The sequence below is a fragment of the Kordia algicida OT-1 genome (assembly GCF_000154725.1).
GTDB classification, from domain to species: Bacteria; Bacteroidota; Bacteroidia; order Flavobacteriales; family Flavobacteriaceae; genus Kordia; species Kordia algicida.
In genome coordinates this window covers 317,307-374,728 of the sequence record NZ_DS544873.1, presented here as the reverse complement: position 1 = coordinate 374,728, position 57,422 = coordinate 317,307, and the positions used below count along the sequence as shown (strand labels likewise).

The following is a 57,422-nucleotide window of genomic DNA, read 5'->3' as shown; positions in this document are numbered from 1 at the left end:
CTCCTTCTTTCAATTGGACACTTAACTTTCGAAATCAAGTGTATGAAGAAATGCTTCTTGAAGGCGAAAACATGACTGCTTACGATAGAAATAACTTAATGGATGCGCAATACGATGGTTCAGAATTATGTCATCGTGCAGATGAAAAAATCAAGACTTTTCAACTAGACAGTGCTAAAGAAGCAGGAATTTTTCATCACCTCATCACGCTGCCAACCTATCACACGACTGCATTACATATGAACAATCTAACAGAAGGATATTTTGGAAAAAACGCAATGTTAACTTATGTAAAAGACGTACAAAGACAAGAAATTCGCAAAGGTGTTTCTTGTGTCAAACATCAAAGAATGGCTGGTTCTGATCTTGGTGACGATCACAAAACATTTTTTGCTGGGGAAAAAGCCCTAAAAGCTGGCGGCGAAAAAAATACATCAAAACAATTTGAAGAAAAAAACAATACGACAAAAGTTGAAGAAAAGATAAGTGTACTTACTTAACCCAAACACATATAAAGTCTTACTTATCAACTTATATTCAATATAAAGAAAGTAGTTGTCAATTACGAGCGCAGTCGAGAAAGCATAGAAAATATATTGTTTTTATTGAATCTCGACTGCGCTCTCAAATTTTACATTAAATTCCTAAAAATCAAATAAATATAACTAAATAAATATATAACTCACTCATTCTGCACTACGAACTCATCTTGACTTTTATTTTTAATCGAAAACGAGTTAAAATTTATTCAAAACAAAACCATTCTTTAAAGTCTTAGTATCGCTATGGATAAAAAATAGCTGAAATATGGGCGAATTCTAGGAAACAGAAAAAATAAAGAAAAATTCTACAAATAAACACAAGTCTATAAATAATTTTCCAACAGCAATTCAAAGACAAGCCACATTTAAGACTTCCTCAAAACACCTTAACACTCTTTTAAGAAATATTAACATGATATTAGCTAATTTAGAAGCTTAAACTAAAAACCTAATGTTGAGAGCCAATCTTTCTGTCCTTTTCGGACTATTCTTTGCCTGCATCGCGTTTGCGCAAGACAAAAAAAACACTGAAAAATGGGATGTTTCCAATCCTAAAGGAGATTTCAATTACAAAGATCACAAATTTACAACCACCGAAGGTACATGGATGAACTTAGACGTAAGTCCTAATGGAAAAACCATCGTATTTGACATGTTGGGCGATATTTATACGATTCCTGTTTCTGGTGGAACCGCCAAAGCATTACGCACAGGAATTCCGTTTGAAATACAACCTCATTTCAGTCCAGATGGTTCTAAAATTCTCTTTACAAGTGATGCTGGTGGCGGCGATAATATTTGGGTAATGAACGCAAATGGTTCAGACGCCAAACAAATTACCAAAGAAAGTTTTCGTTTATTAAACAATTCCACTTGGATGCCAGATGGCAATGCATTCATCGCAAGAAAACACTTTACCTCAACACGTTCACTCGGTGCAGGAGAAATGTGGCAATATCACATTACTGGCGGATCAGGTTTACAAATCACCAAAAGGAAAAATGCACAACAAGACGTCAACGAACCTTCTGTTTCTCCAGATGGTCGCTACTTATACTACAGCGAAGATGTATATCCTGGCGGATCATTTCAATACAACAAAGATCCAAACAAACAAATCTACGTTATCAAACGTTACGACTTTCAAACAGGAAAAACGACACAAATTACTGGCGGACCTGGTGGCGCTTCACGTCCACAAATCTCACGTGATGGAAAAAAATTAGCGTTCATCAAAAGAGTTCGTACCAAATCTGTATTGTATTTGCACGACTTACAAACGGGCGAAGAATGGCCGTTATATGACGCTTTAGACAAAGACCAGCAAGAAGCTTGGGCTATATTTGGTGTATATCCAAACTTTAGTTGGATGCCAAACAATAACGAAATTGTCTTTTGGGCTGACGGGAAAATTCAGAAAATAAATATCACTTCGTTACAAGTGACTAACATTCCGTTTAAAGTAAATGCCAACATTCAAATTGCAGAAGCGGTTTCGTTTAATACGCCTGTATCACCTAAAAATTTCGATGCGAAAGTAATTCGCCAAGCAGTTACTTCTCCAGATGGAAAAACGCTCATATTTAATGCAGTTGGTTATCTATGGAAGAAAAACTTACCGAATGGCACGCCAAAACGACTAACGCAAGGAACTGACTTTGAATCAGAACCGAGTTTTTCTCCTGATGGAAAAGAAATTGTGTATGTTACTTGGAATGATCTCAACTTAGGAACTATTCGTAAAATTTCGATCAATGGTGGAAATTCGATGCAGCTATCTACCGAAAAAGGAAGTTTTAGAACACCTTCATTTTCTCTAGATGGAACGCACATTGTCTATCGAAAAGAACGCGGAAACAGCGATCAAGGATTTACCTTTGCTAAAAACGCAGGAATTTATACGATGAAAGCCGATGGAAGCAATTCAAAGTTCGTAACAGCACAAGGCGAATATCCTATCTTTTCTGCAGATGGGAAACGTATCTTTATCCAAACTGGCGGAACGTATTTTGGAAGTTTGACAAAAGCATTGCATAGCGTAAATCTTCAAGGAAATGACAAACGCACACACTTTACCTCAAAATATGCAAATAGAATTGTACCAAGTCCAGACAACAAATGGATTGCGTTTTCACAATTACACAAAGCCTATGTTGCACCAATGGTTCTTACGGGACAAACGGTAAATCTTGACAACAAAACAAAAGCTTTTCCCGTAGCACAAATTGCCAAAGATGCTGGCGTTAATTTACATTGGTCGCCAAATAGTAAAAAAGTAATGTGGACTTTGGGTGACGAATATTTCTCGAATGAAATTAAAAATAGATTCACATTCTTAGAAGGATCTCCTGAAAAAACGCCAGAACTTACCACAAAAGGAACAAAAATCAATCTCACTTTAAAAACTGACAAACCTAACGGACGAATTGCTTTTACAAATGCACGAATCATTACGATGGATAATGAAAAAGTGATTGAAAAAGGTACCATTCTTATCAAAGACAATCGAATTGAAGCCATCGGAACAAACATTCGCATTCCAAACGGAACGAAAACGTACAACATGACAGGAAAAACGATCATGCCAGGAATGGTAGATGCACACGCACACATTGGTGCTTTCCGTTATGGATTAACGACTCAAAAACATTGGCAATTCTATGCGAATTTGGCTTTTGGAGTCACAACTGCACATGATCCTTCCGCAAATACGGAAACAGTTTTCGCCTTATCGGAATTGGTAAAAAACGGAACGTTAGTTGGTCCACGACTCTACTCTACCGGATTTATCCTTTATGGAGCTGATGGCGATTTCAAAGCGGTTGTCAACAATCTAGAAGACGCACGATCGTCCATACGAAGAACAAAAGCATTTGGCGCATTATCGGTAAAAAGTTACAATCAGCCACGACGCGAACAACGTCAGCAAATATTACAAGCAGCACGCGAAGAAGGCATTTTTGTAGTTCCTGAAGGCGGATCGACATTCTATCACAACATGACTATGATTATGGACGGACATACTGGTGTAGAACACAATATTCCTGTTTCTCCTGTATACAAAGACGTTTTGGAATTATGGGGAAACAGTAAAACAGGCTACACGCCAACATTAATTGTAAATTATGGTGGTGTAAACGGCGAATATTATTGGTATCAAAAAACCAATGTTTGGGAAAACAAAAAATTACTAAAATACACACCAAGAGGAATCATTGATGCGCGTTCTAGACATCGCACCATGTTGCCTGATGAAGAATATAAAAACGGACATATCTTAGTTTCAGAAACGGTAAAAGCTTTGGCAGACAAAGGTGTAAAAGTAAATATGGGCGCACACGGACAATTACAAGGTTTGGGCGCACATTGGGAATTATGGATGATGGAACAAGGTGGCATGTCTCCAATGGAAGCTTTAAAAACAGCTACCATCAATCCGGCGGAATATATCGGTGCTGGAAACGATATTGGTTCATTAAAAGTTGGAAAACTTGCCGATTTAATCATCATGGATAAAAATCCTTTAGAAAATATTAGAAACACAGAAAGCATCACACACACCATGATTAACGGACGTTTGTACGATACCGAAACGATGAATGAAATTGGAAACGAATCCAAAGAACGCTCAAAATTCTATTGGGAAAACAATAAATACAACGCAGCATTTCCGTGGCATGAAGAATCAAATAGCTTTATGCGTCTAGGTTGCGGTTGTCATTTGGGACATCAATAGTCTTTGAAATTTTAAATGTTGAATGCTAAATTTTAAATGTAAAAATGAATTTGGGATTTTTGATTTACGAATTTTGATTTTTTCAAACGTCACTTCGAGTAAAATTATGCACATTGAGCGGAGTCGAAATGAAATAATTTTGTATCGAGAAGTACTTTGAAATGATAAAGGCATTAGGTCTAGGGAATTAGGAATTAGTTCGCTTCCCAAAAAACAAATATAAATTGAACAACTTAATGAACAACAAATAACAAAAATCTAAAAACAAAGTGATCTAGAAGCGAAGCGCTCCAATAATCAAAGAGCTAAGCAAGTCTAACTAACAAACCAACCTAAAATAAAATGAAAAAACTAATCCTACTTTTACTCACCTTTTCCGCTTTGAGTATGTCTGCACAAGATTTTACTATGGAAACGGTTAAAAATATGAAACCGCGTAATATTGGTCCTGGCGGAATGAGCGGACGTGTGACTTCCATTGCTGTTGTCACCGAAAATCCAGACATAATGTACGTCGGAACGGCTTCTGGCGGACTCTGGAAATCTACTTCGGGCGGCATCAAATGGAAACCAATTTTTGATAAAGAAGTGACAGCTTCTATCGGCGCAGTTGCCATTCAACAATCAAATCCAAGCGTAATTTGGGTTGGAACAGGAGAAGGAAATCCACGAAACAGTCTCAATGGTGGTTACGGAATCTATAAATCCTTAGATGGTGGCAAAAACTGGAAACTCATGGGATTAGAGAAAACACGCCATATTCATCGTGTTATTATTGATCCTACAAATCCTGACATCGTATATGTTGCCGCAATTGGCTCACCTTGGGGAGAACATCCAGAACGTGGCGTATACAAAACAACTGATGGTGGTGAAACTTGGAAGCAAATTCTATTCGCAAATAATAAAACTGGAGCTGCCGATTTAATCATGGATCCAACAAATCCAAATAAATTAATCGCAGCAATGTGGGAACACAAACGCGATCCGTGGTTTTTCAAATCTGGTGGCGAAGGTTCAGGTTTACACATTACGCATGATGGTGGAAAAACTTGGAAAAAACTCAGCGATAAAGAAGGGTTGCCAAAAGGTGATTTGGGAAGAATCGGAGTTGCCATCGCGCCAAGTAGTCCAAATATTGTATATGCTTTGATTGAAGCAAAGAAAAATGCACTCTACAAAAGTACTGATGGCGGATTCAAGTGGAAAAAAGTAAATGACAAAGCTGGAATCGGTAATCGTCCGTTTTATTATTCTGAAATTTATGTCGATCCGCAAAACGAAAATAGATTATATACCATTTTTACCTATGTAAATGTTTCTGATGATGGCGGAAAAAGCTTTCGACAACTCATGCCGGCGTATGGTGTAAGCAACGGAGTGCATCCCGATCATCACGCATGGTGGATTCATCCCAAAAATGGAAAATTTATGATTGATGGAAATGATGGCGGAATGAACATTACCAAAGATCGCGGACAAACATGGCGTTTTATAGGAAACTTGCCTGTAGCGCAGTTTTATCACATCAATGTAGATAATGAATATCCGTATAATGTGTATGGCGGAATGCAAGATAATGGTTCTTGGCGCGGACCTGCGTATGTGTGGCGTGCGCAAGGAATTCGCAACTCATATTGGCAGGAAATTTCGTTTGGAGACGGATTTGATGTTGTGCCAGATAAAGACGACTCACGCTACGGTTGGTCTATGAGTCAGCAAGGTTTTGTCTCACGATACGATTGGATAACAGGAAATAATTATACGGTAAAACCTACGCATCCTGATGCAGATATAAAGTTACGTTTCAATTGGAATGCAGCCATCAATATTGATCCTTTTGACAATAGCACACTCTATTTTGGAAGTCAGTTTGTACACAAAAGTACCGATAAAGGTTTGACATGGGAAGTAATTTCTCCAGATTTATCTACGAACGATCCTGAAAAATTGAAACAAGCTGAAAGTGGCGGATTGACGATGGATGCCACTGGCGCAGAAAATCACTGTACTGTTTTGGTTATTGAACCTTCGCCGCTAGAGCGAAACATGTTATGGGCTGCAACCGATGACGGACGTGTACATGTCACAAGAAACGGCGGACAAGAATGGACAGAAGTTACCAAAAACATTAAAGGCTTGCCCGCAGGAAGTTGGATTGTACAAGTAAAAGCTTCCAACAAAAAACAAGGAGAAGCGCTATTGGTTGCTAATGATTACAGAAGATTCAATTATGAACCTTACGCTTACCGAACGACTAATTATGGTAAAACATGGGAACGCATTGTAGATGCTTCTGATGTAAAAAGCTATACACTTTCTATCGTGGAAGATCCTGAAAATAAGAATTTATTGTTTTTAGGAACTGATGATGGATTATATATTTCGCTTGACGCTGGAAACAACTGGCAAAAATGGACTTCGGGTTATCCAACAGTTTCTACGAAAGATTTAGTGATTCAACCAAGAGAACACGATTTAGTGATTGGAACTTTTGGTAGAGCTGCCTGGGTTTTAGACGATATTCGTCCGTTGCGAGCAATTGCCAAAGATAAAAGTATTTTGTCTAAACATATTGCTTTGTTTGAACCTCCAACAGCGTATCAAGCGGCGTATCAACAGCCAACGGGAAGTCGTTTTGGAGCAGATGCAACCTATCATGGTGAAAACAAAAGAGGTGGCGCCATGATTTCGTATTACATCAAAAAGAAAGACCTACCGAAATCTGATAAAAAAGACAAGAAAGAGAAAGATGAAGCTAAAGAAAATGATGAAAAGAAAGTAAAATGGGATTCGATAAAACTTGAAATTTACAACAACGGAAAACTCATTCGCACCTTAAAAAATAAAGCACCGAAAGAAAATGGAATTCACAGAATATTTTGGAGAATGGATGAAAAAGGTGTAGACAGACCATCGAGAAGAATTTCTAAAAGCAAACGTGAACGCGGCGGAATTTCTGTAAAACCAGGAACCTATCAATTGAAAATGACGTATGGCGATCAGACTTCTGAAACGTCTATTAAAGTTGCGAGTGATCCGCGTTTGCAAGTTTCTCAGAAAAATATTGACGAAACCTACGCTGCTGGAAAGAAAATTGAAAACATGACACAAACTGCAGCAGATGCTGTAAAACAATTGGTAGAAAGCAAAAATACTGCAAAAAACTATCAAACGACACTTTCTAAATTAGACAAGAAAAAACACAAAGAAGCCATTAAGGAATCTAAAAATATCATCAAACGAATTGATGAAGTCATTGCGCTCTATTTAGGAAAAGAAGACAAACGACAAGGAATCACGAGAAATCCTGAAGTGAATGTGATGCAACGTATTGGCGCTGCAAATTGGTATGCTAGTTCACGACAAACAGGATTGACAAGTACCGAAAAACAGTTAATGCAACATGCCGAAGACGCACTAAAAGATGCTTTAAACAAAACAAATACGTTTTTTACTGACGAATGGAGCAACTATCGAAACGCCATGGAACAAATTGACATTAAACCATTTAAAGAAACAAAGACGTTTCAATTAGATTAAGAAATTGCAATTGTTTGTTTTTGTTTGATTATCTACTTACCTTGTTAAACAGAATTAAAAACGCAAACTAAACCAATATATAATGAAAAAAGCTATATGCATTCTTGCAACTGGATTACTGTTAATTTCTGTAAGCTGTAAAGGCGAAAAGAAAGACGATAAAAAGCCAGAAGCAACAGAAAAAACTGAAAAAACAACAGCAGAAACTAAAAAAGTGAAATTCGCTTTAGAACCAAAAAGTGACAGTAAAGTTTCTGGAAATGTTGTCTTTACCGAACGAGATGGAAAAGTATCTATGACAGCGATTATGGAAGGATTAACACCTGGAACACACGCCATTCATATTCATGAAAAGGCAGATTGTTCTTCGGCAGATGGAAAATCGACTGGCGGACATTGGAATCCAACAGCTCAACCACACGGAAAATGGGGAGTTGCAGAAGGATATCATAAAGGTGATATTGGAAATTTTACCGCAGAAGATAACGGACAAGCAACAATTACTTTTGAAACCGATCAATGGTGTATTGGATGTGATGATGCTACTAAAAATATTATCGGAAAAGCAATTATTGTACACCAAGGAACAGACGATTTTGTATCGCAACCTTCTGGAGCAGCTGGCGCGCGTGTGAGCTGTGGCGGAATTATTAAATAAGAAAATAAAAAATAGTATATTTATAAAGCTACTTTCTTTAAAGTAGCTTTATTTTTGTGTATAATTTAACGAAAGCATGAATCCATCAGCAAAAGGCTGGATCAAAAAACTATTAGCCGAATACAACGCACATACAGAAACACTTGCGGTTTTTTCGCTAGACGATTTGTATAACGAATTGAAAGCCTGTGGTTTTGTTTATGGAACAAACTTTCGTGCCATTTTTGATCGAATTGACAATTCCGATCTAACCCATGAAGAATTGTGTAAAGTCAATTTAGTACTATCATTCCGTTTTGTACACGAACACTACAAATCTCAGCATAACTTTATAGATAGCATTACTAATTTTTACAACCTTGTAGATGACTATAAAAGTTCTTTCTTTGAAGAATTATTTCTTGGGAAGAAAAAGTCTTTCGATTTGCTCGAAAGTATGATTAACAAACGTATTGCAATTGATGATAATGTCATCACAAAAAACTTCAATTATTTCATTACCAACACCTTATTGTTTGTTGATGTATTGGCATATGAAAAATATTTGCAAACTGGCGATGTTACTGATGCATATTTACGTGATATAGAAGCTACAATTGAAACGATCATTTTTGCTGCGCTTGACTTAAAGAAAGAAAAAACAGAATACGACGAAAGCTTAATTAGACTGTTTGAAGCTTCTTTCCGCTATCACAACCGCGAACGTTTGCATTATGAAAATGTCATTTCGAAAATAACCAATCCGTTAACCAAATATTACATTATTGATTTGGTATGCATGACCTTTTGGACAGATAAAGTGATTGACAATGAAGAACGCAAATTTTTAGATCGTTTGGGAGAAGATTTACAAATGCCAACTGAAATTTTGCTAAAAGCGACTGATGATATTTATGTGTTTTATACGGAACACAAAGATGATATTGCACTGTTGAAATCGCGCAATATGGTACAAAGTTTCTATGAGAACTCTAGTAATATGGTAAAAAAACTCATCAATAGAAACAAAAAACGTTTGGCTACAGAAATGTATGAAAGCAAAGAATTGATGATTTTACTAACGCAATCTACCACACGATCACTCACAGATGAAGAACAAAAACGCGTCAAAGATCAGTTATTAGATATTTTTAAAAGTATTCCGAGTTTGGCAATCTTTATGTTACCTGGCGGCATGTTGTTGTTACCAATTGTGATTAAATACATTCCTAATATTTTACCTTCCGGATTTGATGATAATCGAGTTAATGAAAAAGAAGATTGATTTTTTTTATTTTTTGTGGATTTATTTTTGTCAATTCGTTTCAATCACTTGTATTTTATGAAAAAAATCTTCAAGCTATTTTTATTTTTTTTATTTATTTTTTTTATTTCCTGTACCTATGAGAAAGGTAACATTACAGATGAAATGACTTCCGATTTGATTTCTTTTAACTATGAAGAAATTGATTATAATCATGAAGAAAATGGAAAAATTATTTCTGCTGGTTCAATAATCAAACATAAAAAAGATAGTATACTTACCATTGATTATTACGCTGAAGAAGTTGGATGCCCAGTATTTGAAGGTGGTTTTATAATGATTGGCGATACACTTACTTTATATTATCAAGATATAAATTTTAGACTTGTCAAATATATTGGATTGTTTAAACTTAGCTACACTATTGACATTAAAAACCTTGATTACAAAAACATTGAGGTAATTCGACTAAAAGCTGTCAAAAAAGGGTTTTCTTTTAAATAGATTCAAATTCATAAAACAATACTCACACATTTATAAATAACGACCAACACTTTTTACAAAATTTAAATATTCTCAGTAGATTCACACTAAATTAAAAATCAAAAACTTATGAAAACACGTTTTATAATTGCTTTGTTTGCTATAGCTTTTACTTTGTCACTTGCACATTCACAAAATCCTGTATATACTGACCTTGATTCTGGATCAAAATTTAGTTTCGTCACGTATGGCGGAATCGGTTATGCTGTTGTGGATAATGACAATCAACCAAAATATAATCTGAATGCCAATACTGCTGATTTTTTAATCAATTATCGCATAGGGAAACGTTACGGAATCGCCACAGGAATCGGATTTGATCGTTTAAGCGGAAACGCCTTTAATGCTGGTGGAAACTTTTATCACGAACGTGGAACGTTGAGAATTCCTGTGTTGTTAAGTGTAAACTATAACATAGCCGAAAAAGTTCGCCTGATGGCTAATATTGGATTGTACGGAAAAACAGTATTGAAAGACGAATACAGCTTTGTTGGTGGAAACGTTGACGATATTTATGAAGGTTGGAACTTCGGATTTCAATCAGGAATTGGATTGGCGTACAACTTTTATAGTAAAATGAGTCTTGGAATTATGTTTAGCAATCAAGCAGATTTTACACGACTTGACAGCGATCAAAATTCGGGAATCAATGACGAACAAAAAATCGCTGGGTTAAACACCGTTGGCTTGTTGTTCGGAATTAATTTTTAAATCAAGAACATATTATAAAACTTAAAAACGAATAGGCATTGTATGGTTTATTCGTTTTTTGTTTTTTGTTTTTTGTGAATTTATCCTATGAATTTCAGAATTCACTTAGAAAACTAACGTGAGTTCGAAGTAAGAATTTTAGTTTGAAACTTTTCTTTTCCGCAGTATAGCAGGAGTTTTTCGTTAAAAATTTTGAAGCCTTGGAGAAAATTTAGAAAAATTCATGCGGTTTTAGTTTTTCCCAAAAAGAAAAACTAAAAATACCTCTGGAAAAGTTCCCTTTCTTTTGTTTCTTTTCTTTGGGTAAGCAAAGAAAATGAAAATAAAACCCTAAAAATGAAACATATAGCAGAGTTGTTTTTAAAATTACTATAAATATAAATTGAATGATTTTTATCGAACTGACGTAAAACTGCTAATACCTAATTCTCAAAACCAACTACCTGATTTGTAGTTTTTTTGTGGATTTGTTTTAAGAACTTCTTTATTTACTTTGAAATACCTCTTATTTCACTACTAGATTCTCAATACTAGTATCTAATCATCAATTCAACCAATTTTTAAAATCTTTTACACGTTCTCTACTTACAATGATATCTTGTTCGTTGAAATTATGGAGTTTTATTTGTAAGCGGGAATTTGTGTAACTCACAATGTCTTTAATCGCGTTGATATTGATGTAAAACTTACGACTGACACGGTAAAAAATTTCAGGAGATAATTCGTCTTCCAAATGTTCTAAGGAAGTTTCTAAAAGATAGTTTCTTCCTTCTACAGTATGTGCGTATGTTCCTTTATTTTCGCTGTAAAAACATTCTATTTCGTCTACAGGAATCATTTTTAAATGCTGTCCTACTTTTACAGTATAGCGTTTTTTATAGGTACGTTCAATCGGATTGACCAATAGTTTTTTGATGTCGTCAAAATTGAGTTGTACATTTTGTGTTTTTGGGGCGCGCGATTTGTATTTTTCTACAGCAGTGACCAATTCGTCTTCATCAATCGGTTTGAGAAGGTAATCAATACTGTTCAGTTTGAACGCTTGCAATGCATATTCATCATACGCCGTTGTAAAAATAATGGCAGAAGTGATATCAATCGTTTCAAAGATTTCAAAAGACAAACCGTCAGATAATTGAATGTCTAAAAAGATCAAATCTGGATGCTCGTTTGCTTGAAACCACGCAATAGATTCTGCTACAGAGTGTAACATTGTTTCCACTTGAAGTCCTTCTGCTTCTAACATACGATTGAGCCTTCTTGCTGATGGCTTTTCGTCTTCTATGATGAGTACTTTCATTTTTTATTGATTGGTTTGTTGTTTTTTGTTGTTCGTTTTTTGTTTACACTGAGCGGAGCCGAAGTGTAGATTTTACATTTATAATTTCAAAAAAGCCTATTCCCAATTTCGTTTATTATCAGACATGTATTGCTTAATTTTTCGTTCTTCCCAGCTTTTCCCTAGAAATAAGTCAGGACCAAAAACACCTGCGGCATGAAATGCGAGTCCAATTCCCCAGAAAAATGCTGTTGAAAAGTGTCCAAATTTCCAAAAAGATTCGCCTTTGCCCAAATTAAAACCAATAAGTGCTAGGATAAATACATTGATAATGATGTATGAGGCTAAATGTCCGTAAAACCCTTTGAGTTTATCTACTTTTTTTTTAGCGCGCAAGTAACGTTCTTCTTCTTCATAACTTCTATTATATTCTGATGAAGTTGATGTTTTTGTTGTTGTTGAAGGTAATCTTTCCATAATTTTTTCTTTTTTAACGACGTATATCTTCGTTCATATATTGTTGAATTTTGCGTTCTTCCCATTGACTTCCTAAGAATCCGTTTTTAACAAAAACATTGAATGCATGAAATCCTAGTCCTATTCCCCAAGCTAGCCAAACAACGAATGTTCCTGTATCAAAAAAGCTTCTTCAAAAGTTTCGCCATTGCTAAGGTTTTCCATTATTTTTTTGATACTGATGAATAAATTTACACAGATATAAATCAGTAAGTGAATGTAAAATCCTTTAATATTTTCTACCTTTTTCTTGGCGCGAATGTATGCTTGTTCTTCCTGATAATTTTTGTTTTCTATTATTTCCATCGCTTGCGTTCTTCTTGTTCCATGTATTCTCTTATTTTACGTTCTTCCCAGTTTTTACCAAAACGTCCATCTTCGATGTAAACGCTCATGGCGTGAAAAGCCAATCCAATTCCCCATCCAAACATAGGAAACCAAAACCAGTGAAATTGTGGTACCGTTTTTAGGTTGATGAATATTAGAAACGGAATTACCAAACAGTATGATAATAAGTTATAGTAAAACTCTTTTAGTTTTTCTACGTGTTTTCGTGCTCTTATGTATTGATCGTCCAATTCTTTTTCGGAAGATCCAATTGCTTTTTGTCTCATAATTTCTTTTTGTTTTGTGAGCATCGGAATTGCCACTTGGAAGTCCGACGCAGTTTTGTAAATATAAACTTCGCGTTGGGTAAGTAAATCGTATCGTTGCCTGATATTGTTTAAACCTACTCCACTACTCTTTTTTACTATTTGTTTTTCTTGAAGATTGTTTTCTATGATTAAATTATTTTGATCTTCATATATTTTTATGTGTAACGGTTTGGATGGTGTCACCATATTGTGTTTTACCGCGTTTTCCAGCAATAGTTGAAGTGACAAAGGCACAACTTTACTTTCTGGATTTTTCGCAGTTTCAGGAGCTTCAAAAATAATACTGTCTTCAAAGCGCATTTTTAACAAGCTCATGTAGGTTTTTGCAAATTTTAATTCCTCATCAACTGTGACCAATTCTTTATTTTTTTGTTCTAATACGTACCGATAAACCTTTGACAATCCTGAGGTAAATTTTTGCGCTTGACGCGGATTTTCATCAATTAAAGAACTTAATACATTTAAACTATTGAATAAAAAATGCGGATCTAGTTGATTTTTTAATGCATCAAACTGTGCAGAAGCTGTTCCTGCGATGATTTTTTGTTCAGTAACTTTCTTTTTTTGTAATTCCTTGTAAAAGTATATCGCATGAAAAAACACAGAGAATACAATGGTTATCAGTAAAGCACTTACGTAAAATTCAGCATTTTCCGTTTGGATGAATTCCTCATAACTTTCTCCTTCAATAAAGATTTCTTGCACCATTCGCACTAAAAAAACCGTAAAAATGGTAATGACAACCGAACCTACAATTCCAATAAGCAAACGGTATTTTTTCATCGTTTTTGTCCACCTCAACTCTGAGTTTAAGTAACTAAAAAAGTATGAGTTTACGATACTTATAGGAATGCAATACATGCAGTAATACCCGAAACTAACTAAGAATCTTTTGTTGAAATGTATAGCTTTATCGCCCATATAATCGAACATCAAATCTTTTCCTAATAATAAAATAGCGATGATAAATCCGATAAATACAACTTTGCTAAACTCTTTCATTGTGGTTTCTTTTGTAGACTTCTTTCAAAGATACTAAGGTTTTTTGAACGGTACGATTACTTTTTACAATCTTCTACCAATTGTATTGCGCGTTCTTTTCCCCAACTTGGTTCAAATCCTTTTGTAGCAGTTTCATTTTCAAAAAGTGTTTTGGCGCGTTCCAGCTCTTTACAAAATGGTGCTGTATCTTTTCCGAAGTATCGTGCGCTTCCCATATCCCATTCTGCTTTACACAATACAACTCGTGGATTGTCTTTATCCATTGCGTATGCTTTTGCGTAAATTTCACTTACTTTCGGTGCATATTGCATTCCGTAAGTTGCACCATCGTACGCAACCCAAACTGTATATAACATGGCTTGCATAATCATAATTTCTGGATTATTTGGTGAAATACTTGTTGCATGATCTAATTGTTTTTGTGCTTTTTCTAATTGCTGAGAAAGCTTACTTTTATCTTTAATGGCAAAACCTCCTAAAATATTTATTTGTGCCGCGTAATAAGAAGGCAACCATTCTTGTGGCGCTGCTGCGGAAATACGCTCAAATAAATTTGCGGCTTCTGCACTTTTATTTTCTTCTAATAATGAAAACGCTTTTTGCATGCCTTTTTCATATTTAGTTTGTGCATTTGCAACGATTCCGAAGCCTACGAGCGCTAAAATTAATACTACTTTTTTCATTGTTCTTGTTGTTTTTGATTGTTTACTGTACTGTTTTTTTGTTTTTATATGAATTTTCAGATAATTGAAAAAACATATGCTACGATGGTGAATGCGATACTGATCATTTTTTGATTGTTTTAATTGTTTCTGATTGATGGTTCAAATATCTAACAAAAGTGAGCACTGCAAAAAAAGAAACTACTGAATTGTAATTTTTTAAGGATGAATTGTCGTTGGGTTGGTTTTTGTATTTCGACTTCGCAAAATGTATCAGCTTTTTGGATTTTGGGTTTTGGTTTTTGGGTTTTGGGTTAAATATTATTTCTACATTTTGTTTTAAAGTGTAAACTCTTAAACTTATAAACACATAAACTTCAATTTTTGTTTATTCGTTTTTTGTTTTTTGTGGATTTGTCCTGAGAACTTCAAAAGTCACTTTAAAACTTACGAATACCCAATTCCCAAAACCTAGTGCCTTACCCAGCAAAAGTAATTTCCCTATGTGTAGGTATTTCGTAGCGTTGTGGTTTTTCTACATTTATTATACTTAACCGAAACATCATATCAATGCAATTTTCATCAATCTTAGGCACTTTTTTATCTGTTACCATTTATACATTATTAGTTTATAATTTCCTTGCAACAGTCCTTTTTTGTTTTAAAAGAGAACTTTTAACCGAAAAAAAAAGAATCCACAATTTTCAACAAGTTTCGTTAGTCATAACTTTTATAGGAATGCTTATTTATTTTGGCTTCACAAAAGTAGAAGCGACACATATACAATTACTTCCGTGGATTTGGGGTTTTTTAGCCGCACATATTTTCTCAGCTCGAAAAAAACGTTGGATTAACGAACTGCTCGGCTTAGGAATATTACTTGCCATTACCATCATTCTTTTTTTTAAACAAACTGAAATTATTCAATTATTTACTGAAGAAACCATTACAACAATTCCAGCTTTGGTATACATTATTTATGGCAGTGTGGGTTTTGTTTTAGGTGGATTACTTTGGCAGAAAACCTCAAACAGATAACATGATTATTGTATGCAGACTTGTCTTTTTGTCATGCGAATGGTTGGTGCGTTTTTTTAGAAAGTATTTTTCATATTGATAAAGATGTATATTTGAACACTTCAACAAATACTTAACATGACTAAAAAGATTACAAAAGATAGTATTCCGTTACTTTTAATATATGTATTAATGATGGTTACGCTGATAAAACATGTGACATCTGATATTACTTTACATCAGAAGCATTACATAAGTTTTGCTTTAATTTTAGTTTCAACATTTCTGTACTTTTTTAATAGAAAATGGTTTGTACATTTTTTCTTTTTTGTGTTGCTGATCGGAACTTTCGACTTAATTCATATTTTTTATATCAACATGAAAATTACAATCTCATTCATCAATATCAACCTCATCTTTTTAATAGTATTTGGGATACATTTAATTCTCAATAAATTGATAGACGATAATTTATTTCCTGAAAAGAAAAATAAAGCATAAAAAAACGCCACAAATACTATCTCATAAGCATTTGTGGCGTTTGTAACTTTATATCGAGGCTAAAGTCTTCGTTATTTTGTATAAATCGCAGTCTGTCCTACTTGAAAGTGAATTGGTACATGTCCAGGATCTTTTTTAAACATGTACAAATCTTTTTGTGGTTTTTCAAATAACATGATAATGTCTGAACCGCCGAATCTAAATTTTCCAAATTCTTGTCCTTTCACTACTTTCTGACCAACTTTGATGAGTTTTTCCGCAGGAACTCCTTTTGGTGGATTTGCTTTTGTGTACATCATTACACCTGAAACTTGTGCCATTCCGATAGGAAGTATGGCAACTTTTCCAACTTCTTTTCCGCCATCTACAATGACCAATCCGCGCGCTTGCTCAAATTCGTATCCATCTTCCGAACCATCTGGTGCGTCCCATTGTCCGTCTTCGGTCATTTCTACGTTTAAGTATACTTTTCCACGAATGTCTTTAATTTCCAGCACTTTCCCTTTTATTGGTGTGTGAAAACGGTGATAATCGTACGGTCCTAAGAAATAATGTACAAACGTTCCGCCGTAAAAATCTTTCGCAAATTTACTGCCATCAAGCAATTCTTTTACCGTTCCAATAGCGTGTGTATGTTTGAGACGTTCTGTTGTTTTTTCTCCGTTTGCGTCCAACACATTTCCTTTCGAGTCAATTTTGTAGTCTGCTTTGTATGTACAATCTGCTGGAGCAACAATGGTTGTATTGTCATCTGGTGCTGCAATTGGACGTAATGGGGAAATTCCCGTTTTCGCATCCGCATTGTTAAATTCTCTATAAAAGAACTCATTAAACGTTGTCCAACTTTCAGAATTATCACTATATAAAGGATAGTTATACATCGGATTATGACGGAACGAGTAATAACTTTCTTTGGTAAACGACTCTTTTGTATCTAAAAATGCGCCCCAAGCTTTTGCAAATTTCTGTAACCATTTGGCAAACTTTGGAAAACTCTGCATGGAAAGTTCTGATCCTTCTACTTTTTGATCTACCAACCAATAAAACTGACATAGTAAGTCGTACACTTTTTGGTTATAACCATTGGAAGAATCGGTGCTTTTCCAAGCATTCGGATAGTTTGGATCGCTGCTTTCGTCAGGTACCAAACGTACGTACATATCTAAATAATCGTAGTAATGTTCAATCGTTGTTGGCCATGCATTTCCGTTAAATTCGTCATTTAAAGCATTGTATAAATCTGAATTTAATTCTTTCTTTGCTGCAATATTTGCTGCTTTTAAAGAAACTAATAAGGCTTTTTTCATTTCTGAATTTTTACTCAGTAACTTATCCAATTCTCTAACAATGCCGCTGTGTTTAAAGCTTGATTTGTGTTTCATAATACTAATTTTGGCTTGGGTTAATATGTTTCTCAAATGTATGACTTATGCAAGGAGAAAATCAGCGTAGAATTATCCTAATTAAAAAAACAGGTAGATTTGCGTACTTTTGAAACTACAATTTATCAAGATGATTCAAATTCGAAAAGCAACTACAGAAGATATCGAAAGCATTGCCATTATTGGTCGTAACACATTTTTAGACACTTATTTACCAAATACTCCAAAAGAAGCGGTGGAATCTTTTGTAAAAAAAGCTTTTGCTGTTGAAACGCTTGCGGCGGAATTTAACAATGCTAACATTCATTATTATGTAATTTTTGTCAATGAAACACTCGCGGGTTATTCCAAAATTCAACTCAATGTACCAAACGAAACTGTTGAAGCGACGCAAGTTACCAAACTCGACAGGTTGTATGTTTTAAAAGAGTTCCACGGACAAAACATTGGCGCACAACTTTTTCAATTCACGATTGAAGCTTCAAAAAAAGCAACACAACAAGGCATGTGGTTGTATGTTTTAATTACGAATGAACGCGCATTGCGTTTCTATCTGAAACATCACTTCAAAATTACAGGCGAATACGATTTTAAGATTTCTGAAACGCGCTACAATCCAAATTATGTGATGTATTTGTCATACTGATAACGGTCTGTTGTATGTTTGGAACTCAAGGCTTCATAGGTTGTTTTTAAAGATCATTTTTAATGAAAATCAAAATAATAACGTCCATTATAATTGGCAAAAAAACCATTGATCGCTAAAATTATTTGAGCTGAAAATGTACTACCATTTTGCCAATCAGGAGCATTTCCCCAATAATCGCTCCAATTTACTGGCATTTCTTCCAAGTCATTATCTGGAATATTATCTACATCAATGGGTCCAAAATCGCCATCAAAAGTAAATCCCCAAATTCCTATTTCAATTTCATCGTGAAGTATTTGTGTATCAGCATTAATTGCTAAGATGCTGGCATTTACTTCGTCCATTGCATCTTCTGTGGTATAAATTGTTATTTGGTTTTCATAATCGCCATTTACCAACCAATATAGCAAATTCTCGGTCATTAATGAATCATCGTCCCAATGAGCAAAAGCGCCACGATTGGTCGCGCTACACCATAAAGTTACAGGACGACATGGTCCGCCTTGCGCGGAGTAAAACCCTGTGATATTTCCGTCTTCTGCTTGGTCATATAATCCCCAACTGTGTTGCGGTATGTAGTAATAATGCATAAAATATTTGTTTTGAATGAACCTACTCTATTTATGGCTTTTCGGATTCCGCCGTAAGGTTCAAATATATTTTAATCATCAATTTTTACGTTCAGGGTTTTCCCTACTTTTAAAAATTAGGAGTTATCAATTATAGCGTATAAAAAGTAAGCTGAATCAAAAAATCTATTCTTCATATTTTTATTTTTGATGAACCATTCTTGTAAAAGTTTTCACCGAGAAATTGTAAATTGCTAATTATTTTTAAAGAAAGATACTGCATGAAATTTTTCCCAACAACGGAACGTTCATTTCGGTTAATAGACACACAATCAAAAACTATTGATCGTTTGAAACGAAGGACTGATCCATCGGAAAAGCTCACTTTTAAGTATACAGACAGATCATTTCGTGGAATGATTACCGAAAATAAATTCAAACTAATTTCTTCTGCAATTAGGAAAAATGTGTTTTGTGTCATGAAAGGAGAAATTAATGATAAAACAGGTTATGTTTGCGTTGAAATTCACAAAGCCTTTAAAGTTCTTTTGAGTATCATTTTATGTTTTCCTATGGTTGGTATTACCATTGCAATTCTAGTAGATAAAGAAAAATTTCACCCTGTTCTTATTTTAGTTGCCATCCTACAGTTTTTAATGATTCGCTATATCTTTATTGCATTTGCTTTTAAATACGCTTCTGGATATAGTATGAACAGATTGCGCGATGTGTTGGATGTAGAGTTTATAAATAAGTAAACACAACTTAATTTTCAAAATATGCTTCATAAATAAAAATTCAAATTCAATTCTTTTAAAGAACTAAAAAGTGATAAAAAATTCAATCTGACTTCTCAAATCCCGCCAATCTATTTCCCAAAAATAGACTTCAAAAATTGTGTTGGCGTAATCATTTCATGCTTTTTAAACTGTCTATTAAAATAACTCGTATTGTTAAAACCAGATTTGTAAGCAATTTCAGAAATTCTCAGGTTTTTTGACTCTTTAATGAGTTTTTTAGCAAACTTGATACGCTCTGAATTGATATAATCTATCGGAGAAACACCCAACGTATTTTTAAATTGCTTGTGAAAGTGTGAAGTACTCATGTATGCTTGCTTTGCCAAAGAGTCTACATTGATATCTTTATTCGTCAAATGCATTTTAATATATTTTATCACTGAACCTATTCGTGTATCTGTGAACATTTGATCTGCATCATTGATAATCAGCGATTTTGCTTTGGTTTGTAGCAAACGCACAATTAATTCCTGAATCATCAAATCAAGCAACATATCTTTAGAACTTGTATCATTTGTAAACGTATGCGTAAGTCGCTGTACCAAATGATTCACATCAGTATTATTAATTAAATGGGAAGCTTTTTCGTCTAAGTTCCAATTGTTATTTTCATTCTCAATCTGTACTGATTGATTAAATTTCCCCACAACTTCTTCTATCTTACTTGTGTCAATTCCTAATGCCAAGCACTGCGTTGGCGAATTTTTTGTCGCTAACGGAAAATCAATAACCATTTCTTTATTGGTTGGCATTACTACCGATTCTCCCGGAAAAAAATCAAACGCCTCAAAACCATCTAAATGCATCACTTTCTTTCCTGTAAGCATGCTCGCGATAATTGGGAAGTCAAATGTCAGCGAAACTTTCTCAGCAAAAGCATAGGTTTCATAAATATTTAATTCGGCATATTCTGCACTATACGTAGTTCTGTTTTCTACCAAAGTAGTGAGTTTTCTGTGTTTTTTATGTTGATTTAGTAGTGATTGCATGTTCAATAATACAAAAAATTAAGCGTTGAAAATCAATATAATAGATATGTGCAAAAGTTTAATATATATGTTCAATATAATGAGAATATGACAAACTAACTTTATAAAAATTAATAATTCTTTAAAAAATTAACCTCTAAAAAATTAAATCAACAACAATATGAGTTATTCAAAACCAACATTTAAAGAGAAATATCACAACTTTATCAATGGTGAATTTGTTGCTCCTTTGGGCGGACAATACTTTGACAATACATCACCAATTGACAATAGCTTAATTGCAAAATATCCACGTTCTCAAAAAGAAGATGTAGAATTAGCATTAGATGCTGCCAATGCTGCCAAAGAAGCTTGGGGAAACACTTCCGTAACCGAAAGAGCAACTTTAATGAACAAAGTGGCAGATATTATTGAAGCTAATTTAGAAGAATTTGCCTTGGTTGAAACCTGCGATAACGGAAAACCAATTCGTGAAACATTAAATGCCGACATTCCACTTTGTGTAGACCATTGGCGTTATTTTGCTTCCTGTATTCGTGCCGAAGAAGGTTCTGCAACAGAATTGGATGCGCACACACTTTCCATGAATATAAAAGAACCGCTTGGCGTTGTTGGACAAATTATTCCATGGAATTTTCCTCTATTGATGTTATCGTGGAAATTACCTCCAGCACTCGCCACAGGAAATTGTGTGGTGTTAAAACCTGCTGAACAAACACCAGCTACCGCAACCTTATTAATGGAAAAAATTGCAGATGTATTTCCTCCTGGTGTCATTAACATTATACACGGTTTTGGTCCAGAAGCAGGAAAGCCAATAGCTTCTAGCTCACGTGTTGATAAAGTTGCCTTTACAGGAGAAACGACTACGGGACAATTAATTATGCAATACGCTTCTAAAAACCTCAATCCTGTAACCATGGAACTCGGTGGAAAATCGCCAAATATCTTTTTTAACAGTGTGATGGATGCGGATGACGAATTTTTAGACAAAGCTATTGAAGGTGCCGTTTTATTTGCGTTCAATCAAGGGGAAGTTTGTACGTGTCCGTCACGAATTTTAGTGCAAGAAGACATTTATGATGCTTTTATGGAACGTGTGATCGCTCGAACAAATGCCATCATTCAAGACAATCCATACGACGTAAACACCATGGTTGGCGCACAAGCATCAAACGATCAATATGAGAAGATTCAATCCTACTTTCACATTGGAAAAGAAGAAGGTGCAAAAGTGTTGACAGGTGGAGAAGCCAACAAATTGGAAGGTGATTTGGCAAACGGATTTTACATCAAGCCAACTTTGTTAGAAGGACATAATAAAATGCGTGTTTTTCAAGAAGAAATATTTGGTCCAGTTGCTTGTGTCACAAAATTTAAAGACGAAGCAGAAGCTTTGGAAATCGCAAATGACACTTTATATGGTTTAGGAGCTGGTGTTTGGACGCGTGATGCACATCAATTATATCAAATACCAAGAGCGATTAAGGCTGGACGTGTTTGGGTAAATTGCTATCATGCATATCCTGCGCATGCACCATTTGGTGGATATAAGAAGTCAGGATTTGGTAGAGAAAATCACGTAATGATGCTAAATCATTATCGCCAAACAAAAAATATGTTGATTTCGTATGACAAGAATAAATTAGGATTCTTTTAGGATGACAAATATGTCACTTTGACATCTTGCATACTATTTTAACGTCAGTTCGATATAAATCATTCAATTTATATTTATAGTAATTTTAGAAATAATTCTGCTATGCAATTCATTTTTAGTGTTTTATTTTCATTTTCTTTGCTTACCCAAAGAATACTGAATCAAGTTCAGCACAGGCATCAACAAAAGAAAGGGAACTTTTAGTTCGTATGATTTCTATTTCCAATTATGGAACTCATGAATCTTTGATTTCCAGAGGTATTTTTAGTTTTTCTAAATTTTCTCCAAGGTTTCGAAAATTTTTAACGAAAAACTCCTGCTATACTGCGGAAAAGAAAAGCTTCAAACTAAAATTCTTACGTCGAACTCACGCTATTTAATATTAATCTTCAAATTTCGTATTTTTTTATTCAAAATTTAGCTATGGAAAGAATCGCAATCACAGAAAAAGCTGCTGAAGTTGTACAACAACTTAAAAAACAACATGGAAACCTCATTTTTCATCAAAGTGGCGGTTGTTGTGATGGTTCTTCTCCGATGATTTTACCTGAAGAAGATATGTACTTGGATGAAAGCGACGTTCATTTAGGGAAACTAGAAGGCGTGAATTTTTATATGAATCAAGATCAATTTGAATATTGGAAACACACACATTTAACTGTTGATATAACAGAAGGCAGAGGCGCGAGTTTTTCCCTAGAAATTCCGCTTGGATTACGATTTATCATTCATTCCAGATTGTTGACAGAGGAAGAAAATGCGGTTTTAAATTCATAATTATGAATTTAAATTTTGAATTATTCTATCGTCTAAACGTCTTGCGAGGAGTTTACAACGTGACAATCTTTTTCTTTATGTAAATTGTTTGCTTTGAAATGATAGTAAAGCTAGCGCGAGTTTAAAACTCGCGCTAGCTTTTTATATACCAACTTTTTTATAAATAAGTGAATTTAAATCTCAATACTAAAACCTCAACGCTTAATACTGCAAACGTAGTGAGTTACAACGTATCCAACTGATTACTCGTTTTATCATCACTAATCGTCCAAAAGAAACCGACAAAGAAAAACTGATCTTGTGCAGGACGACGCACCATTCGTTGAAATGTTCCGTTAATGTCTGGCTGATTTGCATATTCGTAGCCAAATACATTTCGTAAACCTAAGGCATTTGAAACTGAGAAATACAATATTTTTTGTGGAGAGATTAAATATGCCCAATTCACGCTTAAACTGTGATAATCTTTCGTTTTTTCTGATAAAAATCCTGTTGTGTTCGGATTGGTGTACGTTCTTCCTGAAGAATAGTTATAACTAAATCCAACCTGACTTTTCAACTTGTCAATCCAATGTTTTGTGACCAAAGAAAAGTTATGTTTTGTCGCAAAATTCGGCATCGCTTCCACAGGATAATTTTCAAATTTACGTTGCGTATCTAAGTACGAATACGAAACCCAATAATCTACATTTTTGATGGTTTTGTTGTCTCTCCAAAAAATGTCCAAACCTGTGGCCTGACCGAAACCATCATTCGCAAAATCAGTCCCAAATTGTGGAAATTGTCCAGAAAACGTAATTAAATCATTGTATTCTTTGTGATATGCTTCTGCACGAAACGTTTTTCCATCATGTACGTATTGATAGTTTAAAATATAATGCGTGGCACTTTCTGGCTTAAATCCTGAGTTGAATTTTAAATAATTATTATTCGGATTCTGGTAAAACTGTCCAAAAGCAAACGACACTTGGTCTTTCTCGGAAGTTTTATACGCCAATGACAATCGTGGAGAAATAGTTGTTTCTTCCAACAAAGATGTATGATCTAAACGTACACCAGCTTTTGCAGCAAAGTTTTTTGAGAAAAAAATGTCCGTTTCCGCGAAAGCGCCAATTAAGTTACTTTTAAAACCATAATCAATTTTTTCTACAAAAGGATTTTCAAATTCTTCATCAAAATCAGTAGTAAAATATTCTGCTCCAAAACTCAGTTTGATTCTGTTATTAAAATTCTTTTTCAGCTTTGTTTTAAAGTGAAATGAATTCTCTAAGCTATTGATGCGATCGTCAATGATTCGTACTTTTGAGTTGTCGCGTGTGTAACTCAATCCTGAAGTAACAGACCAATTTTCTCCAAAAACACCTTTGTACGAACCATTCATATACAAATTGTTATTGTTGAGTTTGAAGCGAACCAATTCGTCAAAATTGATGCTTTCTTGGTCGAGTTCAAAGTCCGTAATATCAAACGCCGTGTAAAATTTCAAGGTTCCATTTTCAAAATGATGACGAAATACACTTTCTCCTTGTCCACCTTGAAATGGTTTTATCCATTCGTTACGATCTGGAAATAGCTCTAAATACGGTGCTAAATTGATGTATGATGTACTAAAACTCACTGAACCTTTCTCCCACTTTTCGGTATGTCCGAGCGCGCCACCAACGGTCATCACAGAAATATCGGTTTTCTCCTGATCGGGTTCGTTAATCGTATTTAATTCCAAGACACCAGATAGTGCTTGCCCAAATTCCGCCGAATATCCACCTGTAGAAAACGTAATTCCTTTAAAGAGAAATGGCGAATAACGTCCGCGCGCAGGAATATTGTTTGTAGTATTTGTATATGGCGTAAACACACGAATTCCGTCTATAAAAATCTGCGTTTCTTCGGCACGTCCACCACGTACAAATAATCGTCCATCTTCGGCAACTGTACTCGTTCCTGGCAAGGTTTGTAATGCGCCAACAACATCGCCCAACGCACTTGCTGTGGTTACAATATCTAGTGGTTTTAAGGCAGTTACTTTAGCATTTTCTCCAGCTTCAAATGATCCTGCACTTAAAATTACCGCGTTAAAGGCGTCTACATTTTCGCGTAATTTGATAGTCATGTTTTGCATTTTAGAAACATCTAAAGTGACTTTTTTCGTTTCAAACGATAAGAAAGAAACTAGCAAAACTTGTGTTCCCGTTTCATCAGTGGTAAAACTGAACGCACCTTTTTCGTTGGTGGAAGCTCCGTCAAAAGTGCCTTCTAAATATACATTGGCACCTAAAATAGGTTCGTTAGATGAATCGGTAACAATTCCTGAAATCGTGGTTTGTCCATAAACGACGCTTTGCAAACACAAACAGAGAATGAGTAGTAATTTTTTCATGGTATTATTATTGTTTTTGTACACTGAACTAAGTCAAAGTGTTGATTGATGATGGCACAAATGTCTTGCGATCTGCAATATTTTGAAAAAAGGAAATGCTCAATTGTCGTAATTAAAGGATGAATTGTATTTTGATTCTAATTGCACAAAAAACAGAAATATTGTAGTTTTGAGTACTAAAAAATTGCACATCTATGAGTTTAATGCCTTTTATTTCTATCGCGGTTATTGCGGTTTTTGTGTATGTTGTTTTTTTTGCGGGAAAGAACAATTCAGGTCTCTCGAAACGTTCGGGCAAGAAGTATTACACGATTGATGATGAATTTAACGCAAAGAAAAAAGAGAAACAAGAAAAGGTAGATCGTATTTTGGAAAAGATTAATGCAAAAGGTGTGGAAAGTTTAACCTCGCAAGAAAAAGCGATTTTGGACGAATATTCAAGTTCTAATTAATGGCGTCTATTTTCGGACATGCGCTCGCCGCCTACACGATAGGTAAAGTTTCAAACCTTCAACTGAATCCTGTAAAATTTTCCTTGTTATTAATTTTTTGCGCAGTTATTCCTGATGCTGATGTTATCATGTTTCATTTTGATTATTCGTACATGCATCCGTTGGGACATCGCGGATTTTCACATAGTATTTTATTTGCTTTTCTACTTGCATTTTTAATTCGTGCGTTATTTTACAGAAAGATCACGTATTTTTCAAAAACTGGAATTGTATTGTTTATCACATTTTTGTTGGCAACATTATCGCATAGTTTGCTCGATGCGCTAACTAATGGCGGACGCGGTGTTGGTTTTTTCATTCCATTTGATAATACGCGTTACTTTTTTCCTTGGCGACCAATTTTGGTTTCGCCACTAGGTGTTAGCAATTTTTTTAGTGATTATGGTTTTCGTGTACTACAGAATGAAGCTTTTTATATTGGAATTCCCTGTGTAATTTTACTCGCTATTGCCATATTCTTAAAAAAGAAATCTATATGAAAACAAAAATTTTTACCATCATTTTTATCATCGTTGTAACACTAGAGCTTGTTTTTGGAAGCTTTGAGAGTTATACGACTTGGCATTATTTTACAAAACCCGCCATTGTAATTACCTTGATGTTATTTTTTATTTTTAATTCAGACCATCTGCATTTTTCTGTAAAATTAACCACCATATTAGCATTACTTTTTTCTTTGTGGGGCGATGTATTGTTGATGTTTGTGAGTTATGATGAAGGTTTTTTTATAGCAGGTTTAGTTTCCTTTTTATTGGCGCATGTGATGTACATTGTGGTGTTTTTTCGTGATCGTAATGGAAAAAAAGACAGTCTCTCATTCGTTGCGTTGCTTTTAGTATATGCTGTAGGACTATTTTGGTTAATTAAAGACGGATTGGGCGATTTATTAATTCCTGTGTTGGTATATATGGCAGTGATTCTCTCCATGGCAACCACGGCGTTTATGAGAAAAGGAATGGTTTTACATCAAGGATTTAAGTTGGTGTTTGTTGGAGCATTATTTTTTATGGTATCAGATAGTCTTTTGGCAGTAAATAAATTTTATGATCCACTACCTTTTTCGAACCTAAGTATAATGGCTACTTATGCTATTGCACAATTTTTAATTGTTATGGGAATCATCAAAAGTTATCAAAACTAATTATGTAATATTTTTTTTACTAAATTGCAGTGCTTTTTCGAAAAAAGCCTCCCAAGAATATGAAATTTTTTAAAGCTTTTATTATCCTTTTTTTATTGAATCTTTCTTTAGATATTTATTTTAATAATTCTGAAGAATTTTATGAATTAAGATTGTTTACAAAGCCACTAATCACCATTTTACTCGCTATTTTTTTCTATATAAATAGTGGTGAAATGAAATTACGCCACAGAATTAATATTCTTGGTGCACTTGTTTTTTTATGCGTTGGCGATATAGTATTACTAGAAACTATGCCTTTTTATTCTTTTATTTTGGGACTTGTATCTTTCTTGATTGCGATGCTGCTATATTCTTTGTATTTGTATAAACAGACACGATACGATATTGATAGATTGATTCCGTATTTGGCAATATCACTTTTAATTTCGCTTTCGCTGATTTACCTTATGTATGATAAACTTGACTCAATGCTTATTCCAGTTATTATGTACATGGCAACCGTACTCAATCTTTTAAAATTGGCATATCTACGTTATAAGAATGTAAACCTGAAAAGTTATCGTTTGGTATTTATTGGAACTTGCTGTTTTACCATTGCACAGATTCTTATTGGATTGAACAGATTTCATGAACCATTGCCATACAAAGACATTTATATCATGTTTTTCTACGGAATTTCACAATTGCTGATAATTCTCGGGATTTTAGCCGTAAACTGTCCTGTAGAAAATACAGAACAGCAGGAAGATGCTTTTTTAATCTGACGAAGATTGTTTGTATTTTTTGTATGGACGAATGATTAAGCGTGCTTCACGATCAAAACGAACGTAATTGTAAACCCAATTGATAAAAACGACCATTCGATTTCTAAATCCGATGAGAAAAAATAAATGCACAAACATCCACACAAACCAAGCAAAAACACCCTGAAATTTAAACTTTGGCAAATCTACAACCGCTTTGTTTCTTCCTACAGTTGCCATAGAACCTTTGTCTAAATATGAAAAAGGTTTCATTTCTTTACCATTGAGCTTACGAACGAGATTTTTCCCCAAATGCTTTCCCTGTTGAATGGCAGGTTGCGCCATCATTGGATGCCCGTACGGATAGTCTTCACTTTGCATAGAAGCAATATCACCAAGTGCATAAATATCATCAAACCCTTTTACTTGATTGAATTCATTGACTAAGATTCGGTTTCCACGTGTAATAAGTTCTTCGCCATCTACTCCAGCAATTGTTGCGCCTTTTACACCTGCAGACCAAATTAATGTTGCGGCTCTAAAATTTACAGTTCCGTTGGTACTTACCCAATCGCCATCATAATTGGTAACGCGTAAATTTTTCCAAACATCAACACCAAGTCCTTGTAAATAATCTTCTGCTTTTTCAGAAGCTTGTTCACTCATTGCAGGCAAAATTCTCGATGAACTTTGCACCAAATTAATATTCATCTGACGAATGTCTAAATCGGGATAGTCTTTTGGAAGAATTCCTTTTTTTATTTCCGCCAAAGCGCCAGCCAATTCTACGCCTGTTGGTCCTGCTCCAACTATAACGAAGTTCATTAGTGCATTGCGTTCTTCTAGATCAGATTTTAAAATGGCTTGTTCAAAGTTTTCCAAAATCAAACTGCGAAGGTTTAACGATTGTGGAATGGTTTTCATCACCATACTGTGCTTTTCAATTTCTGAGTTTCCAAAGAAATTTGTTTTAGAACCTGTAGCAATGACTAAATGATCGTAGTTGAGATCGCCAATATCTGTACAAACACATTTATTTTCGGTATCAATTGCTACCACATTTGCCAATCGGAAGTAAAAATTTGGATAATCTTTTACAATTTTACGAATTGGATATGCGATGGAATCAGGTTCCAATCCACCTGTAGATACTTGATATAGTAAAGGTTGAAAAGTATGATAATTGTGTCTGTCAATTAACACCGCTTGCACTTCTTGTTTTCCGAGTTGTTTAGCTAGCGAAATTCCTGCAAATCCGCCGCCAATAATGACAACTCTAGGAAAGCTTGTTCTTGGTATATTCATAAAAAATTCATCCCTTACAGAACAAAAATACAGCTTTCTAAAAGTTTTTTAAAAAATATGTAACATATTTGTTTTTCAAAACACTTATAGGCAAATAACCATCAAAAAATTGAGCAACAACCTCGAACATAGTTTTGTTACAGAATTAGAACGTCATCAGAATATCGTTCATAAAGTTTGTAGAATTTATACTTCTAATAAAGATCAACACAACGATCTTTTTCAGGAGATAACGATACAGTTATGGAAGGCATACCCAAAATTCAGAGGCGATTCTAAATTCAGTACTTGGATGTATCGTGTGGCATTAAATACTGCTATTACGTTATATCGAAAGTCGAAAAGACGTGTAAAGACACAAGATTATGAAAGTGTTGTTTTTAAAATAACATCCGAGGATTATGATGATACTGAAGAAGAACAGTTAAAGATTATGTATAAAGCTATCAAGCAATTATCAGATATTGAAAAAGCCTTGATTTTCTTATACTTAGAAGATAAAAATTATAGAGAAATAGCCGAAACAATTGGTATTACGGAAGTGAATGCACGTGTGAAGATGAACAGAATTAAAACCAAATTGAAAAAGATTTTAAATCCATAACTCATGGAAGAATTAGATTTATTAAAAAAAGATTGGAAAAAGCAAGAGGCAAATCAGCCTAAGCTATCCTACAACGATATTGACAAAATGATCCTGAAGAAATCTTCTTCGCTCGTAAAGTGGATCTTTTATGTCAGTTTACTAGAACTAGGTTTTGGAGTAGCAAGTGTCGTATTGATATTTATACTTAAACCCGAAGCCATGGAAAACTCAAATACGCCAGTTTGGTTTAATTGGTTTTATTACATTTCTTCTGTTGTAGTATTTTATTTTATTTATAAGTTCTTTATGAACTATAAAAAGATTTCTACCACAAGTTCTATTAAAGACTTAATGCAAAATATTATTACGACTCGTAAAACAGTTAAACATTATGTAGTGTATAGTTTGAGCGCCATTGCGGTAACAGTATGTGTTGCTGTCCCATCAGGATTTATAGCAGAAGCTGGCGGAATGGATCAGTTTAGAGCAGAAGCTACTTTAACAAGTTATTTAATGCTGGCATTGGTAACTATTTTACTAGCCTGCCTTATTGTGCTTGTGTTTTACGGAATATATTATTTATTATACGGATTGCTTACTAAAAAGCTAAAGCGTAATTACAAAGAATTGAAACAATTAAAATCATAAAATCGCACATTAAAACCATATCACCATGAAAAAAATATTCTTATTGTTAATGTTTGCCATGTTTAGTATTTCTGTAAGTGCACACCAAGAGACGAAAAGTTTTCAAAGTCAATTTGGTACAACGTTAACACAACATACAACAGCATATACTTCAATGTATACAATGAATAATGGCGGAATTATTCAGCTCATTTACAATGTGTTTAATAAAGTTGGGCATGCACTTTATGCAACAATGAACACTTCAGAAGGATCAAAAGAAGAAGAAACAACAAGCATTGAAAATTAATTTTCAGCACTATATAAACATAAAAAAGGACTCAAAATTTAAGTTTTGAGTCCTTTTTTTATTATTTTCTACTAGATTAATATTCCCATTTACGCTTTTCATTCAGTTCTTCCATAGCTTCTAATTCTTCCTGCGGAATTACTTTTAAGAATGATGGATGCTGCTCAATTGCGTATTCTATTTTTTCAATGATATCTTTTACGCTTTCATTTTCATAATCAATTTGAAGCGGTTCTTTGATTTCCATAGATTGTAAAATTCCTTTCTTTTTGATGCGAAGTCCTTTACGATCAAATGAACGCCTAAAACCATCAATTACAATAGGCACTACAATAGGTTTGTAGCGTTTTATAATATGTGCAGTTCCTTTTCGAATAGGCTTCCAAGGTCTGGTAGTTCCTTGCGGAAATGTAATGACCCAACCATCATCAAGCGCGATTCCAATATTAGAAATATCGCTCATTTTCACCTGTCTATTTACATCTTCCCCATTTGCTCTCCACGTACGTTCAATACTTACAGAACCTGCGTAGGCAAGGATTTTAGGTAGCAATCCAGATTTCATAGTTTCTTTTGCCGCCACATAATAAATATTCAACTTCGGATTCCACAAATATCCCACGTTTTTAATAGAATCGCCACGTCCACTCAAACTTGCGTTAAATACGTGAAACATCGCTACAACATCTGCAAAATACGTTTGATGATTGGAAACAAACAATACATTTTTATCAGGTAACGAACGTAATATGTCAGAACCTTCAATTTTCAATTCATTAAAACCACGATAACGTCTGTGTGTCAACGTTCCCGCAATTCTAATCAACCATTTTTTTAAAAAGAGTATATGTCCGAAAGGATTTCTTTTGAATAATCCCATGTATGTTCAATTTTAAACGAATTACAAACTTACAAAAACTAATTTGAAATGGCTTTAGAAATGATGTCTTTAACTTCACTGAGCATCATTGCCGTTGCGCCCCAAACAACATAATTATTCAGGTAAAACGCTGGTACTTGAATGTTTTTTGCGTACGAAGTTGTCAATTCTCTTTCTATAATGGAAGCATCGGATAAAAAATCAGTAAGTGAAACTTCTATAATTTTTTCTACTTCCGATGGTTGCGGAATAAACGTTGGTGTTGCTTCCAAAATTCCAATAAAAGGTACTACTGTAAAATTACTCGGCGGAATATATGTACTTGTTATTTTGCGAACTACGTTGATACTTTTACGCGATACACCAATTTCTTCTTCGGTTTCGCGTAAAGCAGTTGCTTCAATCGTTGCATCTTCAGGATCAACTTGTCCTCCAGGGAATCCAACTTGATTGGAATGCACACCTTTATACGTTTTTCGAAGAATTAACACCAACGTAGTTTCTTGTTGTACATTCGGATAAAATAACGCCATTACCGCAGATTTTCTAGCATTTTTCATACGATCTTCCATCGCTTCTAATTCTTTTTCACGAATTGCAGGAGCCATTTTCAGCTGAGAAGCTACACCTGGAAGTTGGATTTTTGCTATTTTTGGAAGGATTTTTTTAAAATTATCAAAATTCATTTATGAAAAATATTTGCTATATACTGATTGCTATCTCCGTTTTTTTAGGTTGTGAAGATACTAAATCTTCTACAGCTACTTCAAACGAATCTCAAAAAAAGGAAACGACGACAACTGTTGAGAAAGCTGAAAAAAAAGAAGAAAAAAAGAAGGAGAAAGAAGTTCTTATCACCAATAATAATGTACTCGATTATATGAAAGCATATGGAGAAAAGAATAAAGAATGTAAAGTGCGAATTGTCACTGATTTTGGAAATATAGACTTGGAGTTGTATAATGAAACGCCCTATCACAGAGCGAATTTTATCATGCTTGCCAAACGCAATTATTTTGAAGGAACGCAGTTTCATCGTGTCGTGAAAAATTTTGTAATTCAAGGTGGAAATTCTGACGGTTGGAGTGTTGCTAAGAAACGAGAAAAGATTGGGAAATATTTGCTTCCGCCAGATACAAAAAAAGGGTTTAAACATCATAGAGGCGTAATTTCGATGCCAAGTGGTGATATTGACAGAGCGTATAAATATGCTTCTCCATACGAGTTTTTTATTGTTCAGAAAAAAGGAGGAACACATCATTTAAATGGAGAATATACTGCTTTTGGGAAAGTAATTGCTGGAATGGACGTTGTAGACGAAATTGCCAATCAAGAAACAGACAAGGGCGAATGGCCAAAGAAAAATATTATGATTCGTCGTGTGGAAGTGTTGGATTAAATAGACATTTTACGACGTTTACACAACATATGTAACGCTTATACATTATTATTTGCACCTTTATATAAAATAGTTAGTTTTGCCCTTTAATTAAAATTTAACACATGAAAAACTACTTTGGTGCATTCCTTATTTTCTTACTAACAACTTCTGGAATTTTTGCACAAATTAACTTTGAAAAAGGTCATTTTATTACCGAAAATGGCATTAAAACTGATTGTTTCATTAAAAATGAAGGCTGACAAAATAACCCTTCAAAATTTGAATATAAACTTACACTTGATGGCGAAACGAAAGTGTTGCGAATGACTAACCTAAAAACGGTTGTGATAGATAATGCATTTAAGTTTGAAAAACACACAGTTCAAATTGACCTTTCTGAACAAACATTAGGAAATTTATCGTATGCAAGAAATCCTGAATACAAAGAACAAACCCTAATGCTAAACGTTTTGCAAGAAGGAAAAGCTTCATTGTATGCTTATGTTGATGAAGAAAAAAAAGCATTCTACTACAAAAAAGAGAGTGATACATTAACACCTTTAGTGTATAAAATCTACACAAACGAAAAACGTAGCATCTTATATAATAAGAGATACCAACAACAATTATTAACAGAGTTTACTTGTGAAACTATCTCTGAAAAAACGGTTGTAAAAGTCGATTATAATGCTGGCGATTTGACTTCCTTTTTCAGAAAATACAATGAGTGTCATGGTGGAAATGTTGTTGAGTTTAGAAAAAAGAAAAAAGGAACATTTCATTTAAAAGCTAAAGCTGGAATGTATAATAGCAAAGCAGATGCTGATTTGGCACTGGCAACTTTTTTTTAGAGATGGACTTGAAACACAATCAGAATGGTCTGCTACTTTTGGGGCAGAATTAGAATATGTTTTTCCGTTTAATAGGAATAAATGGTCAATGTTTATTGCGCCAAATTATTCTTCATACGAAGGAGAAGGTTCTTTTCAAGATTTAAATGTGGAGCGAAAATTTATTTTAGAATATAGCGCTATTCAGATTCCTGTAGGATTTCGTCATTATTTCTTTATAAATGATACTTCAAAAATATTTTTAAGTGGGGAAATCCTTGTAGATATTCCATTAACTACAGAAACAAGAGGAAATTTTACAATTCCTGAAGAAGATTTTAGACCTTCTGCCGGAGCTGCTTTTGGTATTGGATATAGTTACGAGAAATATTCAATAGAAGCTAGATTTATTCCAAATAGAGAACTTGTAGAAAGATCTACCGAAGCAAGTGTTAAACTTAGTCAGTTTGGCATTACTCTTGGATATACAATTTTTTAAAAACGATTTATTTAATTATAAAAAGGAACTTATATCCATGAGTTCCTTTTTTTATTTTTGATAAATATTTGGTAGCTTCAACCTAAATTTTACCACAATCAATCGAATACTAATCACCATCGCAGCCGTAAAAATATAAATCAAGTCTTCTTTAAGATTGAAATATTGTAAGACAAAAAAGGCAATTCCTCCAAAAATACATGCCGTAGCATAAATTTCTTTTCTGAATATTACGGGAATTTCATTACATAATATATCACGAATAACACCTCCAAAACTTGCACTCATTGTTCCTAAAGCGATACAAATAAGTGGATGTAATTCTTTTGAGATTCCAACTTCTACACCAATAATTGTAAATACGCCCAAACCAATCGTATCAAATAAAAATAAAGAAGTTCGCAGTCGATTTAGTTTTTTTCTAAATATAATAGAGAAAACTACTCCAAGCGTAATTGCATACACGTAATTTAAATCGTTCATCCAACCTACGGGCGTTCTTCCAATTAAAACATCACGCAAAGTTCCGCCACCAACAGCAGTAACGAAAGCAATAATGAAGATTCCGAAAAGATCCATTCGTTTTTGCATGGCTACCAAAACTCCCGAAATGGCAAAAGCAAACGTTCCTATAATATCAAGTGTGTAAAAAAGCATTACATGTTTTGTGTGTAGAAGTTATAATCTTTGATGATGACGTCGATAAAAGGAATCGTATCTTGATCGGATCGGATTTCTATGACTTCTTCTACTTTGGCTCTTAATTTATTGAGCGTATCATAATCTCTCGCTCGTTTTGCAATGACAAATGTTTCTTTAATAATTCGCATATCATTGTCTGAAAGCTTGATAACAGAAGGAAACAAAGGTTTGTAGTTATCACCGATTTCTTCTAGAATTGTATGAGAAATTAACACTCTATTTTTTAGTGAAATTACGGAAGTTCCCGCAGTCATATCACCTAAACGTTGTCCTTTTTCGGTCACAATTACAGAAATTAATGCAATAAAACCACTCAACATATTCAAATCGACAATTCGAAAAACCCAGCGAATTAAGTAGTCTACAAAAGAAGCTTGATATCCATCAATTTTTACAACTCTAATTTTCATTACTTTTTTTCCGAGCGTTTGTCCTTCAAAGAGCGACTCTAGCACTAACGTGTACACAAATGCAGGAAATAATAATATTATATAAATTGAAATCAGCGACCAATCGTCTAAATCGCGCATCCAATTTGTGTTGTCAAACATCGATCTAAAAATCCAAATAACGATCATTCCGTAGGCAAACTTTATGATTAAATCGATAATATGAGCTACGACACGTTCTCCAACAGATGCTAATGTAAAATTGATATTTACATTTTGAGTAGTATTAATTTGTATCTCTGACATTTTATGTTTTATTTTAGCGTATCTATGAGAGAAGTTGCATTTATCAAGCAAAATAAAGAAAAATGGTTAAACTTTGAAAAAACCATTTATAATAATCAGTTTAAAAATCCCGATGAGCTTTCGTCTTTGTACATTCATCTAATGAATGATTTGGCGTACGCACAAACGTATTACCCTAAGAGTAAAACTATTAGCTATTTAAATCAGCTTGCTTCTGCCGCTTTTCAACGTATTTATCGCACCAAAAGAGAAAAAACAAATCGTTTTATTTCTTTTTGGAAAACGGAAGTTCCATTGATTGTGTACCAATTTCGACGTTATGTTTTGTATTCTTTTTTAATTTTTGGACTTTTTGTGACTATCGGGGCCGTTTCTGCTGCGTATGATGATTCTTTTGTTCGTTTAATTCTCGGTGATGGTTATGTAAATACAACACTTGAAAATATTGAAAAAGGCGATCCTGTAGCAATTTATAAAAGTGGAAGCAATTGGGGAAGCTTTATAGGAATCACGCTCAACAACTTATATGTTGGTTTGCTTTCCTTTATTTATGGCGTTTTTGGAGGTTTTGGAACTGGTTATATACTTATGCACAACGGAATTATGGTTGGTGCATTTCAGTACTTTTTTCATGACCAAGGTGTGTTGTGGGAAAGTGTTCGCGGAATTTGGATCCATGGCGCTATGGAAATATTTGCCATCGTCATAGAAGGTGCAGCCGGATTGTTGCTTGGTGCAAGTATTCTATTTCCTAAAACCTACTCACGAATGGCTTCCTTTAAAATGGGACTCAAAAACGGAATTAAAATACTCATCAGCACGTTTCCTTTTACCTTTGCTGCTGGCTTTTTGGAAGGATTCGTTACACGATATTCCAATATTATGCCGAATTGGCTTTCGGTAGGAATCATCTTAATTACGCTGAGTATGATATCATTCTACTATCTTATATATCCACATATTGTTCACAGAAAATTAAAAACACATGTTTCAACTCTATAAATCTAGAGATTTCGGATTATACTTTAAAGATACCTTTGGTTTTTTGAAAATGCACGGAAAGCACTTTTTTAAAAATTACTTGACGGTAAACGGTATTTTCATCTTGATTCTTGTCGTGCTCATGTACTTATTTTACAGTTGGTATGAAGGTTTTATTCTCGAAGCTGTTCGCGAAAAAAATAATTTTGATGCCATTTTAAATTATGTTGACGAAAATATTGAAACCGTTCTTACTGCATTTTCACTGTTTACCATTGTTGGTATTGTGGTAAGTATGTTGAATTATGCGTTTGTTCCTATATACTTTAAATTATATGAAAAGCATCGCGGTGCAGACTTTGGCTCAAAAGAAATTTTTGAAGAATTACGTGCCAACCTTGGAAAGTTATTTAAATACTTTTTAGCTTCCATTGTAGTTTCACTCATTGCAATTCCTGTGGTCTCTATTGTTTGTATTATTATGGCAATCACCATCATTGGTGCATTCTTTTTAGTATTTCCTATCGGGTTGTTGATATTTTACTACCAATCTGCATTAATGGAATACCTCAAATCTGACAAAGGAGTTTTTGAATGTTACAATTACAGCTGGAAACTTTGTTTTGAAAAGTTTATGCCTGTACTTGGTGCTATTGGTATCTTTTTTATTTTAGCATCAATATTTCAATCTGCATTGCCTATTTTAGAATTTATCATTAAACTTGTAAATGGACTCGCAACGCTAGAAGATGCAGGTACAATTAACGATCTTGAAAAATGGTCATTCCTATTTATTGTTATCTTTACGATTAAAATTCTAACCTACTTTTTCAATTTGCTAATTTCCGCTATCATACAAATAAATCATGGAATTATTTACTATGGTTTAAAAGACGAAAGAGAAAACATAAACACCATAAGTACTATTGACGAAATAGGTTCAGATTCAAATTAATGCCAACATACATCAAACACATATTTATTAACTTCCTCGTCATAGGAACTTTTGCTTCGATATTCCTTTCGGGAACCATTGCACATGCAACTACGTTAACACCACAACAAACGGCACAGGAAGATACTTCTAACATACAACCAAAAGAATTTGACGACGATTTTAAAGATCGTTACAACGCTAGTGAATACGTGTACGAACAAGAAAAATCTGATGGTTGGTTTTCACGATTCATCAATTGGCTCGAAGAAACTGTACAAGATTGGTTTGATTTAGATTCGCGCCAAAGCGCTTCCAACTTTTTAGGCGAAATGACCAATTTGGTATATGTACTCATCATTATCGTTGTGGTATTCTTTATTGTACGCGCTATTATGAATGGTGAAGGTCGTTGGGTTTTTGGAAAACGTTCCGACAAGAAAATTGTAAATCACGAAGATGTAGAAACGAACATTCATATTGTCAACTTCAAAAAATTAATCTCGGAAGCTATTGCCAATAATGATTACCGATTGGCAGTTCGTTATCAATATTTAGATATGTTGAAAAAACTAAGTGCTGCAGAAATCATTTCGTATGATCCAGAAAAAACAAATCTTGAGTATACCTACGAAATCAAAAATGATAGCATGCGAGAACAATTTCAATATACTTCGTACTTGTACAACTACGTTTGGTATGGCGAATTTATGATTGACAAAGAACAATACGAGCAAGCAGCACACTCTTTTAATCTCATCCTTAAAAACAATGCGGCATGAGTAAAAGACTAAAAATATACATCGGAATTTTAGTTGCCATTATCTTTGCGGCAATGTATTACGAATTATCTAAACCAATACCTATTGATTGGCGTGAAACCTATAACGAGAAAGATACAAATCCGTATGACTTGCGTATATTTCATAAAGAACTAAGCAATGTTTATGATGAAAATGAAGTTCGAAATATTTATCGTACGCCGTATGAATTTTTCAATGCGCAGTACGATTGGTCCACATATACGTATGATATTGAAGGAACGTATGTAAGTATCAATTCTGAGTTTTACACTGATGAATCTTCTATAAACGAGCTTCTCGATTTTACAGATGCTGGAAATTTGGTATTTATTTCTTCCTATAAAATGCCGCGCTATTTGAAGGATTCTTTAAATTTTTCAACAAAATACGATTTTAAAGTTTCTACCAAAGCAACACTTTCATTTGCAAATGAAAACTTAGCTAACAACGAAATTTCATACGAAAGAGATATTAAAAATGTATATTTTTCTGAGATTGATACTTTAACTACGGAAGTATTGGGTTATCAAAAATTTGAAAATGATGTTACTTTTACCAATTTTATCAAAATTCCACATGGAAATGGCGCATTTTTATTGCACACGCAACCTGTAGCATTTACAAACTTTCATCTATTAAAAAACGATCATTTTAAATACTCTGAAGGTGTTTTAGGATACATTCCTGAGAAAGATATCTTTTTCGATTCACCCAACAAAACACGCTACAGTGACGATACAAGTCGTTCACCATTACGATTTATCTTAGAACACGATCAGTTGCGTTGGGCTTGGTATTTAGGACTGATCTTTTTAGTCGTTTTTGTGTTGTTTAATGTAAAACGAAAACAGCGCATTGTAAAAATTGTCAATCCGCTAGAAAATACTACTGTCGATTTTACCAAAACCATCGGAAATCTGTTTTATGAAACTAGAGATCATCAAAATGTAGTACACAAAAAAATCACCTATTTCTTAGAACATTTACGCACCGAATATTTGATGGACACGCAAGTTTTAGATGAAAAATTTAGCACGCGATTGCGACAAAAATCAGGAAAATCTCAAGAGGAAATTGAACATTTAGTACAGTTAATCAACACACTAAGAGCAAAAGTATATTTATTTGAAAATGATGTTTTAAGAATTACTAAAGCGATCGAAAATTTTCATAAAAAGAAATAACAAAACATTAAATTACAACTCATTAAATTCAACATATGGACTTTACAGGAGAAACTAACGAACAAGATGCACATAAAAATTATGAAGATCCATTGTCATTCACAAACAGAATTGATCTGACCGAATTGCAAGAAGGAATTCATAAAATAAGACAAGAACTCTCTAAAGTAATTGTAGGACAGCAAGGCATGATTGACATGTTGATTACGGCATTACTTGCCAAAGGACATGTACTGATAGAAGGTGTTCCAGGAGTTGCAAAAACCATTACCGCAAAGTTACTTGCCAAGTCACTAAAAGTTGATTTTGGGCGTATTCAGTTTACACCAGATTTAATGCCAAGTGATATTCTAGGAACGTCTATTTTTGACATGAAAAAGACAGAATTTGAATTTAAAAAAGGACCTGTATTTACCAACATGTTGTTGATTGATGAGATCAATCGTGCGCCAGCAAAAACACAAGCTGCTTTGTTTGAAGTAATGGAAGAACGCCAAATTACTATGGACGGTACAAAGTATTCGTTAGATGCGCCTTTTATGGTTTTAGCAACACAAAACCCAATTGAGCAAGAAGGAACCTACCGTTTGCCTGAAGCACAATTGGATCGTTTTTTATTCAAAATAAATGTTGACTATCCGAATCTTGATGAAGAAGTAGAAATCATTGCGCGTGAGCACGATTTGAAAGAAACGAAAAAAGTTGATAAAATCAATTCGTTTTTAAGTAAAGAGCAAATTACAAAGTATCAAAACTTGGTAAATGACATTATTGTAGAACCGCATTTGCTACGTTACATTGCACAAATTATTATCAATACGCGTAGCAATCAATTTTTATACATTGGTGCTTCTCCAAGAGCTTCTATCGCCATTTTAAAAGCTTCTAAAGCCTATGCCGCGATGAACGGACGCGATTTTGTAACGCCAGAAGATATTAAACAAGTAGCAGTACCAGTATTGCAACACCGTATTATTGTAACGCCTGAACGTGAAATGGAAGGTGTCACTTCAAAACAAATTATCAATCAAATCATACAAACTATTGAGATTCCTCGATAAATAGTATTGTTTTTAAAAAACAGCAAGCTCGTGCAATTAGTTAAAAGCTTTTTTAAATCATTATATCTCCAAAACCGTTTCTTTTACGTGTGTTTGGCTATTATTGTATGCTTTATTGTGAGCTTTATTTTTCCAAGATTCTTTTACGTATCGAAATTATTATTGCTAATTTTCTTAACATTTACCTTTCTAGATATTATCATTTTATATCTGACCAGAACAGGAATTGTTGCCAAAAGGCAAGCGCCAGAAAAATTCTCAAATGGTGACGAAAATGAAGTTTTTTTGCGATTGGAAAATTATTACACGTTTGCGATTTACACCAAAATCATTGACGAAATCCCTGAACAGTTTCAGGTACGTGACTTTTCTATAGAGAAAAAAATAAAAGCATCGAGCGTTTCTGAATTGAAATATATGTTGCGTCCAACAGAGCGTGGCGAATATAAATTTGGAAAACTGAATGTATATGTAATGTCTATTTTAGGATTGGTTTCGCGTCGTTTCTTTTTCGACAATGAAGTGATGGTGCCAACTTATCCTGCATTTTTACAGCTTAAAAAGTACGAATTGCTCGCCATTAGTAACAATTTGACGATGTACGGAATCAAAAAGATTCGTCGTATTGGACATACTATGGAATTTGAGCAAATTAAGGAATATGTAACGGGCGACGATTTACGAACGATCAATTGGAAAGCGACTGCCAAACGCAATCAATTGATGGTAAATCAGTATCAAGATGAGAAATCACAACCTGTATATTCTGTGATTGACAAAGGTCGTGTGATGAAAATGCCGTTCAACGAATTGAGTTTGTTGGATTATGCGATTAATGCAACCTTGGTGATGAGTAATGTGATTCTGAAAAAGCAAGACAAAGCTGGAATGTTTACATTTTCCAAGAAAGTGGAAAATATGGTGGTTGCGGAGAAACGAAGTGCGCAAATGAGCATGATTTTAGAATCGCTTTATAATGTAGACACCGATTTCTTTGAATCAGATTTTGGAAGATTGTACGCAGATATCAAACGAAATATCAAACACCGAAGCCTGATTTTGTTGTATACAAATTTTGAAACAATGGACGCTTTAAACCGACAACTTCCCTACTTAAAAGGAATTGCCAAAAGTCATTTATTGGTCGTTATTTTCTTCAAAAACACAGAGTTAGACGAATTGATAAACGAAGAAGCAACCACAATTCAGGAAGCATACGACAAAGTAATTGCTGAAAAATTCTCCTTCGAAAAACGCTTAATTGTCAACGAATTAAAGAAATACGGAATCTACTCTATTCTCACAACTCCAGAAAATTTAACGATTGACACGATTAATAAGTATTTGGAAATGAAAGCTCGTGGGATGGTGTAATACTCTATCTACAACATTCCAAAGAAACTTTTTACTACAGTTATCACTCCAATAATGGAGCAAATTGCCAAAAATATCAAGATTCCAATAATGAGAGAAGTAATTAGTTTTTCTTTGAGCGTTGATTTTGAAATTCCTTTTTTATATCTTTTTTTATTATTTTTTGCACTAAACTTAGGAATGTAATCTACTTTCTTTTTACTATCGGACTCCAATTCTGACAACTTTTTTTGAGCAAACTCAGAAAGTTTAGATTTATCGCCACGAAATACAAGTTCCTGTAAAATTTGATATCCAGAATAATTTACTGATTGCTCATACATAGCTACACATTCTTTAATTCGTTCATCGGTAGGCTCCGTAAGAATCCAATATTTTCCTGCAGCATCCAGAAATCCGCTTTCATAATAAAGTTCAGCTAGTTTGTTCCTCAATTCTAGCTCATTTGGATTTTCTTGAATCAAATTTCGCAACCTATCAGTCGCTTTGAACTTCAGTCCCTTTTCGATTTCAGAATTTATTTTATCTAATTTTTCTTTTAAACTCAAGGTATTTTTTTAGTTTGTTTATGAGTACGAGTTGGAAATTTGCGTTAGTTTGGGAGAATTGGTAATAATCAATATGCGCGCTATTTTAATTTCATTAGTAAATATGAAAATCGCATTGCATTAGCTTTTGCACTTTGCTTATTTGTTGACGAACCGCCATGACCACCTTCAATATTTTCGTAGTAATAGACTGGATATCCCATATCAATCATTTTTGCTGCCATTTTTCTCGCATGCGCTGGATGCACACGGTCATCACGAGTTGAAGTATAAAAGAATACTTCAGGATATGCTACATTCTTTTTTAAGTTATGATACGGAGAATATTTTTTAATATATGCCCATTCTTCTGGAATATCAGGATTTCCATATTCATCAATCCAACTAGCGCCAGCAAGTAACTTATTATAGCGTTGCATGTCTAGTAATGGAGCTTGGCATACGACTGCATTATATAAGTCAGGTCTTTGCGTAAAGGCTACACCAACTAATAATCCACCATTACTTCCTCCCATAATACCTAAATGTTTTGGAGAGGTAATTTTTTTTGTTATTAAATCTTCTGCTACGGAATAAAAATCATCAAAAACATTTTGTCGTTTTTCTTTTAATCCTGCTTGATGCCATTTTGGTCCAAATTCGCCACCTCCACGAATGTTAGCTAGTACAAATACGCCCCCATTATCTAACCACGACGTTCCGAAAGTAGCAGAATAAAATGGTCGTTGTGATATTTCAAAACCGCCATAGGCATAAAGCAACGTAGGATTACTTCCATCAGTTTTCATATCTTTAGATGATACTACAAAATACGGTATTTGTGTTCCATCTTTTGATGTTGACATAAATTGATTGACTTTGTATTTATCACTATCAAAATAAGGTGTAAGCGATTTAAAAGGACTTATCGTATTTGTTTTCGCATTCGCAATGTATAACGTTGTTGGAGTTAAGAAGTTGCTATATGTGAAAAAATATTCATCGGATGATAGACTCAAATCAGTAATAGAAATTCTACCAAAATCAGGTGCATTCACTTTTTTACCAATCCATTTATTATTCACATAAGAATATATAAATAATTCACTGTTTACATTGTGAAGTAAGTTTACGAGAAGTTTATTTTTTGTTTTTGAAACTCCTTCTATACTTGATAGTTCATCTGGTTGAATAATTAATTGAACCTGTTTTTTTCCTTTCAGTAATTCTGTGAAGTTTAAACTGATGAGCGAACCTTGTTTATAAATTTTATTATTAACATTCCAATCTGATTGCAATCTCAAAATTAACTGATTGTTTATAAGATTTTCAGGATACGTATCACTTGGAATATCTAATTTTATTTGCTGATTCTCTACCAATATAATATAAGAAATATCTGTTCTAGAAACGTAACGCACAACACATTTATACTCCATTTCATTATCTCGAAGTACATATCCAGATACCCCAATATCATCTACTTCTCCTTCGTACAGAAGTGTAGCATCTTTTAATAACGTTCCTCTTTTCCAGAGTTTCACTTGTCTTGGATATCCAGAAGTAGTCAGGGTATTTTCACCAAAATCGGAAGATATAATCAAGGTATTCTTATCTACATAACTTACACCGCCTTTAGATTCTGGAACATAGAAACCATCATCTATAAACGTCTTTGTCTTCACATCAAATTCTCTTTTAATAGATGCGTCACTGCCACCTTTTGAGAGGTAAATTATAAATCGATTGTAATCTGGATATAAACCATTCGAGCCATTATAGACCCATTTTACACCATCAGTTTTAGACATCTCATCTAAATCAAATAACGTTTCCCATGTTGGATTTCCTTCTAGATATTTTGATTTTGGACTTCTTCTCCATATTCCTCTGACGTGATTTTCATCCTTCCAAAAATTATATACAAATTCGCCATAAGTTGAAGGATACACAATGCCATCTGTAGAATTAAATATTTCCAATGATTTTTCATAAATACCTTGATATTCAGGTATGCTACTTAATTTATCTTCAGTTATTTTATTTTGTTTATTGACAAACGCTAATGATTTTTCGCTGTCGACATCTTCTAACCATAGATACGAATCTTCTTGAGCTTGCGTTGTAAATAGTGTGGTTAAGATAATTATAATAAATAAAGTATTTTTTGTCATTATTTCTGATTTAGTATATTGTTTTTCATTTTTTTTAATGACTCCCAAAAAATATTTTAATAAAAATAACGAAAAAGCGGGAAATGTATACATCATTTACCACATTTCAAAAGATCTAATTTTTAGAAATCACCAAACGCTTAATTCACAGTTTTCCCTTCGCGGTAATCTAGTCCTTTTTGTCCAATAAGTGTTCCGCTAGAATCTGCGTACATCACATAAATGGTATTGCTTCAGGATAATATAATGAGCCAAATACTTTTGCCACATTTGATGCTGTTTTCCCTTCGCGATATTCAATTCCTTTTTGTCCGATTAAAGTATTCTTCTGATTGCTAAAAATGGTATAAATTGAATTGTTTTGTTGATAATACACAGTTCCAATAGCATCTTTTATTTGACTACATAAGAAACCTGGAATTACAAACAACAGTATGATGATTAGTTTTTTCATAGTATTTTTTTAAACAAGTATCTTCAAGACCACAATCTTTTCAGCTTTGTCCAAAGAGTACTTTTATTGCTATTTGCTGTTTTATTCGAATTTAGTATTCGGTCAATCTCACCTTCTTCCCAAGTCCACAAATGAGTAGTTTTTTCATCTGCCCAAAATCCTTCAAAATGACTTTCAATCAGCTTTTTTGAAAACTTAGATTCGTCTATTGCAATGAAGAAAAAGAAGAAATCCCAACCAATTGCAAAAAATATTGATTTGTTTTTCGTGTAAATATAATAATCTCTAGTATCAACTTGTTCACAAAAATCAGTCTTATTCAAAGTTTTTAAATCAAGCGTACTTTTGTTTTCACAGAATTCATCTTCCGTTTCAATTTTGGTAATTCCTGCGGCTGTCAACAAGTTAAAAATTGATGATTTCGTAAAATAGTCAAACATACCTTCGGTTGGATTCCAAATATTTTCTTTTTCTGCATATTGGTTCAGTAATTCCAATAAATCTTTTCGTTGTAATTTTTTATGAAACGCACCAATAGAAGTCATCAACGCTTTATTAAGTTCTTTATAATTTTCTAGTTTCGTATTCGAAATTATTTCTTCCCAAGTGACGACATTTCCATTTTCAATAATTTCTTCATCACTTGGATAATCTTCGTTAGACACATAAATGGTCATATTGGAATGATTCTGTATGTTTTCAAATATTTCATCTTCCTTCTGAGCTTCTTCAAAGGAAATTATTTTTTTAGAACTATTGGTATGATGATCTTTTTTATCAACCTTAAAGAATGGTATTAAACCTATGTAAACACTATCATATTCAGAAAAATGTGCTAATAAAGGTGTTTTTTCGTCTGGATAAAGACTTTTATTCATTTCTGTGAATATAAAGATTGGATATATACAATTTGATTTTTCATGATTACCTAGTTGTATGCATTATTGATTTACTCATAAAGAAAAATAAATTACTTTACTGTAACTAACAGTTACTTTTTCTCCTTTCTGTCGGGCAGGTTTTAACTTTGGAATATTACTGATAACGCGAATGGCTTCTTTTTCAAACAGTTCTTTGTCTTTACGCTTAGATCTGGTGCGTATTTTAACAATTTTACCTTCTCTATCAATATTGAAAATAACATATACTTTTGTTTCAATGGCTTCTGTTTTATATTCTTTGGGATAGACAAGGGTTTTTGAAATGTATGCATCCAATGTTTTTTCAAAGCATTCTTTGAGTTCTTTTCCAGTTATTTTTTTACATTTCCTAAATCTTGGTGCTTCCGTGACCACAGCAAAAGGAACCACAGCTTTTTTTGGATCAAAGCTTCCTTCTTCTTCTACTTCCACATCCTCAATATCTATATGGGTTTGACTTAGCATAGAAAACGGTATTGCTAGTAAAAGAACGAAGTAAATAAACTGCTTTTTCATTTTTGTTTTGTTTTTGTTTTTGTTTTTAGCAATCAATGATTAAATTCTAGTTGATAAGAGTTTTTTGCGATTATCTTTTATTTGAAGCCATTTATCATAGGAAACGACACGTTTTTCATCGTTTGATTTGGTCGTGCCAGGCAATATTCCGATAAATTCGAGTTCGTGTCCGTCTGGGTCATTGAAGTAAATAGATATCGCTGGCAACCAACAAAATACCATTGGTTTTTCATGATTATCTTCTAAAAAGTTATAACATGTTATATTGTGTGATTTTAAGAATGCAACCGACTCGTTTAGAATCCATTCAGGTTCGCATTGAAAGGCAAAGTGTCTAATGTCAATTTCCTCTTTTGGTTTCTCCCACAAGCCAAGCATAAATTGTTTGTCGTTCCCTATCCAAAAAAAAGCTGTTCTGCGTTCTGCGCCATAACGACATTGTTTTAACTCAAGTACTTTTGAGTAAAATTTAATTGACCGTTCAAGATTTTCTACAAATAAGTGAGTTTCATACAGTCCTTTTATCATGCGGTTTTGGCTTTTATGCTTTGATTGATTATTAGCTAAGTTACTAAACATATACTTAATAGTAAGCTTGTACGTTTTTTAATTAGCAGAAATGAAATTCAGAATCATAAATAAAAGATTTAAAATTTAAATACATAAAGATCAGGTACTGAAAACTCCTTATCATTTTTCGTACAAACAAAAAAGCGAACCTATTAAGTCCGCTTTTCTCCGTAATACATACAGCACATCAGGTAAAATTCATGGTAAATTGAATTTTTTGTAGTGCATGATGAAACTCCGTTCTTCAACTGAGTTTTCTTAACCCAAACAATTAAACTAACTAAGTCTACAGGAATTACTGAATGGAATTGAATCATAAATGTGAACAAAAAACCGAATCAATTCTTTACAGTTGTAAACTTCATTCTATTTATATAGACGCTTCATTTTTTGAGAAAGTTCCCGAAAACTGTTCTTCTGTATTTTTTAAGACGCTTACTACCAAAAAGAAACAATGCTGTTTTGATGTTATAGTAGTTCAAAAACTAACTTTACAATTTGTAAGGCTTTCCCGTAAGCAACTGACAACTAATTTATTTACATTAAGTTTTGAATTATTAATACAAAACAATCTATATTATGTTAAAAAACATCACAAACCTTTCTGGAACAAAATTGATTGACAAATCAACACAAAAAACAATTGCTGGAGGTAATCATCCGCCATTCTGTAACAATGATAGCGATTGTCCTGGTGGAAAATGCATTGGCGGTTGGATGTGCGCTTATTAAACATTCTACATAATTCATCGTAAGCGAAAGCTGTCTGTAAAGTATAGAAATTCCAAATTAGATTTGACCATATTTAACAGACAGCTTTTTTTTGCAATATATTTTAGATGCGGTTCAAAAATACATTCAAACTTTTTTTAGTAACTTTTTTACAATTCATCCTCAAAAAATTACAGTTAGGTATCTTTTTTTATGCAGATTTCAGGTTTATATGGACTTTTGAATCATCAAACAACACTTCGGCTCCGCTCAGTGTTATCAAAAGAATAAATCATTAATCAATAAAACAATCTCAATTATGAAAAATTTACTTTTAATCGCAGTTTTCTTTACAGGTCTTTTTACAGCAACAGCACAAACAACAACTTCAGAAGAAGGTGTAACTATTACGGTTACCGTTGATAAAATCAAAAACAACAAAGGTAAAATGTTGTTCGCTTTACATACAGAAGATACGTTTATGAAGAAAAAACCAATCCAAGCAACAGGAAGTACTATTGAAGGTAATACAGTGAAAGTTACGTTTACCAATGTTCCAAAAGGAGCGTATGCTATTAGTTGTGTTCATGACGAAAACGACAACGGACGTATGGATTTTGAAGAAAACGGTATGCCAAAAGAAGATTACGGAATGTCTAATAATCCAATGAGTTATGGACCACCACAATTTGATCCTTCTAAGTTTATGGTAGCCGATAAAGATGTTACTTTAAATATCATTCTTTAATCCAATTTTATACCTTAATTACTAACTATCAAAAATTAGAAAAAGCGATCACTAAACATGATCGCTTTTGCATTTTATAATTTCTAAGAAGTCAAAAATCGAGCTAGCGAGATTTACTCACAACTCATAACTCATAACTCAAAAAACTACTTCCCCAACCAAGCATTCATCATCCAAACAGTCTTTTCTTGCTCAGAAATCAAATCGCTCATCATAGCATTTGTTCCTTCATCATTCGCGTCACCAGCTTTGTCTAGTAACGTTCTTTCCAATTTTAACAATTCTGAAATTGAAGAAACAATCAACGCTACTGCTTTTTCATCTTTAGAAATGTGCTTTCCTACAGGAACTTTTGCGTTGGCAATATAGTCTTCAAACGTATGTAAAGGTTCGCCACCAAGTGTTAACACACGCTCTGCGATTTCATCGATTTTTATTTGTGAATCGTTGTACAATTCTTCAAACTTAGTGTGTAGCTCAAAAAATCCTTTTCCTTTTATGTTCCAGTGAATTCCGCGTAAATTTTGATAATATACCTGAAAGTTTGCTAATAAAACATTTAAATCGTTTACCAAATCTTCTGTTTTTTGGACATCAAGTCCTAATATATTTAAGGCCATTTTTAATATTATTTATGTTATTAATTTTGTTACAGCAAATTTATTTAATATTTAAAGTATTTTATTATAAGTTTTATCGATAGTTTTTATATTTTTATCACTTAAAGCTATTACAATCATGACCATTACTCAACTACAATATGTTTTGGCAGTAGCCGAACACCAAAACTTTACCTTAGCCGCACAAAAATCATTTGTAACGCAGCCAACACTTAGTATGCAAATTCAGAAGTTAGAAGACGAATTGGAAATTCAGATTTTTGACCGAAGCAAAAAACCAATTCAGCTTACCGAGATTGGCAAAAAAATCGTAGAGCAAGCACGTAATATTGTCAATGAATCTGGGAGAATGCAAGATATTGTAGATCAACAAAAAGGATTTATTGGTGGCGAATTTAAACTCGGAATCATTCCGACAATTATGCCCACATTGTTACCGATGTTCTTAAAAACATTTATAAAAAAATATCCAAAAGTAAATTTAAAAATAGAAGAATTAACCACAGAAACAATCATTAAAAGACTAAACGAAGGTCATTTGGACGCTGCAATTGCCGCAACGCCACTCGGAAACGATCAAATTAAAGAACGTGTTTTATATTATGAACCTTTCGTCGGCTATACTACTGAAAATCACCGTTTATATAACAAAAAAGAACTCGAAACTTCCGATTTAGATATTGATGATATTTTATTGTTAGAAGACGGACATTGCTTTAGAGATGGCGTTATTAACTTGTGTAAAGTGCCAAAAGCCATTGCTGACGATCATTTTCAATTAGAAAGTGGAAGTTTTGAAACCTTGATTAAATTATCGAATGAAGATCTTGGAATGACGCTTCTTCCCTATTTACACACTTTAGACATTAAAGAGGAAGAACGCAAATATTTACGCCATTTCGCAGAACCAAGTCCAGCACGTGAAGTGAGTTTGCTATTTCACAAAAGTGAATTGAAAATGCAGATTATTGAAGCATTAAAAAATGTAATTATGGGAATTGTGAGAGGCGCAATTGCTTTTCATAATGTTCAAATTATCAGCCCTATACAACAATAAAAAATAATATCAATTTAACTTTAAGATGCTACTTTAGAAGCGAAGTTGCTTTGGTGTCTAAGAACACTGTGAATAGTTTGCATAGCCTTAGCTACGGAAAATTTTCACAAGGCACTTAGAGGCCAAATGAACAAGCTTATAGGTTGCATGTTAGGGTTGAATTGGTATCATACATACTAAAAAAGCCGCGACGTATCGCGGCTTTTCTTATGGTTTTAAATAAATTAAACATTGATCTAATTGTGGATTTGCTGTAACGAGAGAATTGATCCAAATTTTCAATTCTTCTATCTCGTGAGGCAGCAATCGTTGTAAAGCTTTTTGTAATTCTTTACAAAATAGTGATGGATCGAAACTTACTTTTTTAAGTATAGTCTTAGTGTAATCAAACATCGCTCTTGCCATATTTAACGAGGTATTTAGGTTAAAATTTTAAAGAGTAGTTTTCGTGTATAAGCATGTTATTTAGCTTCATAAAAATAGTAAAAAAATTTATGTTTACACATATTGAACAAAACTTTAACAGATGTAAGAAGAATTATACCATTTTTATTGAGTCTAAATAATAGATTTAAAAACGATTATCTCCATCTAATAAATCACCAATACTTCCTAAAATGCTTCCTTCTCCTTTACTATTTCCACCTCTCGGAATAGATGCAACGATTCTTCCTGCCAAACGACTGAATGGTAATGATTGAATGTACACAATTCCTGGACCTTTTAGCGTTGCAAAGAACATTCCTTCACCGCCAAATAGTGTATTTTTAATGCCGCCAACAAATTCAATATCATAATCTACATCTTGTGTAAAACCTACAATACAACCTGTATCTACACGTAATGTTTCCCCTGGAGCGAGTTGTTTTCTTGCCAACGTTCCGCCAGCATTTACGAAAGCCATTCCGTCACCTTCTAGTTTTTGCATAATGAATCCTTCGCCGCCAAATAAACCACGACCTAGTTTTTTAGAAAATTCAATTCCTACGGTCACACCTTTTGCAGCACATAAAAAAGCATCTTTTTGACAGATGAATTTTCCGCGATAATCTGTTAAGTCTATCGGAACAATTTTCCCCGGATATGGCGCTGCAAAACTTACTTTGCGTACTCCAAAAGAACTATCATTTAAAAATGAAGTCATAAAGAGACTTTCACCTGTTAAAATTCGTTTTCCCGCAGAAAATAATTTTCCAAGAATTCCTTTTTCCTGATTAGATCCATCTCCAAAAATAGTATTCATCGTAATGCCATCGTCCATCATCATAAAGCTTCCAGCTTCTGCCACAACGGCTTCTTGCGGATCTAATTCTATTTCGACATATTGCATTTCTGCGCCGAAAATTTCGTAGTCAATTTCGTGTGCTGTCATTGTTTTAGTTTTTTTACATCGAACGAAGTCGAAGGTTTGATTGATTTTTATAAGATGCAAAAAAAGTGTTTTTGTTACACTATTTTTTCTTCCTTAGTTTAATTCCCCATTCATATTCAAAATTAGAAACAGGTTCACCAGCTTCGTTAAAACCTTCGGCAAATAAGAATAAACTTTGACCTTCACCAGTTTCAATCGCTTTCTGTATTGCGGCTTTAACTTTTAATCCATCTTTACAGACAAACCGAATTCTTCCTGTCGCTTTTTTGGTAAATGTTCCTTTTTGCGATCTGACTAACATCGAAATTTTTTCTCCAGAAGTTTCTATTTCCTGAATGACCAACACACCAGTTGCCAACTCGGAAGCCATTCCTTGTGTTGCCCAGTATAAGGATTTAAAAGGATTTTGATTGATCCAGCGATGTTTTACAGTAACAGTTGCCGCTTCGTCAGTGATTTCTTTTACACGAACACCAGAAAAGTACGCCGATGGAAGTTTGAAAAGTACAAATTTGTTTATTTTGGATGGAGTTAGTTTTTTAGCCATTATAATTCAAGTTCATTATATTCATTAGCGAAAAATACAAAATTAACACGTACTTTTCTTAGAATTTCTATGCGGAATTAATCGTTGACCAAATATAATTTTCCAAAAAAGTTATATACGTAAGTTTTACCATTCATTGTATATTTTTTCCATTGTAATGCATGTTTATCTTGGTATTTAAATTTTATTTTATTTTTTCCGACAGTAAAATAGTAGAAATGGTCAAAACAAGGCAATCCAAAATGTCCACCTGTACTGTGTGATTTTATTTGTATTCTATCATCAAATTCTTCAAATGGTTCTGGCTCTTTTATGAAGTTGCAAAATTCTTCTACGTTGTAAAGGATCAACGTATCTTTTTTAAATCGTATAACCTCATCATCTAAAAATAAATCATACTTTGAGCGCAGTTTACTTGCATAATATCGAATCTTCATTTCCTCAATACTGTCTACTAAATTTTCTTTATAGATTTCTTTTGCATAATCTGCTACAGAATCACCAATATCAATCATGACAATAGGTTCTATTTTTTTATAATCTGGCGCTTTGTATTTTAATTGATTATAGTAAATATTTCCAATAGAATCCATATATCTGGTCATTCCCGCATTCAAGCGAATACGAAATACCTCTTTTCCTTCTGGAGTTTCTATCGTAAATTGATTGTTCCTATTAAGAAATAACCCATTTTTTAGAAATATTCTGTGATAATCGTCATCAATAATAAATGTAAAATCTTCTGAGTCATCTACAATATCTTCCAGAAATGGCAATTCAGGATATTTATCAGGTTCAGACATACAACTTACCAATACTAATATTGATATAATAAGTATGAAAAAGAATTGAATATTACTGTTTTTGAATTTCATCATGAGTAAATATAATGCCAATTTTCAATATTTATAAATTTGGTAAAAATAATTTCCTATTAGCTTTTCTTTGAAAAACTTCTGCTTTAAAAGAGTTTCAAAAAACATAAACAACTAAAAAATAAATACTTACCTAATTATTTTGATTATTATTTTTTAAAAACACACATTTTTAAAAATGTTAATAATTTGTTAATTTTTAGTACTATGTTTTGCATAATACCTTTTTTTAGCCATATATTTGTATAAGAAAATAATAGGTAATGGACTCAACACTAACGAAACACGACAAAAATGTAGCGATGGTTTTACACGCTACAACCTTTAGCAAATACTTTTTTCCGTTTGGAAATTTTATTGTTCCGCTCATTTTATGGACCATGTATAAGAAGGAATCTGAGTATATCGATCATCATGGTAAAGAAGCTATAAATTTTCAACTAAGTTTGTTTTGCTACAAACTCATTGCAACTTTAGTAAGTTTTCCGCTCTTTTTTATTTTTAAAATTCAAAACTTTAGTACATGGGATGTTTTCCATTTTAACAATATTTCAATCAATTTTAATGACGGATTCAACGCGTATAATTTGTCATTCATTGCAATCATTGTCGGAATTGGTCACTTATTATTTTTTGCAGTAAACATTACGTACACCATTGTGGCAGCAATGCGAGCGAATGAAGGTGAAAAGTATCGTTATCCATTAACCTTTAGATTTATTAAATAAATATCATCATCAATCATCAATCAAAACTTCGACAGCTCAATGTAACACAAATCAACAATCATCAATCATCAATCAAAAAAACTATGACGCGTCACATTGAGCATCGTCGAAATAAAAAACGAACAGAATCATTAAAAGACACATGAAAACATGAAGATAGAAAACACAAAAGCACAAATGCGTAAAGGCGTATTGGAGTATTGTATTTTATCCATCTTGAAAGATCAGGATGCATATGTAGCAGAAATACTCGAAACGCTAAAAGACGCAAAAATGCTTGTCGTAGAAGGAACAATTTATCCGCTATTGACAAGATTGAAAAATGCCGGTTTATTAAGTTATCGCTGGGAAGAATCGACTTCTGGACCACCTAGAAAGTACTATGGACTCACCGAAACAGGAAAGTTATTCCTAAAAGAACTAAATACCACTTGGGACAATTTACAAAATGCCGTATCACTCGTAACACGCCAAAAAAATACTACTAATGAATAAGACAATCAATATAAATTTAGCAAATATGTTTTTTCATATTGATGAAGAAGCCTATAACAGTTTGCAGCGTTATTTAAACGCTATCAAACGCTCTTTTACCGACTCGCAAGGTAGAGATGAAATTATCGCTGATATTGAAGCCAGAGTTGCCGAACTTTTCTCAGAACGTATGAAAACTGAGCGACAAGTTATCAGTATGAAAGAAGTACAAGAAGTCATCGAAATTATGGGACAGCCAGAAGATTATTTGGTTGATGATGTAATTTTTGAAGACGAACCAAAAACGCATCACAGACGTACGTATTCATCACATAGAAAATTATACAGAGATTATGATAATAAATTTCTTGGAGGTGTCTGCGCAGGTTTAGCACAATACTTCGGAATTGATGCGTTGTGGATCCGATTATTAGCAATTATTGTCGTATTGGCAGGAGTTGGATCGCCAATTTTAGTATACATCATTTTATGGATTATTATACCAAAAGCAAATACTACAAGTGAAAAACTTGCCATGGCGGGAAAGCCCGCGAACATCAGCAACATTGAGCAAAAGATCAAAGAAGGACTTGATGATGTTCAGGAAAAATTTAACGATGTAAACTTTGATCGAGTTGGTCAAAGAGCCAAAAGTGGCGCAGCTTCCTTCTTTGACACTATCGGTAATATTTTGACCGTATTTTTAAAGATTTTCGCTAAGTTTTTTGGTGTAATTTTTATCATCATTGCTGCCTCTATTTTAATCAGCGTTATCATGTCTGCACTAGGTGTAAGCTTCTTTAATTTCGATTTAATATCTGGTGAAGAATCTATTTACTACCGAGATTTAGGAATGTTGAATGAAACACCAAGATGGATTTTAGGATTATTGTTATTATTTGCACTCGGAATTCCTGCGGTTATCTTATTTATTTTAGGAATGAAGATTTTGGTAAAAAACTCAAAATCCATCGGAATGCCTGCAAAAATTACACTATTCGTTTTGTGGATAGGTTCTTGTATCGGAATCGGATTTTTAGCTTCAAGTGCCGCATTGCATCACAATATTGAAACGTCTGTATCTGTAAAAGAAGAATTGGCAATTGTTGCCAACGATACGATTAAGATAAAAATGGTAAGAAATGAAGATTTCAACAGATCATTGCGTCGATATTATGATGATTATGAGGTAGAATATGACGAAAATGGAGATGTTATTTTATTTTCACGTGATGTACGATTAATTGTAAGACAAACTGATAGCGATACTGGTAGAATACGCATTAATAAAAGTGCTGGAGGAATCAATCATACAGCAGCAAAAAGGCGTGCACAAGAAATTGATTATAATTATACTTTTGAAAATAATACTTTAAAGTTAGACGGATATTTCTTGTTTGATCCAGAAAATAAACACAATCAGCAAAAAGTGGAAATCAACTTGTATTTGCCAAAAGGAACGATCGTTTATGCGGATAAAAATACCAAACCTTTTCATAGAAATTCAATTGGATCAGGTGATATTTTAGGAACTGGCGAAGAAGAAAATCATTATCTAGTTATTGACAACGACTTAAAATGTTTGGATTGTGAAAGTACTATCAAAAAACTAAAAAACAAGAAAGAAAAAGATACTACTAAGGAAATCACAATCAATTCTGAAAAAGTAGATATCAATATTAAAAATAAAGACGAGAATGTAAATGTGAATGTAAAACGTGATAGCGTTCCTACAAACACAAACAACTAAATAAACATCCATCAACCAATACTAAAAACAACCAAAATCAATCAAAAAATGAGCAATTCACAATCCTTTTACTACTAAAACTACTCATCATAGTTTTAGTAGTTGGATTGCACATGAATAGCTTTTAGTATTAAAATTAAATCATCAATCAAAAAAAATAAAAACATTACTATCATGATTACTTTAGCACGTTATATTGCCATTGCTATTATTAGCTTACTTGTAACTTCTTGCGACTTCAATTTTAGTTCTGGCGTTGCTGGAAATAGAAATGTTGTTATGGAAGAAAGAGACGCCGACGAACCTTTTACTAAAATTAAAGCTTCCGAAGGTTTAGACGTTTACATCACACAGTCATCAACACCTTCTATCGAAGTGGAAGCTGACGAAAATATTATTTCGCTTATTGCTACGGATATTGACAACGGCACTTTGAGAATTCACACCGAAAAAAATATTGGTCGTTGCAAATCGAAAAAAGTACATGTGAGCGTTCCGAATATTGAAAAAATTGTCAGTACAAGCGGCGCAGATGTTTATTCGACAGAAATTATTGTTGCTGATCTGCTAGAAGTACGAAGCAACAGTGGCGCAGATGTAAAAATTGAGGTGAAAGCAGAAAGCGTAACATGTTCGACATCGAGTGGTGCAGATATTAAAATTTCTGGTAGCGCAAACTCGTTAGTAGCAAATGCAAGCAGCGGAAGTGACATTCAGGCAAAAGAATTGGAAGTAAAAGACTGCGATGCTTCGGCAAGTAGTGGTGCAGATGTTACCGTAAATGTTTCTGAGAAATTAGTAGCAAGCAGTTCTAGCGGTGGAGACGTGCATTATTACGGAAATCCAGAATCGGTTGCGAAAAATAAATCTGTTTCTGGCGGTGTATATAAGAAGTAGTTTCTAATGTAACGACGCTTTAGTGTAATGATGTTTTAATGTATTAATGTAACAGTTTGATAATTTTATCGCTTCCGCAGAATGTACACATTTTCAAAATTCATTCACAAATACTTAAA

The 57,422-nt window shown here is 33.6% G+C and carries 63 protein-coding genes (1 of these 63 only partly in view); 37 read left to right on the top strand and 26 right to left on the bottom strand.

Annotated features, from left to right (window positions below; translation table 11 throughout):
- The 7 genes from KAOT1_RS01670 to KAOT1_RS01640 form a co-directional block, all read left to right on the top strand.
- Nucleotides 1-500 carry the final stretch of an isocitrate lyase gene (locus tag KAOT1_RS01670; protein WP_007092936.1) on the top strand. It extends 1,132 nt beyond the left edge of the window, so 500 of the gene's 1,632 nt are visible here — the last part of the coding sequence; the start codon falls outside the window, past its left edge; its stop codon occupies nt 498-500.
- A 493-nt stretch (nt 501-993) separates the two neighbouring features.
- Nucleotides 994-4,278 carry an amidohydrolase family protein gene (locus KAOT1_RS01665; protein WP_007092935.1) on the top strand — a complete coding sequence of 1,095 codons (3,285 nt, stop codon included), beginning with the start codon at nt 994-996 and terminating at the stop codon, nt 4,276-4,278.
- A 342-nt stretch (nt 4,279-4,620) separates the two neighbouring features.
- Nucleotides 4,621-7,821, top strand: a complete 3,201-nt coding sequence (locus KAOT1_RS01660; RefSeq protein WP_007092934.1) for a WD40/YVTN/BNR-like repeat-containing protein — start codon at nt 4,621-4,623, stop codon at nt 7,819-7,821.
- 82 nt (nt 7,822-7,903) lie between these two features.
- Complete coding sequence (locus KAOT1_RS01655) at nt 7,904-8,479, top strand: superoxide dismutase family protein (RefSeq protein WP_007092933.1); 576 nt, start codon at nt 7,904-7,906, stop codon at nt 8,477-8,479.
- 76 nt (nt 8,480-8,555) lie between these two features.
- On the top strand, nt 8,556-9,743 hold the full coding sequence (locus KAOT1_RS01650) for an LETM1-related biofilm-associated protein (protein ID WP_007092932.1): 1,188 nt from the start codon (nt 8,556-8,558) through the stop codon (nt 9,741-9,743).
- A gap of 57 nt (nt 9,744-9,800) precedes the next feature.
- A complete protein-coding gene (locus tag KAOT1_RS01645) occupies nt 9,801-10,226 on the top strand; it encodes a hypothetical protein (protein WP_007092931.1) in 426 nt (141 codons plus the stop codon).
- Nucleotides 10,227-10,334: 108 nt separating this feature from the next.
- A complete protein-coding gene (locus KAOT1_RS01640; protein WP_007092930.1) occupies nt 10,335-10,976 on the top strand; it encodes a hypothetical protein in 642 nt (213 codons plus the stop codon).
- 544 nt (nt 10,977-11,520) lie between these two features.
- Here KAOT1_RS01640 and KAOT1_RS01635 read toward each other — a convergent pair.
- The 6 genes from KAOT1_RS01635 to KAOT1_RS01615 all read right to left on the bottom strand — a co-directional run bounded on the left by KAOT1_RS01635 (nt 11,521) and on the right by KAOT1_RS01615 (nt 15,112).
- Nucleotides 11,521-12,276: a LytR/AlgR family response regulator transcription factor gene (locus tag KAOT1_RS01635; RefSeq protein WP_007092929.1), complete on the bottom strand. Its 756-nt coding sequence runs from the start codon at nt 12,274-12,276 to the stop codon at nt 11,521-11,523.
- A 96-nt stretch (nt 12,277-12,372) separates the two neighbouring features.
- Nucleotides 12,373-12,732, bottom strand: coding sequence for a 2TM domain-containing protein (locus KAOT1_RS01630; RefSeq protein ID WP_007092928.1), 360 nt, complete (start codon nt 12,730-12,732; stop codon nt 12,373-12,375).
- A gap of 13 nt (nt 12,733-12,745) precedes the next feature.
- Nucleotides 12,746-12,856, bottom strand: a complete 111-nt coding sequence (locus KAOT1_RS23645; RefSeq protein WP_262494777.1) for a 2TM domain-containing protein — start codon at nt 12,854-12,856, stop codon at nt 12,746-12,748.
- An 8-nt stretch (nt 12,857-12,864) separates the two neighbouring features.
- The gene (locus tag KAOT1_RS23640; protein WP_007092927.1) at nt 12,865-13,077 is read right to left on the bottom strand and encodes a 2TM domain-containing protein; all 213 of its coding nucleotides are present in this window, start codon (nt 13,075-13,077) and stop codon (nt 12,865-12,867) included.
- Nucleotides 13,068-14,429, bottom strand: coding sequence for a 2TM domain-containing protein (locus KAOT1_RS01620; RefSeq protein ID WP_040559257.1), 1,362 nt, complete (start codon nt 14,427-14,429; stop codon nt 13,068-13,070). Before KAOT1_RS01620 ends, KAOT1_RS23640 begins: the two co-directional genes overlap by 10 nt.
- Nucleotides 14,430-14,485: 56 nt before the next feature.
- A complete protein-coding gene (locus tag KAOT1_RS01615) occupies nt 14,486-15,112 on the bottom strand; it encodes a tetratricopeptide repeat protein (protein ID WP_007092925.1) in 627 nt (208 codons plus the stop codon).
- Nucleotides 15,113-15,829: 717 nt separating this feature from the next.
- On the opposite strand from KAOT1_RS01615, the gene KAOT1_RS22625 reads away from it, so the two are divergent.
- Nucleotides 15,830-16,129, top strand: a complete 300-nt coding sequence (locus tag KAOT1_RS22625; RefSeq protein WP_157559972.1) for a hypothetical protein — start codon at nt 15,830-15,832, stop codon at nt 16,127-16,129.
- 117 nt (nt 16,130-16,246) lie between these two features.
- The gene (locus KAOT1_RS01605; protein WP_007092923.1) at nt 16,247-16,609 is read left to right on the top strand and encodes a hypothetical protein; all 363 of its coding nucleotides are present in this window, start codon (nt 16,247-16,249) and stop codon (nt 16,607-16,609) included.
- Between the two features lie 71 nt (nt 16,610-16,680).
- On the opposite strand, the gene KAOT1_RS01600 is transcribed toward KAOT1_RS01605, so the two are convergent.
- Entirely contained in the window at nt 16,681-17,991 is a 1,311-nt protein-coding gene (locus KAOT1_RS01600) for a phosphatidylserine decarboxylase (protein WP_007092922.1), read from the bottom strand.
- Between the two features lie 130 nt (nt 17,992-18,121).
- On the opposite strand from KAOT1_RS01600, the gene KAOT1_RS01595 reads away from it, so the two are divergent.
- Entirely contained in the window at nt 18,122-18,637 is a 516-nt protein-coding gene (locus KAOT1_RS01595) for a GNAT family N-acetyltransferase (protein ID WP_040559256.1), read from the top strand.
- A gap of 59 nt (nt 18,638-18,696) precedes the next feature.
- Here KAOT1_RS01595 and KAOT1_RS01590 read toward each other — a convergent pair whose 3' ends face one another.
- On the bottom strand, nt 18,697-19,230 hold the full coding sequence (locus KAOT1_RS01590; RefSeq protein WP_007092920.1) for a hypothetical protein: 534 nt from the start codon (nt 19,228-19,230) through the stop codon (nt 18,697-18,699).
- Between the two features lie 260 nt (nt 19,231-19,490).
- Here KAOT1_RS01590 and KAOT1_RS01585 point away from each other — a divergent pair, with 260 nt between their 5' ends.
- Nucleotides 19,491-19,967, top strand: coding sequence for a hypothetical protein (locus KAOT1_RS01585; RefSeq protein ID WP_007092919.1), 477 nt, complete (start codon nt 19,491-19,493; stop codon nt 19,965-19,967).
- A gap of 110 nt (nt 19,968-20,077) precedes the next feature.
- On the opposite strand, the gene KAOT1_RS01580 is transcribed toward KAOT1_RS01585, so the two are convergent.
- Nucleotides 20,078-20,998: an AraC family transcriptional regulator gene (locus KAOT1_RS01580; protein WP_040559254.1), complete on the bottom strand. Its 921-nt coding sequence runs from the start codon at nt 20,996-20,998 to the stop codon at nt 20,078-20,080.
- Between the two features lie 160 nt (nt 20,999-21,158).
- Here KAOT1_RS01580 and KAOT1_RS01575 point away from each other — a divergent pair, with 160 nt between their 5' ends.
- Both KAOT1_RS01575 and KAOT1_RS01570 read left to right on the top strand, forming a co-directional pair.
- Nucleotides 21,159-22,658, top strand: coding sequence for an aldehyde dehydrogenase family protein (locus KAOT1_RS01575; RefSeq protein ID WP_007092917.1), 1,500 nt, complete (start codon nt 21,159-21,161; stop codon nt 22,656-22,658).
- 423 nt (nt 22,659-23,081) lie between these two features.
- Nucleotides 23,082-23,435, top strand: a complete 354-nt coding sequence (locus KAOT1_RS01570; protein ID WP_007092916.1) for a DUF779 domain-containing protein — start codon at nt 23,082-23,084, stop codon at nt 23,433-23,435.
- A 223-nt stretch (nt 23,436-23,658) separates the two neighbouring features.
- Here KAOT1_RS01570 and KAOT1_RS01565 read toward each other — a convergent pair whose 3' ends face one another.
- Nucleotides 23,659-25,812 (bottom strand): TonB-dependent receptor, encoded by a 2,154-nt coding sequence (locus KAOT1_RS01565; protein WP_007092915.1) that lies wholly within the window; start codon nt 25,810-25,812, stop codon nt 23,659-23,661.
- 194 nt (nt 25,813-26,006) lie between these two features.
- On the opposite strand from KAOT1_RS01565, the gene KAOT1_RS01560 reads away from it, so the two are divergent.
- From KAOT1_RS01560 to KAOT1_RS01545, 4 genes are read left to right on the top strand one after another with little or no spacing between them, the layout of a single operon-like run.
- On the top strand, nt 26,007-26,264 hold the full coding sequence (locus tag KAOT1_RS01560) for a DUF6576 domain-containing protein (RefSeq protein WP_007092914.1): 258 nt from the start codon (nt 26,007-26,009) through the stop codon (nt 26,262-26,264).
- On the top strand, nt 26,264-26,803 hold the full coding sequence (locus KAOT1_RS01555; RefSeq protein WP_007092913.1) for a metal-dependent hydrolase: 540 nt from the start codon (nt 26,264-26,266) through the stop codon (nt 26,801-26,803). Before KAOT1_RS01560 ends, KAOT1_RS01555 begins: the two co-directional genes overlap by 1 nt.
- On the top strand, nt 26,800-27,465 hold the full coding sequence (locus KAOT1_RS01550) for a lysoplasmalogenase (RefSeq protein WP_007092912.1): 666 nt from the start codon (nt 26,800-26,802) through the stop codon (nt 27,463-27,465). The genes KAOT1_RS01555 and KAOT1_RS01550 overlap by 4 nt, the downstream gene beginning before the upstream one ends.
- A gap of 59 nt (nt 27,466-27,524) precedes the next feature.
- Entirely contained in the window at nt 27,525-28,232 is a 708-nt protein-coding gene (locus KAOT1_RS01545; protein ID WP_007092911.1) for a lysoplasmalogenase, read from the top strand.
- Here KAOT1_RS01545 and KAOT1_RS01540 read toward each other — a convergent pair.
- Nucleotides 28,224-29,516, bottom strand: a complete 1,293-nt coding sequence (locus KAOT1_RS01540; RefSeq protein ID WP_007092910.1) for an NAD(P)/FAD-dependent oxidoreductase — start codon at nt 29,514-29,516, stop codon at nt 28,224-28,226. The two genes, KAOT1_RS01545 and KAOT1_RS01540, sit on opposite strands and share 9 nt — an antisense overlap.
- A 109-nt stretch (nt 29,517-29,625) precedes the next feature.
- Between KAOT1_RS01540 and KAOT1_RS01535 the strand changes: the two genes are divergently transcribed.
- From KAOT1_RS01535 to KAOT1_RS01525, 3 genes are read left to right on the top strand one after another with little or no spacing between them, the layout of a single operon-like run.
- The gene (locus tag KAOT1_RS01535; RefSeq protein WP_007092909.1) at nt 29,626-30,120 is read left to right on the top strand and encodes an RNA polymerase sigma factor; all 495 of its coding nucleotides are present in this window, start codon (nt 29,626-29,628) and stop codon (nt 30,118-30,120) included.
- 3 nt (nt 30,121-30,123) lie between these two features.
- Nucleotides 30,124-30,750, top strand: coding sequence for a hypothetical protein (locus KAOT1_RS01530; protein ID WP_007092908.1), 627 nt, complete (start codon nt 30,124-30,126; stop codon nt 30,748-30,750).
- Nucleotides 30,751-30,775: 25 nt separating this feature from the next.
- Complete coding sequence (locus tag KAOT1_RS01525; protein ID WP_040559252.1) at nt 30,776-31,039, top strand: hypothetical protein; 264 nt, start codon at nt 30,776-30,778, stop codon at nt 31,037-31,039.
- 76 nt (nt 31,040-31,115) lie between these two features.
- Here KAOT1_RS01525 and KAOT1_RS01520 read toward each other — a convergent pair whose 3' ends face one another.
- Both KAOT1_RS01520 and KAOT1_RS01515 read right to left on the bottom strand, forming a co-directional pair.
- The gene (locus KAOT1_RS01520) at nt 31,116-31,919 is read right to left on the bottom strand and encodes a lysophospholipid acyltransferase family protein (RefSeq protein WP_007092906.1); all 804 of its coding nucleotides are present in this window, start codon (nt 31,917-31,919) and stop codon (nt 31,116-31,118) included.
- 38 nt (nt 31,920-31,957) lie between these two features.
- The gene (locus KAOT1_RS01515) at nt 31,958-32,605 is read right to left on the bottom strand and encodes an NUDIX hydrolase (protein ID WP_007092905.1); all 648 of its coding nucleotides are present in this window, start codon (nt 32,603-32,605) and stop codon (nt 31,958-31,960) included.
- Between the two features lie 2 nt (nt 32,606-32,607).
- Here KAOT1_RS01515 and KAOT1_RS01510 point away from each other — a divergent pair, with 2 nt between their 5' ends.
- The 4 genes from KAOT1_RS01510 (at nt 32,608) to KAOT1_RS01500 (ending at nt 34,629) form a co-directional block, all read left to right on the top strand.
- Nucleotides 32,608-33,318, top strand: a complete 711-nt coding sequence (locus tag KAOT1_RS01510) for a peptidylprolyl isomerase (RefSeq protein WP_007092904.1) — start codon at nt 32,608-32,610, stop codon at nt 33,316-33,318.
- Between the two features lie 104 nt (nt 33,319-33,422).
- Nucleotides 33,423-33,560 carry a hypothetical protein gene (locus KAOT1_RS22620; protein ID WP_007092903.1) on the top strand — a complete coding sequence of 46 codons (138 nt, stop codon included), beginning with the start codon at nt 33,423-33,425 and terminating at the stop codon, nt 33,558-33,560.
- Between the two features lie 63 nt (nt 33,561-33,623).
- Entirely contained in the window at nt 33,624-34,151 is a 528-nt protein-coding gene (locus KAOT1_RS01505) for a hypothetical protein (RefSeq protein WP_007092902.1), read from the top strand.
- A complete protein-coding gene (locus tag KAOT1_RS01500; RefSeq protein WP_007092901.1) occupies nt 34,120-34,629 on the top strand; it encodes an outer membrane beta-barrel protein in 510 nt (169 codons plus the stop codon). The genes KAOT1_RS01505 and KAOT1_RS01500 overlap by 32 nt, the downstream gene beginning before the upstream one ends.
- Nucleotides 34,630-34,680: 51 nt before the next feature.
- On the opposite strand, the gene KAOT1_RS01495 is transcribed toward KAOT1_RS01500, so the two are convergent.
- A complete protein-coding gene (locus KAOT1_RS01495) occupies nt 34,681-35,286 on the bottom strand; it encodes a trimeric intracellular cation channel family protein (RefSeq protein ID WP_007092900.1) in 606 nt (201 codons plus the stop codon).
- Nucleotides 35,286-36,026 carry an RDD family protein gene (locus tag KAOT1_RS01490; protein WP_007092899.1) on the bottom strand — a complete coding sequence of 247 codons (741 nt, stop codon included), beginning with the start codon at nt 36,024-36,026 and terminating at the stop codon, nt 35,286-35,288. Before KAOT1_RS01490 ends, KAOT1_RS01495 begins: the two co-directional genes overlap by 1 nt.
- 24 nt (nt 36,027-36,050) lie before the next feature.
- On the opposite strand from KAOT1_RS01490, the gene KAOT1_RS01485 reads away from it, so the two are divergent.
- The 6 genes from KAOT1_RS01485 to KAOT1_RS01460 are packed head-to-tail and all read left to right on the top strand — an operon-like array spanning nt 36,051 to nt 42,363.
- Nucleotides 36,051-37,028: a stage II sporulation protein M gene (locus KAOT1_RS01485; RefSeq protein ID WP_040559251.1), complete on the top strand. Its 978-nt coding sequence runs from the start codon at nt 36,051-36,053 to the stop codon at nt 37,026-37,028.
- Nucleotides 37,012-37,962, top strand: coding sequence for a hypothetical protein (locus KAOT1_RS01480; RefSeq protein ID WP_007092897.1), 951 nt, complete (start codon nt 37,012-37,014; stop codon nt 37,960-37,962). The genes KAOT1_RS01485 and KAOT1_RS01480 overlap by 17 nt, the downstream gene beginning before the upstream one ends.
- Entirely contained in the window at nt 37,962-38,723 is a 762-nt protein-coding gene (locus KAOT1_RS01475; RefSeq protein WP_007092896.1) for a DUF4129 domain-containing protein, read from the top strand. The genes KAOT1_RS01480 and KAOT1_RS01475 overlap by 1 nt, the downstream gene beginning before the upstream one ends.
- Complete coding sequence (locus KAOT1_RS01470; RefSeq protein ID WP_007092895.1) at nt 38,720-39,928, top strand: DUF4350 domain-containing protein; 1,209 nt, start codon at nt 38,720-38,722, stop codon at nt 39,926-39,928. The genes KAOT1_RS01475 and KAOT1_RS01470 overlap by 4 nt, the downstream gene beginning before the upstream one ends.
- Before the next feature lie 35 nt (nt 39,929-39,963).
- Nucleotides 39,964-40,989 (top strand): AAA family ATPase, encoded by a 1,026-nt coding sequence (locus KAOT1_RS01465; protein ID WP_007092894.1) that lies wholly within the window; start codon nt 39,964-39,966, stop codon nt 40,987-40,989.
- Between the two features lie 30 nt (nt 40,990-41,019).
- Nucleotides 41,020-42,363 carry a DUF58 domain-containing protein gene (locus tag KAOT1_RS01460; RefSeq protein ID WP_238528671.1) on the top strand — a complete coding sequence of 448 codons (1,344 nt, stop codon included), beginning with the start codon at nt 41,020-41,022 and terminating at the stop codon, nt 42,361-42,363.
- A gap of 8 nt (nt 42,364-42,371) precedes the next feature.
- Here the strand turns inward: KAOT1_RS01460 and KAOT1_RS21755 are convergent, their stop codons facing one another.
- The 6 genes from KAOT1_RS21755 to KAOT1_RS01430 form a co-directional block, all read right to left on the bottom strand.
- Nucleotides 42,372-42,911 (bottom strand): tetratricopeptide repeat protein, encoded by a 540-nt coding sequence (locus KAOT1_RS21755; RefSeq protein ID WP_007092892.1) that lies wholly within the window; start codon nt 42,909-42,911, stop codon nt 42,372-42,374.
- 80 nt (nt 42,912-42,991) lie between these two features.
- Nucleotides 42,992-45,064, bottom strand: a complete 2,073-nt coding sequence (locus KAOT1_RS01450) for a prolyl oligopeptidase family serine peptidase (protein ID WP_040559808.1) — start codon at nt 45,062-45,064, stop codon at nt 42,992-42,994.
- Nucleotides 45,065-45,278: 214 nt separating this feature from the next.
- Nucleotides 45,279-45,518, bottom strand: coding sequence for a hypothetical protein (locus KAOT1_RS01445; protein ID WP_007092889.1), 240 nt, complete (start codon nt 45,516-45,518; stop codon nt 45,279-45,281).
- A gap of 23 nt (nt 45,519-45,541) precedes the next feature.
- Nucleotides 45,542-46,396 carry a DUF2711 family protein gene (locus KAOT1_RS21750; protein WP_007092888.1) on the bottom strand — a complete coding sequence of 285 codons (855 nt, stop codon included), beginning with the start codon at nt 46,394-46,396 and terminating at the stop codon, nt 45,542-45,544.
- Nucleotides 46,397-46,471: 75 nt separating this feature from the next.
- Nucleotides 46,472-46,954, bottom strand: a complete 483-nt coding sequence (locus KAOT1_RS01435) for a TonB family protein (RefSeq protein WP_157559970.1) — start codon at nt 46,952-46,954, stop codon at nt 46,472-46,474.
- Between the two features lie 39 nt (nt 46,955-46,993).
- Nucleotides 46,994-47,482 carry a VOC family protein gene (locus KAOT1_RS01430; RefSeq protein ID WP_007092886.1) on the bottom strand — a complete coding sequence of 163 codons (489 nt, stop codon included), beginning with the start codon at nt 47,480-47,482 and terminating at the stop codon, nt 46,994-46,996.
- 621 nt (nt 47,483-48,103) lie between these two features.
- On the opposite strand from KAOT1_RS01430, the gene KAOT1_RS22615 reads away from it, so the two are divergent.
- Together KAOT1_RS22615 and KAOT1_RS01425 are read left to right on the top strand one after the other, a co-directional pair.
- Complete coding sequence (locus KAOT1_RS22615; RefSeq protein ID WP_007092885.1) at nt 48,104-48,256, top strand: hypothetical protein; 153 nt, start codon at nt 48,104-48,106, stop codon at nt 48,254-48,256.
- A 298-nt stretch (nt 48,257-48,554) separates the two neighbouring features.
- Nucleotides 48,555-48,983 (top strand): DUF2141 domain-containing protein, encoded by a 429-nt coding sequence (locus KAOT1_RS01425; protein WP_007092884.1) that lies wholly within the window; start codon nt 48,555-48,557, stop codon nt 48,981-48,983.
- A 146-nt stretch (nt 48,984-49,129) separates the two neighbouring features.
- Here the strand turns inward: KAOT1_RS01425 and KAOT1_RS01420 are convergent, their stop codons facing one another.
- On the bottom strand, nt 49,130-49,603 hold the full coding sequence (locus KAOT1_RS01420) for a Dps family protein (protein ID WP_007092883.1): 474 nt from the start codon (nt 49,601-49,603) through the stop codon (nt 49,130-49,132).
- A gap of 118 nt (nt 49,604-49,721) precedes the next feature.
- On the opposite strand from KAOT1_RS01420, the gene KAOT1_RS01415 reads away from it, so the two are divergent.
- Nucleotides 49,722-50,660 carry a hydrogen peroxide-inducible genes activator gene (locus KAOT1_RS01415; protein WP_007092882.1) on the top strand — a complete coding sequence of 313 codons (939 nt, stop codon included), beginning with the start codon at nt 49,722-49,724 and terminating at the stop codon, nt 50,658-50,660.
- A gap of 207 nt (nt 50,661-50,867) precedes the next feature.
- On the opposite strand, the gene KAOT1_RS23490 is transcribed toward KAOT1_RS01415, so the two are convergent.
- From KAOT1_RS23490 to KAOT1_RS01395, 4 genes are all read right to left on the bottom strand, one after another.
- A complete protein-coding gene (locus tag KAOT1_RS23490) occupies nt 50,868-51,065 on the bottom strand; it encodes a hypothetical protein (protein WP_007092881.1) in 198 nt (65 codons plus the stop codon).
- 166 nt (nt 51,066-51,231) lie between these two features.
- Entirely contained in the window at nt 51,232-52,032 is an 801-nt protein-coding gene (locus KAOT1_RS01405) for a TIGR00266 family protein (RefSeq protein ID WP_007092880.1), read from the bottom strand.
- Between the two features lie 79 nt (nt 52,033-52,111).
- Nucleotides 52,112-52,579, bottom strand: coding sequence for a DUF4442 domain-containing protein (locus KAOT1_RS01400; protein WP_007092879.1), 468 nt, complete (start codon nt 52,577-52,579; stop codon nt 52,112-52,114).
- Between the two features lie 77 nt (nt 52,580-52,656).
- Nucleotides 52,657-53,475: a hypothetical protein gene (locus KAOT1_RS01395; protein ID WP_157559968.1), complete on the bottom strand. Its 819-nt coding sequence runs from the start codon at nt 53,473-53,475 to the stop codon at nt 52,657-52,659.
- Between the two features lie 242 nt (nt 53,476-53,717).
- Here KAOT1_RS01395 and KAOT1_RS01390 point away from each other — a divergent pair, with 242 nt between their 5' ends.
- The 4 genes from KAOT1_RS01390 to KAOT1_RS01375 all read left to right on the top strand — a co-directional run bounded on the left by KAOT1_RS01390 (nt 53,718) and on the right by KAOT1_RS01375 (nt 57,303).
- Nucleotides 53,718-54,182, top strand: coding sequence for a DUF4870 domain-containing protein (locus tag KAOT1_RS01390; protein ID WP_007092877.1), 465 nt, complete (start codon nt 53,718-53,720; stop codon nt 54,180-54,182).
- Nucleotides 54,183-54,332: 150 nt separating this feature from the next.
- Nucleotides 54,333-54,677 (top strand): PadR family transcriptional regulator, encoded by a 345-nt coding sequence (locus KAOT1_RS01385; RefSeq protein ID WP_007092876.1) that lies wholly within the window; start codon nt 54,333-54,335, stop codon nt 54,675-54,677.
- Nucleotides 54,670-56,406: a PspC domain-containing protein gene (locus tag KAOT1_RS01380; protein ID WP_007092875.1), complete on the top strand. Its 1,737-nt coding sequence runs from the start codon at nt 54,670-54,672 to the stop codon at nt 56,404-56,406. The genes KAOT1_RS01385 and KAOT1_RS01380 overlap by 8 nt, the downstream gene beginning before the upstream one ends.
- Nucleotides 56,407-56,580: 174 nt before the next feature.
- Nucleotides 56,581-57,303: a head GIN domain-containing protein gene (locus KAOT1_RS01375; RefSeq protein WP_007092874.1), complete on the top strand. Its 723-nt coding sequence runs from the start codon at nt 56,581-56,583 to the stop codon at nt 57,301-57,303.
- Nucleotides 57,304-57,422: the final 119 nt, after the last annotated feature.

Coding starts and splice junctions, on each gene's coding strand:
- KAOT1_RS01665 (WP_007092935.1), top strand. CDS start 994: ATGTTGAGAGCCAATCTTTCTGTCCTTTTCGGACTATTCTTTGCCTGC.
- KAOT1_RS01660 (WP_007092934.1), top strand. CDS start 4,621: ATGAAAAAACTAATCCTACTTTTACTCACCTTTTCCGCTTTGAGTATG.
- KAOT1_RS01655 (WP_007092933.1), top strand. CDS start 7,904: ATGAAAAAAGCTATATGCATTCTTGCAACTGGATTACTGTTAATTTCT.
- KAOT1_RS01650 (WP_007092932.1), top strand. CDS start 8,556: ATGAATCCATCAGCAAAAGGCTGGATCAAAAAACTATTAGCCGAATAC.
- KAOT1_RS01645 (WP_007092931.1), top strand. CDS start 9,801: ATGAAAAAAATCTTCAAGCTATTTTTATTTTTTTTATTTATTTTTTTT.
- KAOT1_RS01640 (WP_007092930.1), top strand. CDS start 10,335: ATGAAAACACGTTTTATAATTGCTTTGTTTGCTATAGCTTTTACTTTG.
- KAOT1_RS01635 (WP_007092929.1), bottom strand. CDS start 12,276: ATGAAAGTACTCATCATAGAAGACGAAAAGCCATCAGCAAGAAGGCTC.
- KAOT1_RS01630 (WP_007092928.1), bottom strand. CDS start 12,732: ATGGAAAGATTACCTTCAACAACAACAAAAACATCAACTTCATCAGAA.
- KAOT1_RS23640 (WP_007092927.1), bottom strand. CDS start 13,077: ATGGAAATAATAGAAAACAAAAATTATCAGGAAGAACAAGCATACATT.
- KAOT1_RS01620 (WP_040559257.1), bottom strand. CDS start 14,429: ATGAAAGAGTTTAGCAAAGTTGTATTTATCGGATTTATCATCGCTATT.
- KAOT1_RS01615 (WP_007092925.1), bottom strand. CDS start 15,112: ATGAAAAAAGTAGTATTAATTTTAGCGCTCGTAGGCTTCGGAATCGTT.
- KAOT1_RS22625 (WP_157559972.1), top strand. CDS start 15,830: ATGCTTATTTATTTTGGCTTCACAAAAGTAGAAGCGACACATATACAA.
- KAOT1_RS01605 (WP_007092923.1), top strand. CDS start 16,247: ATGACTAAAAAGATTACAAAAGATAGTATTCCGTTACTTTTAATATAT.
- KAOT1_RS01600 (WP_007092922.1), bottom strand. CDS start 17,991: ATGAAACACAAATCAAGCTTTAAACACAGCGGCATTGTTAGAGAATTG.
- KAOT1_RS01595 (WP_040559256.1), top strand. CDS start 18,122: ATGATTCAAATTCGAAAAGCAACTACAGAAGATATCGAAAGCATTGCC.
- KAOT1_RS01590 (WP_007092920.1), bottom strand. CDS start 19,230: ATGCATTATTACTACATACCGCAACACAGTTGGGGATTATATGACCAA.
- KAOT1_RS01585 (WP_007092919.1), top strand. CDS start 19,491: ATGAAATTTTTCCCAACAACGGAACGTTCATTTCGGTTAATAGACACA.
- KAOT1_RS01580 (WP_040559254.1), bottom strand. CDS start 20,998: ATGCAATCACTACTAAATCAACATAAAAAACACAGAAAACTCACTACT.
- KAOT1_RS01575 (WP_007092917.1), top strand. CDS start 21,159: ATGAGTTATTCAAAACCAACATTTAAAGAGAAATATCACAACTTTATC.
- KAOT1_RS01570 (WP_007092916.1), top strand. CDS start 23,082: ATGGAAAGAATCGCAATCACAGAAAAAGCTGCTGAAGTTGTACAACAA.
- KAOT1_RS01565 (WP_007092915.1), bottom strand. CDS start 25,812: ATGAAAAAATTACTACTCATTCTCTGTTTGTGTTTGCAAAGCGTCGTT.
- KAOT1_RS01560 (WP_007092914.1), top strand. CDS start 26,007: ATGAGTTTAATGCCTTTTATTTCTATCGCGGTTATTGCGGTTTTTGTG.
- KAOT1_RS01555 (WP_007092913.1), top strand. CDS start 26,264: ATGGCGTCTATTTTCGGACATGCGCTCGCCGCCTACACGATAGGTAAA.
- KAOT1_RS01550 (WP_007092912.1), top strand. CDS start 26,800: ATGAAAACAAAAATTTTTACCATCATTTTTATCATCGTTGTAACACTA.
- KAOT1_RS01545 (WP_007092911.1), top strand. CDS start 27,525: ATGAAATTTTTTAAAGCTTTTATTATCCTTTTTTTATTGAATCTTTCT.
- KAOT1_RS01540 (WP_007092910.1), bottom strand. CDS start 29,516: ATGAATATACCAAGAACAAGCTTTCCTAGAGTTGTCATTATTGGCGGC.
- KAOT1_RS01530 (WP_007092908.1), top strand. CDS start 30,124: ATGGAAGAATTAGATTTATTAAAAAAAGATTGGAAAAAGCAAGAGGCA.
- KAOT1_RS01525 (WP_040559252.1), top strand. CDS start 30,776: ATGAAAAAAATATTCTTATTGTTAATGTTTGCCATGTTTAGTATTTCT.
- KAOT1_RS01520 (WP_007092906.1), bottom strand. CDS start 31,919: ATGGGATTATTCAAAAGAAATCCTTTCGGACATATACTCTTTTTAAAA.
- KAOT1_RS01515 (WP_007092905.1), bottom strand. CDS start 32,605: ATGAATTTTGATAATTTTAAAAAAATCCTTCCAAAAATAGCAAAAATC.
- KAOT1_RS01510 (WP_007092904.1), top strand. CDS start 32,608: ATGAAAAATATTTGCTATATACTGATTGCTATCTCCGTTTTTTTAGGT.
- KAOT1_RS22620 (WP_007092903.1), top strand. CDS start 33,423: ATGAAAAACTACTTTGGTGCATTCCTTATTTTCTTACTAACAACTTCT.
- KAOT1_RS01505 (WP_007092902.1), top strand. CDS start 33,624: ATGACTAACCTAAAAACGGTTGTGATAGATAATGCATTTAAGTTTGAA.
- KAOT1_RS01500 (WP_007092901.1), top strand. CDS start 34,120: ATGCTGATTTGGCACTGGCAACTTTTTTTTAGAGATGGACTTGAAACA.
- KAOT1_RS01495 (WP_007092900.1), bottom strand. CDS start 35,286: ATGCTTTTTTACACACTTGATATTATAGGAACGTTTGCTTTTGCCATT.
- KAOT1_RS01490 (WP_007092899.1), bottom strand. CDS start 36,026: ATGTCAGAGATACAAATTAATACTACTCAAAATGTAAATATCAATTTT.
- KAOT1_RS01485 (WP_040559251.1), top strand. CDS start 36,051: ATGAGAGAAGTTGCATTTATCAAGCAAAATAAAGAAAAATGGTTAAAC.
- KAOT1_RS01480 (WP_007092897.1), top strand. CDS start 37,012: ATGTTTCAACTCTATAAATCTAGAGATTTCGGATTATACTTTAAAGAT.
- KAOT1_RS01475 (WP_007092896.1), top strand. CDS start 37,962: ATGCCAACATACATCAAACACATATTTATTAACTTCCTCGTCATAGGA.
- KAOT1_RS01470 (WP_007092895.1), top strand. CDS start 38,720: ATGAGTAAAAGACTAAAAATATACATCGGAATTTTAGTTGCCATTATC.
- KAOT1_RS01465 (WP_007092894.1), top strand. CDS start 39,964: ATGGACTTTACAGGAGAAACTAACGAACAAGATGCACATAAAAATTAT.
- KAOT1_RS01450 (WP_040559808.1), bottom strand. CDS start 45,064: ATGACAAAAAATACTTTATTTATTATAATTATCTTAACCACACTATTT.
- KAOT1_RS01445 (WP_007092889.1), bottom strand. CDS start 45,518: ATGAAAAAACTAATCATCATACTGTTGTTTGTAATTCCAGGTTTCTTA.
- KAOT1_RS21750 (WP_007092888.1), bottom strand. CDS start 46,396: ATGAATAAAAGTCTTTATCCAGACGAAAAAACACCTTTATTAGCACAT.
- KAOT1_RS01435 (WP_157559970.1), bottom strand. CDS start 46,954: ATGAAAAAGCAGTTTATTTACTTCGTTCTTTTACTAGCAATACCGTTT.
- KAOT1_RS01430 (WP_007092886.1), bottom strand. CDS start 47,482: ATGATAAAAGGACTGTATGAAACTCACTTATTTGTAGAAAATCTTGAA.
- KAOT1_RS22615 (WP_007092885.1), top strand. CDS start 48,104: ATGTTAAAAAACATCACAAACCTTTCTGGAACAAAATTGATTGACAAA.
- KAOT1_RS01425 (WP_007092884.1), top strand. CDS start 48,555: ATGAAAAATTTACTTTTAATCGCAGTTTTCTTTACAGGTCTTTTTACA.
- KAOT1_RS01420 (WP_007092883.1), bottom strand. CDS start 49,603: ATGGCCTTAAATATATTAGGACTTGATGTCCAAAAAACAGAAGATTTG.
- KAOT1_RS01415 (WP_007092882.1), top strand. CDS start 49,722: ATGACCATTACTCAACTACAATATGTTTTGGCAGTAGCCGAACACCAA.
- KAOT1_RS23490 (WP_007092881.1), bottom strand. CDS start 51,065: ATGGCAAGAGCGATGTTTGATTACACTAAGACTATACTTAAAAAAGTA.
- KAOT1_RS01405 (WP_007092880.1), bottom strand. CDS start 52,032: ATGACAGCACACGAAATTGACTACGAAATTTTCGGCGCAGAAATGCAA.
- KAOT1_RS01400 (WP_007092879.1), bottom strand. CDS start 52,579: ATGGCTAAAAAACTAACTCCATCCAAAATAAACAAATTTGTACTTTTC.
- KAOT1_RS01390 (WP_007092877.1), top strand. CDS start 53,718: ATGGACTCAACACTAACGAAACACGACAAAAATGTAGCGATGGTTTTA.
- KAOT1_RS01385 (WP_007092876.1), top strand. CDS start 54,333: ATGAAGATAGAAAACACAAAAGCACAAATGCGTAAAGGCGTATTGGAG.
- KAOT1_RS01380 (WP_007092875.1), top strand. CDS start 54,670: ATGAATAAGACAATCAATATAAATTTAGCAAATATGTTTTTTCATATT.
- KAOT1_RS01375 (WP_007092874.1), top strand. CDS start 56,581: ATGATTACTTTAGCACGTTATATTGCCATTGCTATTATTAGCTTACTT.